Source organism: Synechococcus sp. 65AY6A5 (genome assembly GCF_002760415.1).
Classification (GTDB): Bacteria; Cyanobacteriota; Cyanobacteriia; order Thermostichales; family Thermostichaceae; genus Thermostichus.
On the sequence record NZ_AXUW01000001.1, the window covers coordinates 516,887 to 572,947 of the forward strand.

Genomic DNA, 56,061 nt, shown 5'->3' on the forward strand with positions numbered 1-56,061 from the left:
GTCTTCCCGGTTGTAGAAAACACGGGGATCCGTCATGTGGTAAGTGGCAAATTGCTGCACCTGCACCCGGAAGAGATCTTGGGGGTAGCGGATGTGCTGCCGCAGCGGCTCCGGCATGGCCTCTAGCGGCTTGAACAGGGTGGGGTAGATGCGGGCGTAGGCTTGGATGAGGGGGATCCTAGGCTGTAGCCGACCATGCTCTGCTCGTAGCCGTAGTAGTACTGCAGGGGCAGCTCCGCTTCCGGCAGTTTCAACACCTTCTCGTAAAACCCTCTGGCCTGCTCCAAGTCCGGCACGATGATGGTGTGGACGCGGGGGGCGCCGCTTAAGAATGTCCACATGGCCCCCCCATAGGCCGATAGCAGCAAAAACATCAGCCCCTTCGTGGAGAGCAAAACCTCCAGGGGGATTAGGGGCAGCATCAGTCCAGGTGGGATGACCATCGGCACTTGTCCCTTCGCGGGTGGCTCTATGTCCAGTATAGGATCCGGGGAGAATCCTAGCCTTGGCCCACGCTCGATGAAGCTTGCTCTGTTTGCCCCCAGCCCGCGCGCCCGCCGGTTGGCCAACTCTCTGATCCCGCTCTTGGGCAAGGAGGTGAGCTGCTGGAGCAAAGCTGACCCGCAGGGGCTGCCCTCCCCCTGGCAAGCCTACGGGGATCCCAAGGATCCCACAGCGCCAGGCTCCCTAGCAGAAGCCGTTGCCCAAACCTGGCCCCAGGTGCAGGGCTGTCTCTTCATCTTGGCCGCAGGGTCGGTGGTGCGGCTCATTGCCCCCCTCTTGCAGGACAAGCAGCGGGATCCAGCGGTGGTGGTGGTGGACGAAGCCGGTCGCTGGGCTATTAGCCTGTGCGGGGGACATGTGGGGGGGGCCGATGCCCTGGCGCGGCAGGTGGCCGCTACCTTGGGAGCCCAGCCGGTTCTCACCTCTGCTTCCGAGGGGCTGGGGATCCCGCCTTTGGATTTGCTGGGGGATCCCTACGGCTGGCGGCGGGGCGCTGGAGATTGGAACGGGGTGGCAGCCGCCTTGACGCGGGGAGAGCCGGTGGCCGTTCACCAGACCTGCGGCACGCGGCTTTGGCGACAAGCTTGGCCGGCAGATCATCCCCTAGTGGCCTCCTCTCCTCCCCATCCCGTTGCCCAGATCTGGATTGGGGAATACCTCTCCCCTGCCACGGGGATCCCAACCGTGCACTGGCATCCGCGGGTGCTGTGGGTGGGGGTGGGCTGCGAGCGGGGCACCACCCGCGCTTGGCTAGAGGGATCCCTGCGCCGCCTGCTGCAGGCCCAGGGGCTGGCGTTCGAGGCCATTGCCGGCCTGGCCACCCTAGAGCTCAAGCAAGACGAGCCGGGTCTTTTGGAGCTGGCCCAAGCCTATGGCTGGCCCATTGAGTTTTTCTCGGCAGAGGCTTTGGCTGGGATCCCAGTGCCCCACCCTTCGGAGGCGGTGCGGCAGGCGGTGGGCACTCCCTCCGTAGCCGAGGCGGCTGCCCTCTTGGCAGCTCAGACTTGTCAGACTTGGGGAAGAGGTGACAAGGTTCCTGAGAGGCCATCCTGTGTTGCGGAGAAGGTAGAGCCCTTTGGGGGAGCAACCCTCCTCTGCCCCAAGCAGGTCTTCACCTCGAAAACCGAAGGGGCCTGTACCCTGGCCATTGCCCGCGCGGCGCAGGAGTATTCCCCTCGCAGCGGCCACCTCTGGCTCATCGGCACTGGTCCTGGGGATCTGGGTCAATTGACTTTGGCTGCCCGTATGGCTTTAACTCAGGCCGATGTGGTTGTTGGCTACCAGCTTTATCTGGATCTGGTGGATCCCCTTTTGCACCCCGGCCAAATCCGGGAGGCCTCTCCCATTACCCAAGAGCTGCAGCGAGCCGAACGGGCGATTGCTTGGGCGCAGCAGGGGCTGAAGGTGGCGGTGATTTCTTCGGGGGATGCCGGCATTTACGGCATGGCGGGCTTGGTGCTGGAGTGCTTGGTCCGCTCTGGCTGGGATGGGATCCGCCCTTCTCTGGAGGTGCTGCCGGGGATCTCTGCCTTCCAGGCGGCTGCTGCCCGGCTGGGGGCTCCGCTGATGCACGACTTCTGCGCCATTTCCCTCTCGGATCTGCTTACCCCTTGGCCGGTGATCGAAAAACGCCTGCAGGCGGCTGCCCAGGCGGACTTTGTGGTGGCCCTCTACAACCCCCGCTCCCGGCAGCGGGTGGATCCCTTCCTCAAGGCTCTGCAGATCTTTTTGCAGGCCCGGCCCGCCCATACCCCTGTGGCTTTGGCCCGCAACCTCTACCGCCCTGGCGAAACTCTCCACCTCACCACCCTAGGGGAGCTGGATCCAGAGGAGGTGGACATGCTCACCCTGGTTCTTATCGGCAACTCTCAGACCTTTCGCCATGGGGAGCGGCTGATTACCCCGCGGGGCTACCGCTTGGGCGAGCCCACCTGACTCCTGGGCTCCAGACTCAAAACACCCTCAGATGCCGGGGATCCAACTGTAGCCACCAGGGGGATCCCCAAGTCTCCACCTCGCGCCAGCGCTCCCGCCACACCTCAGCTTGCAGGTGATAGTCCTGGCGGTGGGCAGGAGGACCGCCCAGCCTAAAGAAGAGAGTCAGTCGGTGGGGGGTCTCGCTCCACTTCACCAGCCAAGCCGGAAACGTGTTGGGCAGCTTCCCGTCGGGCCTGAAGGTGAGGTGGTGGGCGCGGATGGCGATGTATTCTCCCGCTGGGGATCCCTGTACCTGCAGCTCACAGCCCCAATCCAAGGCCAGCACCCGTTGAGGGCCCAGGAGCTTGGCCCGCGAGATGTTTTTGCAACCCGTCAGTTGCGCCACACTAAGGCAGGGGGGAGCCTCAAATAGCTGACGCTTGTCCCCCTGGGCAATGATTCGCCCCTGCTCCATTACAGCCAGATCCCCGCAGAGGCGGAAGGCTTCCTCAATGTTGTGGGTTACCAAAAGCGTGACTCCCTTGTAGCCCGCTAGGATTTCCCCCATCTCCTGCTCCAGTTGGCTGCGCAGGTGGGCATCCAAAGCAGAAAAAGGCTCATCCAGCAGCAAGATCTCCGGCTCAGAAGCCAAGGCTCGCGCCAGGGCCACCCGCTGCTGCTGTCCTCCGGAGAGCTCCGTGGGATAGCGGTTTTCCCAGCCCTTCAGCTTGACCAACCGCAGCTGGGCCTGGATCCGCTCCTGTTTTTCCGCTTCGCTCAAGCCCGCAGGGATCCCAAAAGCGATGTTCTGGGCGACGGTGAGATGGGGAAACAGAGCGTAGTTTTGGAAGATCACCCCCACCCGCCGCTGAGCGGGGGGCAGCCGGATCCCCTGTTCGGCGTCAAACAACGCCCGCTCGTTGAGCAAAATGCGCCCACCATCCGGGGTTTCGATCCCGGCAATGCAGCGCAAAAGTAGGCTTTTGCCGGATCCAGAGGCCCCCAGCAAGCCCAGGGGTCGCCCGTCGCAGCTCAGTTGCGCCTGCAGCTCAAATTGGGGCAGCTTCTTGTCAATGTCTACCCAGAGGCGGGGGGCCGGAGTTGAGAAATCCAGATCCCTTCTGGTGAGAACCTGTAGAGGACGAGAGGGAGGTCGCTGCCAGGGCCGTCGCTGAAACCAAAGGTTAACTGCCGTCATCACCCCCAAGGACAACCCCAAGACCAGGGCCGAGCTGATGGCCGCCCCCCGCATGTCCCCCGCCTGAACGGCAAAGAAGATGGCCATGGACAGGGTTTGCGTGCGGCCTGGGATGTTGCCTGCCAGCATCAAGGTGGCGCCAAACTCCCCCAGAGCGCGAGCAAAACTGAGGGTAACCCCCGCTAGGATCCCTGGTAAGGCCAAAGGGATCAGCACCTGCGTAAAAATCTTGGCCCTACTTGCCCCCAGCGTGCGGGCTGCCGCCACCAGCGTCGGGTCAATCTGCTGGAAAGCTCCCAGGGCCGTGCGGTACATCAGGGGCAAGGCCACCACCGCTGCCGTGATCACCCCGGCATACCAGGTGAAGATGACCGACAAGTTCAGCGAGGCCAAAAGTTGTCCCAGAAGGGTTCGCCGGCCAAACAGCAGCAACAATAGGAACCCCACCATGGTGGGCGGCAACACCAGCGGCGCCAACAAGAGGGCCTCGATGAGAGAGCGCCAGCGACCTCGGTAGTGCAACATCCCATAAGCTGCCAGCGTCCCCACCCCAAAGGTGATGCCCGTGGCCAAGCCGGCAATCCGTAGGGAGATCCAAAGCGGGGATAGGTCGTAGTCGCTCATTTGGAGTAACTCATCCGCGCCATTGCAGAGGGATCCCTCACAGGCGGATAAAGCCGTACTTCACAAACACCTCTGCTGCTTCTTCTGAGGTTAAAAACTCCAAGTAAGACTGTCCGGCGGGAGTATCGCGCACCAATGCCACCGGGTAGATAATTGGCGTAATGGGATCCGCCGTAGCCACCACCCGCACCCGATCCGAAAGCTGAGCATCCGAGGTAAACAGGATCCCGGCGTCGGCATTGCCCTGCTCCACCGCCGTCAAAATTTCCCGCACCGTGCTGGCAAACACCATCTTGGGCCGCAGCGTCTCAAACACCCCCGCCTCGGTGAGAATTTCCTGGGCGTAGCGTCCGGCGGGCATGGCCTGCAGATCCCCAATGGACAGAACCCGGATCTCTTCCGCCACCAAGTCGGCAAAATCCTGAACCTTGGTTCTGGCATTGGCAGGCACAATTAAAGCCATGCGGTTGCTGAGAAGATCTCGCCGGGATCCCTCCACTAGCAGGTTTTGCTTGGCAAGGGCGTCCATAAAAGAGGCGGCTGCGAAAAATACCACGTCCAAAGGAGCCCCCTGCTCCACCTGTTGCTGGAGAGAGCCGGAATTGGCGAAGTTGTACTCAACCTTGATGTCGGGATAGCGGGCGGTGAACAACCGGTCGATTTCCGTTAAAGCCGGTTGCAAGCTCACCGCAGCCCCCACCAAAATGGGCTGAGATTGTGCCAAGCCGGGAGCCGACCCCCACCTCAAAGCCAGGGCGGCCAGGATCCCTAGGAATAACATTGCAGTTCTTCGTTTCATAGCCATTTTTCTTTGACCCGTGACAACTCTCAGAACAGGAAAATCCACCAATCGCTCGGTACTTTGACCATTAGAGGTTGCAGTTTGTATCTTCAGGATACATAATCTAGACTATTGGCAGCCCTTCCTCCCCAGAGGCAACGATAAGCATCTGATAGTATTGAAACCGGTGTTGAATGACCATCCGGCAAGCTCCTCTCTTGTTCAGTTCGGTCAACACCCCTGTTGCTCTGCTTGTTCAACAAAGGAGAAGTCATGCAAATCAGCACTCGCAACTTGTTTAAAGGAACTGTAAAAAGTGTCCAGGTAGGCATGGTCAATGCCGAAATTGTTCTGGAAGTTGCACCAGGCATAGAAATAACAGCCATTATTTCTAAGCACTCTGCCGAACGGTTGGGCATAGCAGTTGGGAAAGAAGCGTATGCTGCCATCAAAGCCTCGGATGTGGTCATCGCCGTGGATTAGTGGTGGATTAGCAAATTGAGTGACTGGCCTAGACTTGCTGTTGCCTGGGATCCAAATACAGGGCTTTGATAAGGCGCTGGCGATCGTTTAGGCTGATCCGAAGCCGCCCATTCTCTACATCCCGCACCCAGCTCTGGCTGCGCCCCAGCCTCTGGGCCAATTCCCGCTGGCTGATTCCCTTTTGCCGGCGTGCCGCCGAGATATCCGCTCCACGCAAAGCTTTGCTTGAGGGGAAGTCTTTTGGGTTTTCGGGAGGGCCAGGGAGATCCGAGTCTGTTGCAACAGGCGCAGACTTTGCCCTACGCTGCCGCCGAGATCCCGATTCTCGGGTTGGGGATCTGGCTTCTTGAACTACTCGACGATGCCAGTCGGAGGGCAGATGAAATCGTTGAATGCGAGCCTGCATCAAGAGTCCCCACTTGCCCCGCGGCCCGGCAGCCGTCAGCAAGCCACCGTTGTTGGCATCTTCAATCCAAAAGTTCAATGCCTCGTCCGCATCCTCGGGCACAGCTTCCAGGCGAGCCCACAGGGGTTGAATGGAAGAAGGATAGGTGAGGGGATCGAACTCCGGCTTGAGGCCGTAGTGGTTGAGAACCTCCAGATCGCTTTCAAAGGTGCGCACCAGCCGTTTGCGTTCTTGGAGATTGAGATAAGCTTCCTGCAGTCGCTCTTCCCCGTAGGCCACTCGCATCAGGGTGGGCACCGTCAGACGCTGTTGCCGCCCCATCCTCACTTTGAACAACAGCCACAGCAGCAGGCGCATGGCTCCTTCATGGTGTTGCCAATGGCTCATCACGGCCTGCAGCAGGGATAGGGGCAGGCTGCTGTACTGATAAAAGGCTTGCCCCTGGCGGCACCCTTGTCGATTGAGAAAGTACCGTGTCCATTCGCCGGGCTGAATCGCCCAAGTCAGGCCCACCAGATGGTTGCAGCCCTGCTCATCTTTTTGAAAGTGGCGATGCATCTTGAGCAGCCTCCACAGAGGGCCAGCCGGTACCGAAAACCCCTTCACCCGCCCCTGATCCGGCCAATCGATGGAGACTTGAATCCGACAGAGCTGCTCTATCCAGGTCATGAACAGGTGGAGACGGGTCATCTTGCTCAGATCTTTACGTTTATCCCAGCCCAAATAGGACTCCAATTGTGAGTCGGTGAAAACAAAGGATTCCTTCCAGGGGCTATCCAACCCGGCGGCATAGGCAGCAAAAATAAGATGCAAACAGGCAGTTCGCACATCGATCGGAGCACTTTGTGGGATCCCGTCCAAACATAGAGTTAGGGTCAGGGATCCCTGGTTGTGGCCAACAGATTTCTGATAGCAAACCTGGTTGTCTCCCTGCTTCTGAAGATTGAGAGATTGAAATTGAGATAGGAAATTGCAGGCTTCCCAAACCACAATCGATGAAGCAAAAGCCTGGCTATGGCCGTTCAAAAATAGAGGTGGACTGCTGCGAATGCGGGCCGTGACCGTGCGGTTGCGCCCCTTCATGGCTTCATAAGGCTGCGGGGCAGAACCGGGACACAGGCTAACGCACTGAGGTTCTGGGAAGAAACCTTCGCAGTCATTGCACAACAGAGGATTAATCCAGTATTCCCCATCCTGGACAACAATAGCTTTTGTAGGACAGCTATCTACGCAAGCGTTGCAACCGATACAATTCCCTGAGATTTGATAAGCCATAGCCCTCGAACTCCATAGCGTTTCCCTGTAGCTCTCCTTTGTTCACGCCTGCTATCGCATCTGCAAAACCCTAAACCCGGCCATGGAGACCTTCCTCGCAAAGCCGTGGCAGCCCGGCGAGAGACCTTAGTTTAAGGTCTGTTTCCTAAGCTCAATTCGTGAACTGGATTGAACGATACCTCAAAAGATCCCCGGCAGGCCAGGGAGATTTGGTCTAGGGTGAACCTTCTGGAAAGCTTTGTTTTCTCTTAACTTCTAATGTTTGCAGTGAACTTTTGAGATGGCTTTGCAGGCTACTCCTCCCCCCTTGAGAGCCTTTTAGGGATCCGAACTGCAACAAGTGTCAGGCAAAACGCTCAATAACCAAGCCGACACAAGGTCGTCCGCCCACCCAATACGTCGATTCATCGGCCAGGTTGTGGCTTGGCTCCAGATGCCAACCCAAGGGATTGGGTTCTAGCTCCAGCGCCCGCACGATTTCCTCTGGGCTTAGTCCTGTGCAGAGTTGGATGTGTTGCAACTTGGGAAATGGCTTTTCCACAAGGCTAAGCTCTTCAGCAGCTTTAAGGATGGAGCCCAGGTGCAACAAACAGGTGTTCATGGCTTTGCTCCCAAATCAAGATAGGTTATGAAGAGATGTGCTTACCTTGAGTGTCTCTCATTGCAAGTTAAAAATTGGGTAAATAGACTACATTTTAGAAGGCTCTTGGCAAATTTAAGATTGTTTTCTTATTCGGTTCTTGGGTAGACATCAAGGCGCAACGGGGATCCATGTAAACCCAGATGGGTTTAGCTAAATGAGCAGGAAGGGAAAGTTGGCCACTGGGTAGGAGTAGGATCCACTCAGGGTGACGTTGGATAACCTGGAGATAGGTACCTGGAGTGAGACCCATTTGCTGCAATTGGGCGCAAGCAGCTTCGGATCCGCGCAGTTGGTAGATGCGACCTTCTTCTCCAACCTTCATGAGTTGGAGAGGAGATATGGTTATTGAGATCTTAGGGACGGTGGGCGGTGCCAACATATAGGGATCCCTAATTCTAGAAAAAAATAGAAAAAAGGCTGCTTAAGCCTATCGGCGAGCAACTGGAGAGCAGCCGTCTATCAAACCAAGTAAGCTTCCTGGTGAGTGCGAATCGTACAATTGGAGCGAGGTTTAGCCACGCAGAGCAGCACAAATCCTTTGGCTATTTGCTCCTCATCCAGAAAGGTTTGCTCCGATTGATCGACTTCTCCTTCTACCACTTTGGCCACGCAAGAGGAACAACTACCGGAGCGGCAGGAAGAGGGCAAATCCACATCTTGATCCTCAGCCGCTTCTAGGATGGTTGAATCTTCATCTACTGAGATATAGGTGTCGAGCCGTCGTTTTGGGTTAACCAAGTGAACTGTGTAGGTAGCCATGATGAGATCTCCAGAGAGTTGACGAGGGGTAAACAAGGGAGCTTAGGCAGGGATCCCAGGGCTGCATTCGCCCCGCTCTCCCGAAGAGCTGCAGCCGGCACAGCCGCCAACGGGATCCGGACAACCATAGTCTTGAAAGACTCGGAAGAGCTTCTCCTGCTGCGGGGTAGAAGTGAGAAAGGTTTGATACGCTTTTTCCAGCGCTTGCCGGGCTTGCTCCAGCCATTCTTCTTCGCTGCCCTGGAAGTGCTCCAGAGGAGCCAGATACTGAGCGAATTTGCGTAGGATATGCAAGCGATTTACATTGACCACCCGCGGATCGTAGGGGAGCTCGAAAAAAGCGAAATAATCTTCGGCATTGACTAGGGCTTGGAAGTCTTTCCAACGGCGGTTGCGGTTCCAACTCATCGGCAGGTCTCCAGGGTTTTCAAGCGTTGTCTGAGGGTGTGCAGCCGGGCAAACAGGGCATAGGTGCGGGCTGCCAAGTCGGGGAGTCGCTCGAACCCGTCGGGTAGCCCCTCGGCCAGATCGTGCAGATCCATTTTCAGTTGGCCTGCTTTGCTGTTTAGGCGCTTGATCTCGCTGCGGAGCTGGTCGGCAGAGAGGTGTTCGAAGGGCTCGAAAGCCAGGTCGTTCACAACATTTTCAACATCCCTCTCATTCAACATGGGCAAGGCACTCCTGATGGCTAAAGAAATTGCTGCACAGACAAAAGGGGAGGCAGGCGGCTACAGCCGGCCCACCTCGGGGTAGGTTCGGGCCAGTTGGATCCCTTTGTCGATAAGGGCAGTAGCTTTTTCAGTGAGCTGTTCGAGAGACTCGAAACCGAAGCGATGGGCGTCTCGCAGGGTGTTGACCACCAACAACAGCCGCCCCGAGAAGACCAGCACCCAACCAAAACCTTCACTGTTGAGATCCAGCACCACCTGAGCCAGGAGGCCCGTCTCCTTTTCGATCAGGGCGGCAATGGCGCGGTAGTAGATGAGGATGCGGCTCCGCACTGCCGGATCCACCTCCCCTTCCAGGGATATTTGGCGCTTCTGGGCTTTGGTGACGACAAAGGGCTTGAGCAGCAACTCATCACTCCAGGCGCGGTAGGTGCCGTAGGGATCCGCCGCCCGCATCTGGCGAACGATCTCTTGCAAGATGGGGCTGGTCGAGGGGGAAAGAGGGGTAACCGTCATGGCTAAACCTCCGCAGGGGAAGTAGAGGGATTTGGGGCTTCGGCTTTGCGGGCGCGCTCGGCCAAGAGCACTTTGCGCAGCCAGGGGGGAGGGTTGTGCAGGGTGGATACCAGGCGCTGCAGCAAGCTCTCGATGGGTTCTTCCTCCGACTGCACTTTGATGGGGGTGATGCGGCGGTTGATCAGGCGGGCGGCGGCACTGCTGCCAATGGCAGCCACGTAGATGAGGGTGACATCGGCCAAAGCCTGCAGCTTGGGCACCAGCTTGTCCTCGTTGCCATCTGCCTCCAAGTTGCCCCCAAAGGTGAGGGTCTTACAAAATCGGTAGCCTTCGGGGGTGACTTCGTAGAGGTCGATCTGGTTGGCCCAGCCAAAGTGGGCATTGACGTGCTTGCCGTCGCGGGTTGTAAAGGCCACTTGCATGAGGGTTCTCCTTAGAAACGTGAACTTGAGGGTTTGGGGGAGCTAGGGGCACTTGGGCTGCCCTTCGAAGCTCTGGATCCCTTAGAATCCCTGCCTAGAAACCTGGGGTGGGCTGGGGTGACGGGCTTCCTCCTGCTCCATCAGCAGGTTGCCGACGGCAAACAGTTGGGATAGGGTGCCGCGATAGCCCACCTGACAGAGGTGGTTGGCCCCCAGCCGGTCGAAGATGGGGATCCCCATCCGATGCACCGGGATCCCCAGCCGCTTGCCCAGGCGCGCCACGTGGGAGTTGCCCACCAGCAGGTCGGCCCCGGGTGCCAGCTCCTCCAGATCCCCCAGATCTCCCACCCGCACTGCCTCAATGGGAAGGGTGGTCAAGTGGGGATCCGGTGTGGGACTGATGGCCGCCTGGATCTGACAGCCCATATCCAGCAGCCAGTCCACCCACCCCCAGAGCAGATCGGCTTCTAGGGCCAAGGCAATCCGCTGGTTGCCGAAGAAAAAGTGGCAATCCAGGAGGGCATCCTGGAGTTGGCTGCGCTGGCGGCGGTAGCGAGAGGGCACCGGCTGCTGGCTGTGATCGGCCAAGGTTGCCAAAAAGGGATCCACAGCCTTGAGACCGGTCAGGTGGGGGAAAACCCGATAGGGGGTGCCAAAGCGGTGGGCCAGGATCTGAGCGGCAGGGCGCATGCTCTCGCCGACAGCTATGGTGAGGCCGGATCGCCCGAGCTGGCGCAATTGCTCAAGGGTGGTGCCGCCGTCTGGGGTCGCCCTAAAGCCGGTGCCCAAGTGTCCGTCCAGGGAACCCGCGGGATCCGGCACCAGGATCGGCTCTAGGCCAAAAGCCTCTGCCATTTCTTTGATCTCCTGGGCGTCGGCAGGGGTGAGGGCAGGCCCGCACAGCACCGTTACCTGGGCAGGGCGGACGGATCCCGACGGCGATTCCGGCAGGGTGCTGACCAAGCTGTTGACGGCGATGGCATAGCCGTCTTGCAGGGATCCCTTAAAGTCAGGCGTGGAGGCCAAGACGATGGGCAGATCCTGCAATTGCGGCTGGCGTCGGCGCAGCTCCCGCAGGATGCGCGGCATATCGTCCCCGCGGGTTTCCGTGAGGCCGGTGGTCAGAAGACCAATCAGCTCCGGCTGGGCCTTCTCCACCAAGGTGAGGATGGCAGCTTCGACATTCTCCTCCCCCCCCAAGATGGTGTCCACTTCGGACATGGCAGTGGTGGACATGGGAATGGCCTCGCGGAAATGACGTACCAGCAGCGCTTTGGCAAAGGCCGTACAGCCTTGGGAACCGTGGAAGAGGGGCAGACAGCCCTTGATCCCCAGAAAGGCCAGGGCCGCTCCCAGCGGAGCGCTGAGTTTGAGGGGGTTGACGCTGAGAGGCTTGCGTTCTTGGATGAGCTGGGCCATCATCCCACCTCCTCTTCGGCTGGAGTCTCCCAGGGGGCAGGCCGTCGCAACTGCTCCCAGATGGGGCTGTGGAGGGCGGCATCGATCTCCCGCGCCAAGTTCACCAGGCCGCGATAGCCGGCATAGGCATGGTGCCGCTCCTGGTTGATGTCCAGAAAGGGGATGCGGGCCTTGAGGGCGGTGTACTGGTTGCGTCCGCCGGCGATGAGCAAGTCCGCTTTCGTGCGCTCCACCACCTTGAGCAGCTCTTGCGGGCTGCCCTTGTCCAAGAGAATGCCATCCTGGCCAAGCAGCTCGCGGATGCGGGCTTTGTCTTCTTCGGTGCTTTTGCGGGTGCTGGTGGCCGTTACCTGCATCCCCAGATCTCGAGCGGCGGAGATGATCGACCAACTTTTCACCCCGCCGGTATAAAGGACAACTCGTTTGCCCGCCAGCCGCTGCCGGTAGGGGGCCAAAGCCGCCTCGGTGGCGCGAGTTTCCCGCTCGATGAGGGCCTCGGTACGCTCCTGCAGTTGCGGATCCTTCAGCCCTTGGGCAATGGCCCGTAGGCAGTGGTTCATCTCCTGCAGCCCGTAAAAGGAAGCCTCAATGTAGGGGATCCCATAGCGCTCCTGCATCTTGCGGCCCACATTGAGCAGGGCTTTGGCGCAGATGAGGACGTTCAGCTTGGCCCGGTGGGCGGTACAGATCTCGCGGTAGCGGCCATCGCCGGTGATCTTGGCCAAGATGCGGATCCCCAGCTCGTCAAACAGAGGCAAGACATCCCACAGCTCGCCGGCAATGTTGTACTCGCCGATGAGGTTAATGTCGCGGGGAGTGGTGTACTCCGGGGAGGCGGTGCCGATCACATAGTCCAGCAGGGCTTCTCCGGCCAGACGGTTGCCTAGGTTTTTGCTGCCCACAAAGCCGGGCGCATTCACCGGAATGACCGGGATCCCAAGCTGGCGGCTGGCCCGCTGACACACGGCCTCCACATCGTCGCCAATGAGGGCAGTTACACAAGTGAGATAGACAAAAATGGCGGCAGGCTGGTATTTGGCCTGCAAGTCAAGGATGGCCTGGAACAGCTTTTCCTCCCCCCCGAAGATGATCTCGTTCTCGCTCAGATCGGTGGTGAAGCCCACCCGATAAAGCTGGGGGCCAGAAGAGAGGCTGCCCCGCGTCCCCCAAGAGTTGCCGCTGCAGGCGATTGGCCCATGTACTAGATGGGCGGCATCGGCGATCGGCACCAGGGCAATCGAAGCCCCGTCAAAGGCACAGCCTCCCTGCGCTCCTCCTGGCTTGGCTTGCTCGGCACAGACTTTGTTTTTGCCTTTGCCGTCTTTCTTGTGGTTGTGCTCGCAGGCGGTCTCGTTGAGCAGCTCCGCCACTTTAGTCCGGCTGATCATGGGCATGATGGGATCTCCTGAGAAGAGGGGGGCTGGGGTTGAGCCGCAGCTTCGGCCAGATAAGCCGCCGCCCGTAGCCGCAGGGCGATGATCTCCTCGTAGAGGGGGTTGATGCGACAGAGGGCCGGAATGTGGACGGTGCGGGATCCCAGTCGGATATCCCGCTCAAAGGGACAGGAAGCCGGGATCAAACGACAAATCCAACGGGCCTGCCGGGATCCCCGAATTTCAATGCTGTTGAGCCAGCGGCGCGGCCACTTCAGGGCGGATCTGAAAATTGAGTTCAAAACCAGGCCGAGCCATCCCAAAGGGTTGCCGACTCTGGGAAAGGGAAGAGAAGGGTAGGGATAAGTCATGGCTTAAACCTCCGAATGGGTAGAATTGGTAACAAGAGGAGGGGGAGCACACCATTCAAAAATCTGCTCCAGTTGCTCCAAGGAAATCAGCCCGTAATGCCAAAGAATCATGGGCAAAGGGCCCTGTTCACACCCATGCCGTTTCAGGGCGAAGGTGAGGGCGGATTCCGGGATCCCAAGCTCAACTTGCAAAAACTGCAGCAGCGGCGCCCGATCGGGGGTAAGCATGGCAGAGTCTCCCAAAACGAGGGGTGGGCGTAGATGGGCAAGCTAGGATGGGGACAAGCCCAAAACCAAGCTGTCGGCAGCCAGAAAGTGGGCCAGGTGAAAGGCCCGTTCTTCCGTCCGCAGCAAAATCTGCTCGTAGAGGTGACGGGTGGCGCGATCCCCAACACTTTCCGCCAGAGCCGCCTGGCGACGCAGCAGATCGATTAGGCTTTGCTCGGCCCGCAAATCCGCTTCCAGCATGGGCCGCACAGCCAATGCATCGTCCCCTTCTGAGCTGAAGCAGCACAGCTCCGCCAGCTTGGCAAAGCTGGAGGCCGGGATCCCACCCAGGCCGTTCAGGCGCTCCCCCACCTCATGGGCGTGGTTCTGAACTTCCTGTAGACTTTCGTTGAAAAATTGGTGAATTGAGTAGAACTCTGCTCCTTCGACAACCAGATGGTGCTTCAGATACTGCAAATACAGCCCCTGAAGACTGGCCCAAACTAGGTTGAGGCCCTCGCAGATGGGAACCGTGATCTCCCGTCCCAGGTGAACGGGGTTGTCTCGGACTTGTTGGAAGGAGCGAGTCGAGGGGGATGGAGTGCTCATTGGCGCTACCAAAACGAGGTGAACAGGAGAAGCAAGGAGGCAAACGGCAGAGGTTCAGGGGTGGTCATCCCCTCCTGCAGATCTCTCAGGGGGATCCCAGGTTTGGAGAGACCAGCAGCGATCCAACCAATTCAGCCAGCCAGAGCGGTCAAGGGCGAAAAGGCGGAGCACACTGTGGACGAGGAGGGCTTCGGTGGGGGTGCGAATCATCACCCACAGTTGGCCGGTCGGGGTACAGCCACAGGTCAAATCCAGCTCCTGCAGACGGTAGAGAATCCGCCAGCGATCGCAACGGGGCACCTGCAGCACTTCAGCCGTTTTCGGTGGGGGAGAAACAAGGGGGGACATAAGCTCACCGGTTGGGAAGCAGGAGGGAGTCTCAGCAGAGGGCAGAACCGTTGGGTTTCTGTTCCCCCGCTTATATCCCCCGCTTATAGCAAGCGGCTGCAGGGGCTCAGGCTTGGCAGCGGGCGATCAGGATTGATTGAGTTATTGCCGATGTACTCAAACCCTGGAAGCTTGGCCCAGAGGGCAAAAAAAGTTTTTCTGAGGGCAGGGGGTTGAGTCTTTTGCCCGCAGGGATCCGGTATTTTTGGGGAAGGGTATGGGTATTTGAGCGAGTACATCCCCCCTGTCACAACAAGAAAGTCCGACGGCCTGCCGCCGCAATAGTCTTCACTTCCTTGGCGAGGACTTTGCCCCAGGGGGATCTTTCCTCAAACTCAAACGGCTATTTTCAATACACTTTTGGGCTGATACGATATTAAATCGTAGCAATTGATGCAAAACGCAGCCGAGGCTGCGGCGCTTGAGTGCATCTGAGCAGATTTTTAGTATTTCCTAAGCATTGCCCCAAGCCCTTGTCGAATCAGGGATTCCGGGGATCCTCCCCACAGCCGGATCCCCCGCCCCTTTGGGTCAAAATACGGCATCCCCGGCCTTGAAAAACCAGACCCTTGACCCCTAAAAAAAGTTGGATTTGGCCTGCCATCAGGCTTTGCAGGTCTTGAGTACAAAGCCAATAAACTCGATCAGTTCTACCGGGCTGAGTGCAACGGAGCGGGCAGAGGGCGGTTGATATAACCGCCAGTAACGTTCTATCCCCTGGTTGACCCCACTATGCCGCCCCTTTCAACTCCGCCCCGCCAGGGATCCCCTTCCCCATCGGCCTGCGCTTGCAGCAGCAGCCCCCGCCAGGCTCTCCCCCCTCATCTGCAGCAACGCATCGCCACCCATCCCTGCTACAGCGAAGCAGCTCACCATCACTACGCCCGCATGCACGTGGCGGTAGCCCCCGCCTGCAACATCCAGTGCAACTACTGCAACCGCAAGTTCGACTGTGCCAACGAGAGCCGGCCCGGTGTGGTCAGCGAGCTGCTGACCCCGGCGGAAGCCGCCCACAAAGTGCTGGTGATTGCCGGCAAGATCCCGCAACTGACGGTGGTGGGCATTGCTGGGCCTGGGGATCCCTTGGCCAACCCCAAGCAAACCTTCGAAACCTTTGCCCGCATCGCCGAGAAAGCTCCGGATCTCAAGCTTTGCCTTTCCACCAACGGCCTGATGTTGCCGGACTACATCGACGAGATCAAACGGCTGAACATCGACCACGTCACCCTGACCATCAACATGGTGGATCCAGAGATCGGAGCCAAGATCTACCCCTGGATCCGCTGGCGGCGCAAGCGCATTCGAGGGGTGGAGGCAGCCCGCATCCTGCACGAACGGCAGATGGAAAGCCTGGATCTGCTGCGGGAGGCAGACATCCTCTGCAAAGTCAACTCCGTTCTCATTCCCGGCATCAACGACACCCACCTCTTGGAAGTGAACCGGGTGATCCAGGAGAAAGGGGCTTTCTTGCACAACATCATGCCCCTGATCTCGGCGCCTGAACACGGCACCTACTTCGGCCTCATCGGCCAGCGGGGCCCCACCCCTCAGGAGTTGAAAGCCCTGCAAGATCGGTGCTCCGGCAACATGCGGATGATGCGCCACTGTCGCCAGTGTCGGGCGGACGCGGTGGGCCTTCTGGGGGAAGACCGCAGCCAAGAGTTTACCAAGGAGCGCTTTATGCAGATGACCCCCGAATACGACCCCGAAAAACGCCGCCAGGTCCAGGCAAGCATTGCCCAACTGCAAGCTCAGCAGCAGTCAACCCCAACCCACTGGACAGCCGACCTGCCTCCCGACAGCCCCTCCATCCTGGTGGCCGTAGCCAGCAAAGGCGGCGGCCTGGTCAATCGCCACTTCGGCCATGCGCGGGAGTTTTTGATCTACGAGGTCAACGCCCGTGGGGCGCAGTTTGTCGGCCACCGCAAGGTTCCGCAGTACTGCCACGGGGGATCCGGCGAGGACAACAACCTAGAGCAAATTCTGGATCTCATCCGGGATTGCCGAGCTGTATTGGTCTCCAAGATCGGCGATTGCCCCATGAAGCGCATCCGCGAGGCCGGCATCGAAGTGGTGGAAGACTACGACCTCATTGAAACGGTGGCCCTCAAGTTTTACCGCACCTGGTTGGTCAACCAGACCTTGGACAGCAAATCTTCCCGATCTTGAGACCTCATCTTTTGGAGACGCGGCCATGGCTACTGTAACTGCTCTCACCAAAGGCGGACTGCCCTGGATCCCACAGTTTATCGAAAGCCTGGATATCAGCCGCTGCCTCGGCTGTAGCCGTTGCCTCAAAGTCTGTGGCCGTGGTGTGTTTGCCCTCAGAGCCCTCAACGAAGACGGCGAGTTTGTCGACAACGAAGAGGAAGAAGAAAGTGAGCGCAAAGTGATGACCATCCTCAATGCCGCCCTCTGCATCGGCTGTCAGGCTTGCGCTCGCATTTGCCCAAAGCAGTGCCATTCCCACGCTCCGCAAGCCGTTTAACGTTGCCCAACCCCTACCTTGTATCGATTCGGAGCCTGTATGAACCCCGTGATCTACCTGGACAACAACGCCACCACCGCCGTGGATCCCCTGGTTCTGGAGGCGATGCTGCCCTATTTGCAGACCTTCTACGGCAACCCCTCCTCGATGCACAGTTTTGGCGGCCAGGTGGGGCGTGCCCTCAACCAAGCCCGCGAACAGGTGGCAGCCCTTCTGGGAGCCGACCCGACGGAGATTGTCTTCACCAGTGGCGGCACCGAAGGCAACACCACGGCCATTTATGCAGCCTTGGCAGCCCAACCCCAGAAGCGCCACATCATCACCACGCAGGTAGAGCACGCCTCGGTGCTCAACGTCTGCAAGCACCTGGAAAAACAAGGCTACCGCGTCACCTACCTCTCGGTGGATGAGCAAGGCTGCCTGGACTTGCTGGAGTTGGAAGCAGCCCTGACCGGCGATACTGCCCTGGTGAGCTGCATGGCCGCCAACAACGAGACGGGCGTGCTTTTCCCCATCGAGGCGGTGGGATCCCTGGCTCGCAGCTATGGGGCTGTTGTCCATGTGGACGCAGTACAGGCGGTGGGCAAGATCCCTCTCGATCTGCAGCGCCTGCCGGTGGATCTCCTCACCCTTTCCGGGCACAAGCTGCATGCCCCCAAGGGGATCGGCGCTCTCTATGTGCGGCGGGGCTTGCGCTTCCGTCCGTTGCTGCTGGGAGGGCATCAGGAGCGAGGCCGCCGCGCCGGGACGGAAAATGTGCCGGGCATCATCGCTCTGGGCAAAGCGGCTGAGCTGGCCCAAGCCCACCTCGGGGATCCCCATGAGCGGCTGCTGCGGGATCGCTTGGAGCAGGGCTTGCTACAGCGGATCCCGGATGTCCAGGTTAACGGCCACCCCACTCAGCGGCTGCCCAACACCACCAACTTGGGCTTCAAGTTCGTGGAAGGGGAAGCGATCCTCTTCTGGCTGAACAAATACGGCATCTGCGCCTCCTCCGGCTCCGCCTGCACTTCCGGATCCCTGGAACCCTCCCATGTGCTGCGGGCCATGCGCCTGCCCTACACCGTTTTGCACGGCTCAATCCGCTTCAGCCTCTCCCGCTTTACCCAGCCGGCAGAGGTGGAGCGGGTGCTGGAGGTTTTGCCGGGGATCATTGAGCATTTGCGGGCCATCTCCCCCTTCAGCCACGAGGCGGAAGACTGGCTGCAACAGCAGGAACGGGAACTGGCTCGCCGCTGACCCCCCTCAAACTCATCTTCCCTCGACCGTTAGCATCCTCAACTCAGGATCCAGCCATGTGGGACTACAGCGAAAAAGTTTTGGAACTCTTCTACCACCCCAAAAACCAAGGGGCGATGGATCCCAGCTCCGAGCCCGGTGTTCGGGTGGTGGTGGGAGAAGTGGGCAGCATCACCTGCGGCGATGCCCTGCGGCTCTACTTAAAGGTGGACGAGGCTAGCGAGCGGATTTTAGCTGCCAGCTTCCAAACCTTCGGCTGCACCAGCGCCATCGCCTCTTCCTCGGCTCTGACGGAGCTGATCACCGGCCTCACTCTGGATGAAGCCCTGCGGATCGACAACCGCCAAATCGCTGACTACCTAGGCGGCCTGCCCCCCGCCAAGATGCACTGCTCGGTGATGGGGCAAGAGGCTCTGGAGGCAGCCATCTACAGCTATCGCGGCCTTCCTCTGCCTGACCACACGGATGATGACAGCGCTTTGGTCTGCTCCTGCTTTGGCGTCAGCGAGCAGAAGATCCGCCGCCTGATCCGGGAAAACCACCTCACCTCCGCTGAGGAAGTAACAGCCTACAGCAAAGCGGGTGGTGGCTGTGGTTCCTGCCTGGCCCAGATTGAAGACCTGATCGCCGCCGTTCTGGCCGAGACTGACGCAACCCCTTCAGAAGATTCAAGAAATTCAAAAGGGAACTCCCAAAACCAGACAGAGCCCTCTCCTGCTGCTCCCCCTCCTGTCTCGGCAACAGCGACACCCCCTCCCCTCACCACCTTGCAAAAGATCGCCCGCATTCAGGCCGTCCTGGAGGAGGAAGTTCGCCCGCTGCTGTTGGCCGATGGCGGCGATGTGGAGCTGTACGACCTGGAAGGGGATCAGGTGTGGGTGCGCCTCAAGGGATCCTGCGCCGCCTGCCCCAGCCAGCAAAACACGCTGCGGTTGCTCATCGAAACCCGCCTGCAAGAACAGGTGTGGCCCACGTTAACCGTGCATGCCCTCTAGTTGCCCATTCTCGATAAGCCTGAGAGCCCTATGATCTGCCCCACTGTTACTCCCCGTCGCTTCCCCCATCTCCTGCCTCGATTCGGGAGAGCCCCACCGCTCGACCGGTTTGCTTTTGGATTCCAAGGGATCCAAGGCTGCCTTCCCGCGAGCTGAAATCCTTTGCAGTAAGGATCCCGTCTCGCTAATGCGACCAGTTGCGCCCATTGGCAAGAGATTTCTAACCCTTAAGTCGCCCTCAAGTTTTTCCTCAAGTCTTCATTAGGAGAACTGAACCATGAGACAAATTGCATTCTACGGCAAAGGCGGTATCGGCAAATCCACCACCTGTCAGAATACCGTTGCCGGTATGGCCGAATTGGGGCAGCGGATCATGATCGTCGGCTGCGACCCGAAGGCCGATTCCACCCGCCTCATGTTGCACTGCAAAGCCCAGACCACCGTCCTTCACCTGGCTGCTGAGCGGGGATCCGTAGAAGACGTGGAGCTGGAAGAAGTGGTGCTCACCGGCTACCGAGGGGTGCGCTGCGTGGAGTCTGGTGGCCCCGAGCCTGGTGTTGGCTGTGCCGGACGAGGCATCATCACCGCCATCAATTTCTTGGAAGAAAACGGTGCCTACGAGGATCTGGACTTTGTCTGCTACGACGTGCTGGGGGACGTGGTCTGCGGCGGTTTTGCCATGCCCATTCGGGAGGGCAAGGCCCAAGAGATCTACATTGTTTGCTCCGGCGAAATGATGGCCATGTATGCGGCCAACAACATCGCCCGCGGCGTGCTGAAATACGCCTACTCTGGCGGCGTGCGCTTGGGTGGCTTGATCTGCAACAGCCGCAAAGTGGATCGCGAGATCGAGCTGATCGAAGCTCTGGCCGAAAAGCTCAACACCAAAATGCTGCATTTCATCCCCCGCGACAATGTGGTTCAGCACGCAGAATTGCGCCGCATGACGGTGATCGAGTACTCCCCCGACTGCAACCAAGCTGACGAGTATCGGGCCTTGGCCAAAAAGATCATCAACAACACGGATCTGAGGATCCCCACCCCCATCTCTATGGATGAGCTGGAGCAGTTGTTGATAGAGTTCGGCGTTTTGGACGACGACCAGAAAATCGCCCACCTCATCGGCAAAACCGAAAAAGAGTTGGCCCCAGTGTGAACTTAAAGATGGGCTGGGGGTGGATCCCTTCCTCCCTCGGCCCTCGGTTCCCCCTAGTTTCTTTCTCAAAAAAATCCAGTAGATGAGGCTCTTCCCATGACTACTCCAAAAAGCGCCCTCAAAGAGGAAAACCGAAAAGTTATTGCAGAAGTTCTGGAAACCTATCCGGAAAAGGCCAAGCAAAAGCGAGCCAAACACCTCAACGTCTACGACAAGGGCAAAACGGATTGCGGAGTAAAGTCCAACATCAAGTCGATCCCCGGCGTCATGACCACTCGCGGCTGTGCCTATGCCGGTTCCAAGGGGGTGGTGTGGGGGCCGGTCAAAGACATGATCCACCTCAGCCATGGCCCCGTGGGCTGCGGCTACTACTCCTGGTCGGGAAGGCGCAATTACTACGTCGGCACAACCGGGGTAGATACCTTCGTTACCATGCAGTTCACCTCCGATTTTCAGGAGCGAGATGTGGTGTTCGGGGGGGACAAAAAACTGGCCAAACTCTTGGTGGAAGCCAGCGAACTCTTCCCCTTGGCCAAAGGCATTACCATCCAGTCCGAATGCCCCGTTGGCCTAATTGGGGATGATATCGAGGCGGTGGCCAAGAGAGTTTCCAAAGAAATTGGCAAGCCGGTGGTACCGGTGCGCTGCGAAGGCTTTCGGGGGGTCTCCCAGTCCCTGGGCCACCACATCGCCAACGATACAGTGCGGGACTGGGTTCTGCCCATTGCCGACAAGAAAGCCAAGGAGGGATCCCTCAACTTTGAGCCCGGCCCTTATGATGTGGCCCTGATTGGGGACTACAACATCGGCGGCGACGCTTGGTCTTCCCGGATTTTGCTGGAGGAGATGGGCCTGCGGGTAGTGACCCAGTTTTCCGGCGATGGCACCTGGAACGAGATGCTGCTTGCCCCTCGGGTGAAGCTGAATCTCATCCACTGCTACCGCTCCATGAACTACATCTGCCGCCACATGGAGGAAGCCTACGGGATCCCCTGGCTGGAGTTCAACTTCTTTGGCCCCACCCAAATTGCCAAGTCGCTGCGGGCCATCGCCCAGCGGTTTGACGAGACCATCCAGGCCAAGGCGGAGCAGGTGATCGCCAAGTACAAGCCCCAGAGCGAGGCCATCATTGCCAAGTACCGTCCCCGCCTCGAGGGCAAACGGGTGATGCTGATGGTGGGCGGACTGCGGCCCCGCCACGTCATCCCGGCCTTCCGGGAGCTGGGCATGGAGGTGATTGCCACCGGCTACGAATTCGGCCACGGCGACGACTACAAGCGCACCACCCAGTACATCGACGACGGCACCCTCATCTACGATGACGTGTCCGGCTACGAGTTTGAAGAATTTGCCAAGAGGTTGAAGCCAGATCTCATCGCCTCCGGCATCAAGGAGAAGTACGTCTTTCAAAAGATGGCTTTGCCCTTCCGCCAGATGCACTCTTGGGACTACTCCGGCCCCTACCACGGCTACGACGGCTTTGCCGTGTTCGCTCGCGATATGGATTTGGCTTTGAATAGCCCCACCTGGGATCTGGTCAAAGCCCCCTGGAAGTCTTAGCTTGCCGCCGGGATCCCAGACGCGAACGGCCCTTCCTTCCCCTGCTCCTCATTAGGAGACCGACCATGCCGCAAGATATCCAAGACATCAAAGATCATGCCCGCCTGTTTCAAGATCCGGAATATCAGGCGCTTCTGCAGTGCAAGCAAACCTTTGAAGATCTCCCTTCCCCGGAAGAAGTGGCCCGGGTGGCCGAATGGACAAAATCTTGGGAATACCGGGAGAAAAACTTTCAGCGGGAAGCTTTGACGATAAACCCTGCCAAAGCCTGCCAACCCTTGGGGGCCATCTTCGCCGCTGTCGGCTTCGAGGGAACTTTGCCCTTCGTCCATGGATCCCAGGGGTGTGTGGCCTATTTTCGCACCCATCTCACCCGCCACTTTAAGGAGCCCTTTTCGGCGGTCTCCACCTCGATGACGGAAGATGCGGCGGTGTTTGGCGGCCTCAAAAACCTAATCGAGGGACTGGAAAATGCCTACGCCCTCTACAAGCCCAAGATGATCGCCGTGTGCACCACCTGCATGGCGGAGGTGATCGGGGATGACCTGGGGGCCTTCATCACCACGGCCAGAAATGAGGGAGTGATTTCCCGCGACTTCCCGGTGCCCTATGCCCACACGCCAAGCTTTGTGGGATCCCACATCACCGGCTATGACAACATGCTCAAGGCCATTCTCAGCACCCTCACCGAGCCGGTGGGCCGCACGGGTAGCAATGGCTACATCAACGTCATCCCTGGCTTCGATACCTACATGGGCAACTTGCGGGAGATCAAGCGCATCTTCGGCTTATTCGGGATCCCGCTGACCCTGCTGGCGGACAACTCCGACTATTTGGATTCGCCCAACGACGGCACTTTCCACATGTATCCCGGAGGAACCCCTTTGGAGGCGGCTGCCCAATGCCTCAACGCCGAGGCTACTTTTTCCTTCCAGCGCTACACCACGCCCAAGACCCTGGAGTTTCTAGCAGAGGCCTCGGGTCGGCCCACCCTGACGGCGCGGCCAGTGGGTATTCGGGGCACGGATGAGTTTTTGATGCAGCTATCCCAGTTAACGGGCAAGCCCATTCCCGCCGAGCTGGAGATCGAACGGGGCCGGGCGGTGGATGCTTTCACGGACTCCCAAGCGTGGATCCACGGCAAGCGGGTAGCCCTGTATGGGGATCCGGATCTGGTGATGGGCTTGCTCAGCCTGTTGCTGGAGCTGGGAGCGGAGCCGATCCATGTGGTGGTGACCAACAGCAACGAGGAGTTCGAAGCCGAGGCGCGGGCACTGCTGGCCTCCAGTCCCTATGGACAGGGAGCAACCGTCTGGGGGGGCAAGGATCTCTGGCATCTGCGCTCTCTGATGTTCACCGAGCCGGTGGATCTGCTGATCGGCAATTCCTACGGCAAATACCTGTGGCGGGATACGGGCACGCCTTTGGTGCGCATCGGCTACCCCATCTTCGACCGCCACCATCTGCATCGCTATCCCACCTATGGCTATGTGGGGGCGCTCAACCTCCTTAACTGGATTGTCAACACCATTCTGGATGAGGCAGATCGGCGCAGCATCATCCCCGGCAAAACCGATTTTTCCTTCGACTTAATTCGTTAGCTTCCGGAGTAGGGGGATCCCAGAGGCTAGATAGATCTTGTCAAGGATCCCCTGCTCCAAAGACTCCACCCCGCTAAGAGGAACAGCCAAGCCTTACAGGAATCTGATGAATTCTGCCAGAACTTCGGTTGAGCTTTCTACCCTGGACATGATTGCCCTGACGCAACCGGGGTCGCGCCAGCGGTGCGGAGCACCATCGACGGTTACCGATTGCCTAGGCGGGCCGTAGGTCTTGGAGGATGGATCCCATGAATTCCTCTATCACCATCAACGACACCACCCTGCGCGATGGGGAGCAAGCGGCAGGGGTAGCCTTCCAAATCCCCGAGAAAATCTCCATTGCTGCCCTCTTGGATGCCATTGGCGTACCCGAAATTGAGGTGGGGATCCCGGCCATGGGCGCCGTGGAAACGGAAGCCATTCGCGCCATGCTCAGCCTGGGGCTGCGGGCCCACCTGCTGGGGTGGAACCGGGCTGTGCCCAGCGATATCCTCGCCTCTATTCGTTGCGGCCTCAAGCGGATCCACATCTCCGTGCCGGTCTCGGATCGGCAAATGGCCGCTAAGTTCCAAGGGGATCGCCCTCGGCTGCTGCGACAGTTGCGCCAATGCGTGGAGATGGCCTTGGAGCAAGGGCTGTGGGTCTCGGTGGGGGCAGAAGATGCCAGCCGCACCCCCCTGGAGCAGGTGATCGAGTTGGCCCAAATGGCCCAAAGCTGGGGCTGTCGGCGCTTCCGCTACTGCGATACGGTGGGCATTTTGGATCCTTTTAGCACCTACAAGCAGATTCGCCGCCTGGTGCGGGCCATCGATATCCCTGTGGAGATGCATACCCACGACGACCTGGGCATGGCCACTGCCAATGCCTTAGCCGGGATCCGCGCCGGCGCTCAGTCGGTGAACACCACCGTCAACGGCTTGGGGGAACGGGCCGGCAATGCCCCCTTGGAAGAGGTGGTGATGGCTTTGCGCTACACCTTGGGGATCGATGTTGGGGTGGATACCTGCCGTCTGCGGGAGCTGTCTCAACAGGTGGCGCGGGCCAGCGGTGCTCCCCTACCTCCCTGGAAGGCCATCGTCGGTGACAACGCCTTTGCCCACGAGTCGGGCATTCACGCTGCAGGGGTGCTGCGGGATCCCCAGACCTATGAGCCTTTTCCACCAGAAGCCGTGGGCGGCCAGCGGCGGCTGGTGTTGGGCAAACACTCCGGCCGGCATTTGCTGCTCCAGATCCTCAAGGAACACGGGATCCCTGTCGAGCAGATCCCACCTGGCCAACTGGAAAAGCTCCTGGAACAGGTGCGGCAGCACGTCACCCACTGCAAGCATCCGATCCCACCGGCGGAACTGGCCCGTTATTGCCGCGCAACGCTGACGCAATGGGCGCAACACACTCCAGAACCCATCCCAGAGGAGAGCCATCCCGATGTTGTCTAACCGCTTGTCCGGAAAGGAAACTTCCAAATCTCAGGCCATTTTGGCAGCCGTGTCTCGACGGGCGCGCCAAGTAGGCCGCAGCCTAACCCGCCAAGAGCTTTGTCAGGTGCTGGCAGAAATCACAGGAGGTACCCCATGAGCGACGAACTGGAGCTGGATCGCCCTCCCCAATTTGAGCTGGGCGACAAAGTCCGCATCCGTAAGGTCATCCGCAACGATGGCACCTTCTTCGGCCAGCCGGTGGGAAAAATCTTGGCCGTTCCCGGCGACGAAGGTTACGTGATTTCCATTGGCACCTTTCTACAACGGTTTTACGTCTATGCCGTCCACTGCTTGGCCAAAGGCTTGGTGGTGGGGTGCCGTGCCCAAGAGCTGGAACTTGTGGAGAAAGGGCTATGAAAGTCATCCTGCACGAAAGTGCCTACGGGCATTTGATGGTCTACGTTCCCAAAAAAGATCTGGAAGAATCGGTTGTGGCCACCCGTTCAGAGGCCGGGGAAACCATTTTCACCTTGAGCAACGGTTGGGAATTGTCCATCCCGGAGCTGCCGGAGCCTTTGTCTCTGCCCAAGACAGTAGAGGCCAAACGCCTCTAGCCAACGGTTGGCTAAAAATTCTGTTGGCCTATCCCCGAAAGGGCTGAGAGAATGGGTTGAACTCAGCTCCAACAAGCTCTAGATACCCATGAAAAGGGTTGGATTCCCCGTTACTTTGTATGGACAACCGGCCCATATGGGGAGATGGCTTTTCATCCTCCTGGGGCTCCTGGTTCTTCTTTGCTTGGGAACCGTCTATTCCTGGAGCATTTTCCGCAAGCCCCTGGAAACAGAGCTGGGGATTGGGGCCAGTGAGAGCCTGCTGCCCTACACGGTTGCCCTCGTGTTCTACGCTACCCTCATGCCCATCACAGGGTTTGTCATCCCCCGCTGGGGATCCCGCCGAGTACTGGCTCTGGGGGGCAGCTTGGTGGGTTTGGGCTATGGGCTGGCTAGCTTTGCCCCTTCTATTGGGTGGATCACCCTCTGCTATGGGGTGATTGCCGGTAGCGGAGTAGGGGTTGCCTATGGGGTGCCGATGGCCGTGGCAGCCCGTTGGTTTCCCGATTGCAAGGGATTGGCGGTGGGGTCCACCATTGTCGGCTTTGGCCTATCCCCCCTGCTTACCGCTCCTCTAGCCAACCGCTTGATCGAGGCGCTGGGGGTTCGACCTACGCTGCTGATTTTGGGGATCCTCTTCGCGGCAGTGATCCTGGGGATCGCAACCCAACTGAGATTTCCTCCCCCCGATTGGATCCCTTCCTCACCTTTTCCAAGAAAATCCACGAATGGCCCAGATCGCTCTCCGTTGACTTCTCGGCGCTCTCTCCCTCTGCTGAGGAACCCCTCCTTCTATGGCCTGTGGATCTGCTATGCCATCGGCACCCTGGTTGGTTTAAGCGCCATTGGGATTTCTGGTCCTGTGGGGGAAGAGCTGATCGGCCTGGATCCCCCTGCGGCTGCCAACAGCGTGGCTCTCTTCGCCATTTTCAACGGGCTCAGCCGTCCTCTGTTTGGCTGGTTGGCCGATCGATTACATCCCCATCAGGTCACTACGGGCTCCTACGGGCTGATCCTGCTGGCCTGTGGGCTAATGCTCCTGCCTCCTCAGGGATCCCTTCTGGCCTACTGGGTAACTTTTTCCTTGCTTTGGTTTTGCCTGGGGGGGTGGCTGGCCATGGCTCCCGCCCTGACCCTGCGCTTGTTTGATCCCGAACGCTACGCCCAGAACTACGGCATTGTGTTTACCGCCTATGGAGTTGGGGCCTTGGTGGGAACGATGATCGCGGGGCAAATTCGCGATAGGCTGGGCAGCTATAGCTATACCTTTTATGGGATGGCCGCCTTGGCGGTGGTGGGGATCTGGGTGGCCAACGTTTTTTTGAAAGAGAAGTTGTAGGAGCTTCAAGCCAGCGGGCACAGCAGGGATCCCATCAGCAGGGGCAGCAATCCCCTACTTCATACCCTCCACTGCAGGGCTGGGTGAACCAACTTAAAGACTTGCCCCCCCAAGGCAAGCAGTTTGGTAGAGTAGTACGGCTATTGCCGACAGATTGGGATCGTGGCGGAATGGTAGACGCTACGGACTTAAAATCCGTTGTTCCTCAAGAACGTGAGGGTTCGAGTCCCTCCGATCCCATCATCCCTTGATCCCTGTCTGTTCCAGCACCTCCAGCAAGTTCGAGATCCGAACCCAGGCATCTTCTCGATCCAAATCGGGGCTGGAAAGAAGAGCCACCAAAGCCGGATCACAAACAGGTGCTACCAAAGGGAAGTACCTTAACCCTGCCACCTGGGCAATGATCCAAAAATAGGGGAGCACTGCATTGCTGGGCAAGATCTCGATGACGGTGGTGCCGGGTGGACAAAAGGCGAGGTTGGTCAGGCCCGCCCCGTGGATCCCGATCACCGCCTCTGCCCCTTGCATTAGGGCTATTTGCTCTTGAAGAGAAAGGGTTTCCATCGGCACCGGTACAAATCCCCAGGGGCGCAAGCAGGCCAGCACCTCCGCTTCGTTGATCACCCGCCGCCAGCGGGCAGACCGACGGCTGATGTAAATTCGCCGCGGTTGTAAGGGGTCAATGGATAAACTCGGCTGGGCCAGTTGCCGCAGCACCTCCAATCCCCTGGGCGTCAAACACCCCACCGGAGCGCCTGCTGAGGGCACGATCAGGTTTTGGGCTTGCAGATGGGATCCCCCCAACTGCTCAAAGCTGAGGATGCGCTCGGCTGGGATCCCCAAAGCAGCCAAGCTCTGCACCTGAAAGGGCTTTCTTTGATACCCGTGGATCAAGATGGGGATGTCCTTTTCCAGGGCGCCCGACCGCTGCAGGATATCGAGGGCCGGCAGAATATCCACCATCCAGTGAAAGTAATTAACTGCCCCCAAGGGCAAAAGGGCAACGGGGCCATCCAGTGGGATCGGTGGGGGGAGATGGGGCAAGCCCAGCAGGGGGTGGTGTCGCAGGTGATCTGGCCTGTAGTCCCAGTCGAGGAACTCCGGCGGCGGCAAGCTCAGGGATAGATCGGCGAGCAATTCTCCCCGGCGGGTGAGCACCCCGCTGGCAAAGCTGGCGTAGAGGTGGCGGGGGTAGTGGCCCACGTGGACGGATCCTCGGGGGATCTGGGCGACAAAGGTCTCTGCCAAGGGGATGCGCTGCGGGCGCAACTTTTGCAAAATGTCGGGATCAGCGGCAGGGGGCGCTTTTAGACAGAGAACCCCCCCTGGATCCAGCAGTTGGTAGTCCCCTTCGCCCGTGGCCTGATGCCACTGTCGGGTGGTGAGGTAGCCTTGGGTTGGCACTGGCCAGAAGTCAGTTGTAGGGGGAGTGCTCTGGGAAAAGGAGTCTGCTGGAGGGGCAACGCCTTCTGGAGCCCAACGCTGCCGCCAAGCCGAATACAGGAAATCGGGGATCCTCGCAGATCCCTCTCCCCTGCATGCCTGCTCCAGTCCAGATCGCAGAGGGCTTTCTCCGCCGCTGCCCTCGCACCACGCCTGCACCCAATTCCGTTCCGCTGCCACCGCTCGGCAAACCTTCTCCCAAGCGGCCTCAGGGTGAGCCAACCGCACTTCCGCTTCCGCCCAGTAGCTGTAGAGTTGCGCCGTCCCGGTGCCCCGCGCCTCAGCCGCCTGGAAACACCGCACAGCCTGAACTGGATCCCGCAGATCCAGCCACGCCAGGCCCATCTGTACCCAGGGATCCCCCCACTCAGGGCGCAGCCGCGCAGCCTCCTGCAGAGGGGAAATCGCCTCTCGCAAACGGCCCAGCTTCATCAGGGCCAAGCCCCAGCGCCAAAAACTCTCTGCCGCCGTCGGATCCTGCTGGCAAGCCCGCTCAAACCACTCCGCTGCCGCAGCCCACAGCCGGCTCCGCTCTTGGGTCAGGCCAATGCGGTGGGCAGCCAAAGCCTGGCCAGAAGACAGCTCCAGCCCAGAAAGCCCATCCCCCAACTCCAGAAGCTGCCGATACAGAGCTGCTGCCTGCGGCCAATGGCCCTTCTCCCACAGGCTTTCCGCCAAAGCCTGCAAGCTCCTCAGCAGGTGGTAGACGGCCTCGGATTCGGCCACCCCCCCCGCTTGCAGCATCGCCAAGCCCTCTTGCCACACCAGCTGCGCCTCCAGTTCCCGACCCAGCAGGAGATAGGCGGCTCCCAGCTCCCAATACAGCTCTGGAGAGGGGGATCCCTGCTCGAGCTGTTGCTGTAAAACCTGGGTAACGCGTTCGTAATGTCCCTGCTCCCAATCCTCAAGGAGAAAAGCGGAAGACAACAGATGGGAGGGTAGAGCTGGGTTGAGAGCCATGTCTTTGTGGATGAGAAACAGTGTTACAAACTGCAACAACCTCCCCACTCTGGGCCCGTGCCCCTAGTATTCTAGGCTTGGCTTCCCCCTCAGGGATCGGGCATCGATCCTTCTCAGCTCAGAGAGGGATGCTCCTCCAGTCGTGGGTCAGCCTCTTCACCCCCTTCGATGGCACTGTCCTCGGCCTTTGTCGGCAGTTTTTTCGATCAAAACGGAGTTTAAAAGATCGATGGGTATCAACGTATCCGCTGGCGCAGTCGTTTCCAACCCCCGTCTCTACCAAACCGTGCCTGTATCGACCATCTCCCAGGCGGAACAGCAGGATCGCTATCTGGGACGCACCGAGCTGGATCGCCTCGAGGACTTTTTCTCCAGCGGCCTGAAACGGCTAGAGATTGCCGAGGTCATTGCGGCCAATTCGGAAATCATCGTCAGCCGGGCAGCCAACCGCATCTTCACAGGGGGCTCGCCCATGGCCTATCTGGAGCGGCCAGAAGCGACCCAAGACGAGAAAGAAGCCTTCAAGCTGGGTACTGCCTTCTACGTGGAATCCACCGGCGGATTCATTGAGGCCATCCGCAACATCTTCAGCGCCAGCGGTGTGGAGATTCCCCCCAATTTCCGCCCCATCAACATCTCCCGCTACGGAGCTGCCAACATGCGCAAATCGCTGCGGGATCTAAGCTGGTTCCTGCGCTATGTCACCTACGCCCTGGTGGCCGGGGATCCCAGCATCATCGCCGTCAACACCCGCGGCCTGCGGGAGATCATCGAAAACGCCTGCTCCGCCGAGGCCACCATTGTCGCCATTCAAGAGATGAAGCGGGCAGCGGCTGGCTACTTCCGCAAAGATGCCGAAGCAGTTGCCATCATCAACCAATACTTCGATGTTTTGCTGAGCGAGTTCATCGCTCCCGCCCCTTCCGACAAGCTGCGGCAGCGCAACGCCAGCACCGCCGACGGCCTGCCCCTGCAAGGGCTGCAGCTACCCCAGGTTTACAACTTGGCTGCCGAGAAAGTTCCCGTTTTTGCCATGAAGCCGGGGCTGTCCAACGCCGAGAAGGAAGAAGTCATCAAGGCCGCCTACCGGCAGGTGTTTGAGCGGGACATCCGCCGTGCCTATGGCCTTAAGCTGGCCGACCTGGAGTCGAAGGTCAAAAACGGCGAGATCTCCATGAAGGAGTTTATCCGCCGCCTGGGCAAATCCGAACTCTACCGCAAGCAGTTCTACGAGCCCTACATCAACAGCCGCGTTGTGGAGCTGGCCTTCCGCCACTTCCTGGGACGGGCACCAGAGACCCGTGAAGAGGTGCAGACCTACTTTGCCATCGTCTCCAGCAAGGGCCTGGCCGGCCTGGTGGACGCCCTGGTGGACAGCCGCGAGTACGGGGACTACTTCGGCGAGGAGACGGTGCCCTACCTGCGCAAGCTGGGGATAGAAGCCCAAACCAGCGCCAACTGGGGAGCCAAGTTCGACCTCTACACCTACGCTGCCCCGCGCCGCAAGGTGCCCCAGTTCATTACCCTCTTTGCCCGCTACAACCGGCCTCTGCCGGATCAGCATGCCTATGGCTCCGGCAACGACCCGCTGGAGATCCAATTTGGGGCCATCTTCCCCAAGGAAACCCGTTCCCTCAGCGCCCGCCCCGCCCCCTTCAACAAGGATGTCAAGCGCATCCTCATCCGGCGCGGCTTTGCCCTCACCAACGCCCGCACCAATCCCAAGGCAGTGGGGGATCCCGGTAGCCTTGGCCCCAAAGTCTTCAAGCTCACCCAAACTCCCGGCGATCGCAGCCGGCGGCTAGGGGTGCGGGCGGGGATTGTTGGCAGCGAAGTCTCGACGCAAGCGGTGATCCGCGCCTGCTACCAGCAGGTGTACGGTTACATGCCCTACGAAGGCCAACGGCTGACCCGCTGGGAGATCAAGCTGGAGTCGGGGGAAATTCCTGTCAAAGAGTTTATTCGCCAACTGGCCAAGTCGGATCTCTTCCGCAACAAGTACTGGTCCAGCTTGTATGTCTGCAAAGCCATCGAGTTTATCCACCGCAAGCTGCTGGGCCGACCCACCTACGGGCGCCAGGAGATGAACCGCCTATTTGACATCGCCTCCAAGAAAGGGTTCTACGCCGTCGTGGACGCCATCCTCGACAGCGAGGAGTACCAGCAGGTCTTCGGGGAAGATATCGTGCCCTATGAGCGCTACCTCACCCCCGGCGGCCTGGCGCTGCGGCGGATGCGCCCCGGCTCCACCGACATGGCTGTTGCAACCAAGCCCATTCGCACCGACGACGACATCCCTCTCTTTGTCAAGTTGGGTCAGCCTCGGGATATGCCTTCCGGCGAGCTGGAAATCCAGCGGCGGGCCCAGCAGGGGGTGCCCAAGGTACGCCAAGAGATCCCTGTCTTCAAGCTCACCAGCCTGGCCAACAAAGCGGAAGTCAACAACCTCATCCGCGCCGCCTACCGGCAGGTCTTCGAGCGGGATATGGACATCTACAACATCAGCGCCGAGCTCAGCTCTGCCGAGTCCAAGCTGCGCAACGGCGAGATCACCGTCAAGGAGTTCGTCGAGGCGCTGGGGTGCTCGGAACTGTACCGCTCCGAGTTCTACGCTCCCTATCCCAATACCAAGGTGATCGAGCTGGGCACCAAGCACTTCCTGGGCCGCGCACCCCTAAACCAGCAGGAGATCCGCAAGTACAACCAGATCTTGGCCACCCAGGGGGTGAAAGCCTTTGTGCGCGCCCTGCTGAACACCCAGGAGTATCGGGATCTCTTCGGCGAGGACACGGTGCCCTATCGCCGCTTCCCCACCTTGCCGGCGGCCAACTTCCCCAACACGCAGGAGCTGTACGGTCGCCTTACCAAGCAAAACCGCGAGCTGGTGGTGCCCAGCTTCAGCCCTGTGGGCAATGACCGCAGCTAGATATGGAGCTGATACATTCACGCTGAACTCTCCTGAACATGGTTCAGGAAAGAAGCGATCGCATCCTGCCTATCTCTGAGCAGGAAGGCGGTATCCCGCAAAGCCCTGAGGAATACCCCCCGAGCGCTTTCCCCCTTCACTTCCCGGCAACCGTTGCGGTGGACTCAAGGATCAGGGGGAAACTTGGTCTACTATATCCCTCTCAATGACTTTTGCCAAACCGCCTAAAGCTCAGTAAATTCAGCAAAGTTCAGGGTTTTGGGGGTTAGAGGCATGCTCTCAACCCCTTCTCTCCTTTTGTGGGAGAGGGAAAAGACAAATTAGCTCCACAAAGGCAGAGGAGACTGGGCTTCATAGCCCAGATGCCGTAGCGCAGCAGGGGTAACCACTCGACCCCGGGGCGTGCGCTGCAGGTAGCCGATCTGCAGCAGATAAGGCTCATACACTTCTTCAATGGTTTGGGGATCCTCACCCGTCACCGCGGCCATCGTCTCCAAGCCCACTGGCCCTCCACCGAACTGCTCCACCAGCACCGTCAGCAGCTTGCGATCGATCCAATCCAAACCCATGGGATCCACCTGGAACAGCTCCAGAGCGGCTGCTGCCACTTCTTGGCTAATGTGGCCATCCCCTCGCACCTGGGCGTAATCTCGCACCCGCTTGAACAGGCGGTTGGCAATGCGGGGCGTGCCCCGAGAACGGCGGGCGATCTCTGCAGCCCCTTCTGGATCGGTGGAGACATTTAAGAGGCGAGCTGTGCGCAGCACGATCTGCACCAGCTCGTGAGGCTCGTAAAAGCGCAGCCGTTGCACATGGCCAAAGCGATCCCGCAGCGGAGAAGTGAGGGCGCCAATGCGGGTTGTGGCCCCGATGAGGGTAAAGCGTTCCAAGGGCAGAGAGGTGATGCGAGCAGAGCGACCTTTGCCAATGGTGATATCAAGACGAAAATCCTCCATCGCCGGATAGAGCAATTCTTCTGTAACCTTGGGCAGGCGGTGGATCTCGTCAATAAACAACACATCCCCCCGCTTCAAGCGCACCAAATACCCGGCAATGTCGCGGGGGCTCTCCAAAGCCGGCGCGGTGGTCATGTAGAACTGGGATCCCATTTCTGCCGCCAGCACTGCTGCCACCGTGGTTTTGCCTAGACCAGGAGGGCCGTAGAACAGCAGGTGATCCAGAGGCTCTTGGCGAGCGCGGGCCGCCGCAATGGCAATGGAGAGCACTTCTTTAAGTTCCGTCTGGCCAATATATTCCGCTAGGGTGCGCGGGCGCAGAGATTCTTCCTGGGCTTCGCCAGGGTGGGCTTGCGGCTGCAACAGGGCAGAGGGATCCGCTCCCCTTTCCCCAGCAAAGCTCAACTCTCTGCCTTCTTTTCTCCAGGCTGAAGACTTTTGCTGCCGCCGCTTGGGGCCCTCAGCGTTCTGGCCTGTATCCCGAGAAGAAATGATTGCCATATCCCTAAGTCACAGAGGCAATGGCCCCAATTTAACTCTGGAAAAGCTCTGGGAAAGATCACCCCAGCAAAGAGAACAAAAAATCCCCCAGACCAAGCCGGGGGATCCACCAATGCTGTTGAAGCGTCAGGTCAGGCCATCAGCCACGCACCGCAGGCGCTACCTCCACCGCCGCCAGGTCCAGCGGGAAGTTGTGCGCATTCCGCTCGTGCATCACTTCCATCCCCAGGTTGGCACGGTTGAGCACATCCGCCCACGTCCCAACCACGCGACCGTTGCTGTCCACAATCGACTGGTTGAAGTTGAACCCGTTCAGGTTGAACGCCATGATGCTGATCCCCAGCGCCGTAAACCAAATCCCAATCACCGGCCACGCCGCCAGGAAAAAGTGCAGGCTCCGGCTGTTGTTGAACGACGCATATTGGAAAATCAACCGGCCAAAATACCCGTGCGCCGCCACGATGTTGTAGGTCTCTTCCTCTTGCCCAAACTTGTAACCCAAGTTCTGCGACTCCTCCTCCGAAGTCTCACGAATCAGGCTCGAGGTCACCAACGACCCGTGCATCGCACTAAACAGCGCACCCCCAAACACGCCGGCCACGCCCAGCTGGTGGAACGGGTGCATCAAAATGTTGTGCTCCGCTTGGAACACCAACATGAAGTTGAACGTCCCCGAAATCCCCAGCGGCATCCCGTCCGAAAACGAGCCTTGCCCAATCGGGTAAATCAAAAACACGGCCGTCGCCGCCGCCACCGGCGCCGAGTAAGCCACCGCAATCCAGGGACGCATCCCCAAGCGGTAGCTCAGCTCCCACTCCCGGCCCATGTAGCAGAACACCCCAATCAAAAAGTGCAGCACAATCAGCTGGTAGGGGCCGCCGTTGTACAGCCACTCGTCCAAAGAAGCGGCTTCCCAAATCGGGTAAAAGTGCAGGCCAATCGCAGCCGAAGAAGGCACCACCGCGCCGGTGATGATGTTGTTGCCATACAGCAACGAACCCGAAACTGGCTCGCGAATCCCGTCGATGTCCACCGGGGGAGCACCAATGAAGGCAATGATGAAGCAGGTGGTGGCAGTCAGCAGGGTGGGAATCATCAGCACCCCGAACCAACCGATGTAGAGGCGGTTGTCGGTGGAGGTGACCCACTCGCAAAACTGCTCCCACACGTTGCTGGTTGAGCGACGTTGGATAACAGTGGTCATGATGGCAAACTTCCCTGAGGAAGCGCGAAGATTGACAACCTAACCTTAAATCATCCGTTAAGTTCTGTCAACTACCCTTAGAAATCTGAGAAGGGATCCCGGCCTCAGCGGTTGGAGCGGCGGCTGCCGGTGGGGGAGAAGAGGGCTTCCAGAGCCTGGCTGAGGGTGGGCTCCATCACCACCCGGTCTTCGTAGGCAGCGATGACCCGGGTGAGCTGGGGCAGGCGGCCCTGTTCTGCCTCCAGGTAGAGGGGCTGGATGTAGAGAAGCGAGGTCTCGATGGGGATGACCAGCAGGGTGCCCAGGTTCACCCGCGACCCGTGTTCGTTCCAGAGGGCGATTTGCTCGGAAATGGCCGGATCCTGGTTGACCCGCGCCTCTACTTGCTCTGGGCCGTAGATGAGGCGCTGCTTGGAAAACTCGTACACCAGCAGCTTGCCGTAGTTTTCCCCATCGCAGCGGGCCGCCATCCAGGCCACCATGTTTTGTTTGTTGAGGGGGGTGAAGGGAGAAAGCAAGACAAACTCGGGCTGGTTTGGGGATCCCTTTTGGGGATCCTCTGGCAAGGTGAGGATGAGGTACTGGGGCTGCATGGGCAGGCGCCGCCGCTTGCGGAACTGGTTGGGGATCTGCCACTGGTCTTCCCGGTTGTAGAAAACACGGGGATCCGTCATGTGGTAAGTGGCAAATTGCTGCACCTGCACCCGGAAGAGATCTTGGGGGTAGCGGATGTGCTGCCGCAGCGGCTCCGGCATGGCCTCTAGCGGCTTGAACAGGGTGGGGTAGATGCGGGCGTAGGCTTGGATGAGGGGATCCCGAGGGTCGGCAATGTACCAGTCGATGCTGCCGTTGTAGGCGTCCAGCACCGCCTTGACAGAGTTGCGGATGTAGTTGAAGGGGAAGCCGGGCAGATGCTCCGAGTAGGGGTAGCGGCTGCTGGTGGTGTAGGCATCGAAAAACCAGTAGAGCCTGCCCCCTTGAATTACCAGGTAGGGATCCTGGTCGTAGAGCAAAAAGGGCATCACCTGGCGCACCCGTTCCCGGATTTGGCGGCGATAGAGGAAGCGGGTGCTGGGGGAGAGCTCGCGGCTGAGAAGGATGCGCAGATCCCGGAAGTGCCAGGCGTAGAGAAGCCGTTGCCAGAGGTGGGGGATGGGCACGCCGCCCGTGCCGCGGTAGCTGCTGTAGACATAGCGATCGGCAGCGGGATAGTCCAGCTCACGCGCCTCGGCCCCCACGAACACGTCGGTGGTGGTCAGCTCGCTGTAGTAGAGGGCCGGCTGCTCCACCCGCAGCACCTGCGCCACCTCTGGATAGCGGGGGGAAACCCGCGGTGGGATATCCGATAGGAAAAAGTCCGGCAGCCCCTCAGCAGTAACCACGTTGACTGGGCTGAGGGTGAGGCCATAGCCGTGGGTGTAGAAAAAGCGCCGGTTAACCCAAGTTTGGGCAGCCGGTGGTACCTGGGCAAAGTCCAGCTCGCGCGCTGCATGCATCACTTGGCGCAGCTCTCCCCCGATGCGGTAGCGATCCACATCCACATAGGGAAATTGGTAGTAAGGGCGGATCTCCTGCAGTTGGCGATAGGTGGCCAAGAGGGGTTCTGTATCCCAAAGACGCACGTTGCGCAGGGTGGATTGATTTTGCTGCAGGATCTCCCAGGTCAGGGATCCCTCTTCTGGGAAGGGCTTGACCTCCACCTCGGCCAGGCCAAAGCCGGCGCGAGTAAAACGGATGTTGTGCTCGATGTAGGGGCGCTCCAGCTCCAGCTCGTTGGGCGTGACCAAAAGGGTTTGCAGCAGTTGCGGGTAAAGCCGGGTGGTCAGCAGCCCAAACCCCAGGTAGGCCCCCCAGAGCAGGGCCGGCGCCAGCAGGGAACTGGCCCAGGCAGGGCACCAAGACTTGAACAAGGGAAGGTTGAATCGGATCCCCTGGCGGGCCAAAGCCCAGAAGCCAACTGCTGTCAGGAAAGCCACCCCGCTCATCAACGTGGTAGCTGGCAAAGTGGCGTGCACATCGGCAAAGCCGGCGCCAAAGACGACGCCGCGGGTGGAATAGAGCAGCTCGTAGCGCTCCAGCCAATGGCCCCAGGCACGAAGCAAAAACAGAGCTCCCCCCAAGATCAGCAGGTGCCGTTGGGCAAATAAAGACAGAGCCAGCGTCAGCCGCTGCTCCGATAGCCCCAGCTCCACTAGGTAAATAAGCGCCACCGTGATCAAAGTGAGCAGCACTAGGTTGAAGCACCACTGCTGCAGCGTCTCCCAGAAGGGCAGGCCGAAAAGAAAAAAGCCCAGGTCGCGACCGAAGATTGGATCGGACTCGCCGACAGGGACTTGGTGCAACCAGAGCAGCAGCGCGAACCAGTGCTGAGAAAGAGACCAGGCCAAGCCGCCGCTCAACCCCAGGGCAATGGCCCAGGCCCCGGCTGTGCTTGCCCCCCGCCAGCAGGCGCGGATGTTGGATCCCACCACCGCCAGGGCAAAGGCAAAGGCGCCCAGGCCCAGCCCCCAGCGAGCCAGCACCCGCGTCCAGAGCACCGGCAGGGCATTCAGCTCGGCAAACCAGGCCAGATCGACATAGAAAGAGGCCAAAGCTGTGATGGCCAGGATCCCCAGCCCCGCCCAAAGCAAGAGAACCAACCCTCGCTGTAGCCGCTGCATAGCCTCACAGCGTCCCGCTCGAGGTCGCCCTTGATCCTAGCCGCTGCACCGCCTGCAGCAAGCCCGCCGGGCCCCCATCCACCCGCATCACCGGGATCCCCACTTGGGCCTGCAACTCTTGCCAGGTGAGATCGTCCAAAAAGCGCTCCCCATCCTTGAGGGCGATCTGGGGCAAAAGCAGGCCGTCGTAACTTGCCAAGTTTTCAACCGATTTCAAAGCGCCCAGAATGTCTTGCCCCGTCAACAGTCCGGTTACCGTCAGGGTTTGTCCCCAGAATTGGCTGGCAATGGGCAGAAGATGCAACTGCAACCTGGGGATGCTGTTCATCCGCTCCACCACCGGCTGGAAGGCTCGCTCCACTGCGTTGCCCACCACCCAGAGAACTTTGAGAGGAGAAGGGATCCCAGTCGGCAGCCGCACCTGCTCAAACTCGCTCAAGAACAGGCGCAGGGATCCCACTCCATTCCCCAGTTGGGGGTAATCTTCATAGTGCTCTGCCGGCGGCAATTCTCGATTTGCCAGCAAGTACCACTCGTCGGCCAGCCAGGCAAAGGTGGACCCCAATTCTTGCCGAAACTGCGCCTGCAGCGCTTCTACCTGCGCAATCACCTCCGCTGCCTTGGCGGCATCCACCGGGATCAGCTCGTCATTGGGGGGGCGGAAGCGGGTCAGCCCCACCGGTACCACCGCCACCGAGAGGACGGTTGGGATCCCTTCGACAGGTTGGCGAAAAGCGGCCAGATCCAAGAGCGTGCGGGTGAGGTGCTCTCCATCGTTCCAGCCCGGGCAGACCACCACCTGGGCATGCACTTGCAGGCGGTGTTGGCGAAACCAGGCCAACTGCTCCAGGATCAGACCGGCGCGCGGGTTTTTGAGCAGGCGGCTGCGCAGCTCCGGCTCCGTGGCATGAACCGAGACATAGAGGGGGGAAAGGCGCAGGCGGGCGATGCGATCCCATTCGGCAGCGGTCAAGTTGGTAAGGGTGAGGTAGCTGCCGTAGAGAAAGCTGAGGCGGTAGTCGTCGTCTTTAAGGTGCAGCGTTGCCCGCATTTCAGGGGGCTGTTGGTCGATGAAGCAAAAGGGGCAGGCGTTGGTGCATTGGATGAGGCCATCGAACAAAGCCGTCTCAAACTCCAGCCCCAGATCTTCATCGATGTCTTTTTCCAGCTCGACGATGCGCCGGATCCCTTGGCTGTCCAGGATCTCCAGGCAGAGATATTCATCGGCACACAAGAAGCGATAGTCAATGAGATCGCGGGGCTTCTCGCCGTTGATGCTCACCAGGGCCTCCCCTGGCCGAATGCCCACCTTTGCCGCCAGGGATCCGGGCACCACAGCGCTAATGCGGGCGGGCTTGAGGCTAGCACGGGACATGGCGCGCCCAAAGCAGGACTGCGTTGCCAAGAAAACCCCAATCTACTCCAAGCAGCGGCGAATCGCTGCTTCCAGCTCCAACTGGCTGAGGTCGGTAACCACGAAGACCTCTTGCACGCTGCTGCCCTTGCGGGCCACCAACTTGTAGCCCCCTCGAATGGGCACGGAAACCCGCAACTGCAACTGCGGGATCCGCCCGCGACTGCAAGACAGAGCACCTGGCGTTACGGTTTTAATGCCAGGTTGTCGAGTCAGGCGCTCCAGAACAGGGATCAGCCCGGAAATGTGGGTGGAGTGGTTCCAAACCAGACGACCGGCAGGCTCAGACATGGCGGCAACGCAACAGCGAGGAGGGCTAGATCTCTATGCTAGGCTCTTGCCCCTGTAACTGAGAATAAACCTTGGCGAACTCTCCAAGTACAAGTATTTTCAGAAGGTTTTCTCTATGCTAGTTTGACGGCAGCAAACGCAGGGAGCTCCTGACTCATGGTTGCCGAGCAAGTCATCCTCGAGATCCCCGAAGCCATCCTGAAAGGCCTGCAGAATGGAACCTACGAGGCGTAGGCGGCGTGGTGCGAGAAGTGGCCTCTAAGCGGGTGGTGGCCTGGCTGAGAGAAACTGGAGGCTTGACACTCGCAGATAGCATTAGCAATTGCATCCCGGCAGTGGACATAGTCAACGGGATTATTGCCAACATTCAGTTGAGGCAGATCAACCTAAGACTAATTGACACTAGAGGTAAACTAAACACTGTCTTAGGCTTAACCAAATTCAATGCTGCTATTGGTCTAACTAACTTGGGTTTGTCTGCCGTAGACTTTGCAGTCGTTACCTCTAAACTCAATCAAATCGATTCTCGAATCCAAAGTCTTCAAGCATCCGTAGAAAGTCTTCGAGAATCCATAGATAGATCGCTTCTTGCCAAAGCTAAGTCTGCTATCGACGTTGCAGAAATAGCTTTGAAGATGTCTTCTTCGACCAACAGGAAGCGATTGGTAACCGAGGTCATTCAGCCTCTGCTTGAGGCTGAGCACTATTATCTAGCTGCGTGGGATTCCAATTGGAACAAGAACGACGGCATTTTGGCTTGCGAGTACATCTTAATCCTATCTTTAGTCTATGTTACAGAGATTGAATGCTACCTAGAGATGGAGGAGCATGAGATAGCTCTGAAACGCCTGGCGGAGGCAGAGGAGATTCTAAGACCTCGTATTAGAAAGTATGTCGAGCTTTTGTTGACCACGAAACCTTCAGTATATCTTCACAAGGCTTACCAAGAAGGAGTTAGCCTATCAAGCGTCGTGGAGATTCTCAAGTATGTAAAGGGTGAATCGGATGTGGATAAGCTGTTTGACAAATATATACGACCAGATATTTTCAGCGCACAAAGCATTGAATCCTATTTTGATAGTATGCCGACAAGATCTAAGAATGCTATCCTTGCCCTCATTGCCCCACGTTTGATTGATCCAAGCTGGTGGACAGTCTTGGATCGCATAGTTTGGGATCCTCCTCGGAGAGAAGCTATCATCAGTCGAGCAAATCAGGTTATAGCGGCTGCCCAGTCCATGATCGAATTGGACAGGAGACTGGAAGGCTACAGATACGAAATCACTGAAATGACTCGGCTTGGCCTCAGCTACCAAGAGTGGCAAAGTCTGGTTTTGCCGCCAAAAAACTCGTCTGAGGATCCAGACCCCAAAGTTTTACTGCTCCTGCCGGCTTAGGAAGCAGGATCAATGGGGGTAGAATCCGCCGCCCAAACTAAACAAGACGGCTAATATGCCAATACCGACAGCGATCCCAGCTGCTAGTTTCAGATCCTCCTTTAGCTTTTCAGCGTCGGCTCTTTCCTTTATCGCTGTCAACAGGAAGAGTTGATCCTCTCCGCTAAGCCCGCTTATAAACTCAGGGGATAAAGACTCAAGGGGGAGACTCTTAAAGTAGTCGATCCTGCTCCTGCAGTAAAGCGTCAGTTGAGAGAGCTCTGAGCTTTTTTCTTTCTCGCGCAGTTCTATTTCTGACTTTGCCCTTTCTTGGAGACTTTTGGCTTTTTCCACTTGCTCTTTACTATACCCAGATTCGAAAAATGCCGACCAAGCGGATACCAAAGCAATGAGTACGAGTATAGCACCAATCCATCCCCAGCCTCCTAAGAAAGCCAACAAGCCCAAAAACAAAAAGACAAAGCAGCTCTGTATGTTTTCGTCTCTAGTAAGGAAGGTATAGTCAACTCTGGCATCCTCTTCCTTAATGCCGATTAAAATAAGGTTTCTCTTTAGCTCTGACTTCACTTGCTCTATTTTCTGGTTATAGTTGGTTTCAATCCTTCGCCTCCGCAGCTCTATCTCCTCGGCAGCTTTCTGTATCTTGTCAGGGTCAAACGGCCAAGTGCTGCCGTCTTGTGTGCTGTAGCTTGGTTTGGCTTTTAGACCTAGATCACGTTCGTTTCCTTTCGTTTGGGAAAGCCTCTGGGAATCGTAGGCTTTCCGCTTTACGGGATCACTCAGCACTGAATAGGCTTCTTGAAGGGACTTAAATTTTTCTTCGATGTACCGTCGGGCCTTTTCCGGTGTACCGGGAGGAAGCCGATCGGGATGATACTCTTTGGCAAGCCGCCTGTAGCTCTCTTTGATTTCTTCAGAGGTCGCGTCGGGCTTTACCTCCAGCTCGCTATAGAAATCTTTCATGAAGGGATCCCGCCTCTGCTGCCTTGCTAGCAGGATTCTACTGCTGCTCCTGCAAGCTTGAAAAGTGCTGTTTAATACCAGCCTTTTTTTATGCCCTAAGTGTCAAGCGCGCTGGGGAAAGCTCCACTCCCAGTAGCTCTCGGGGGGGGTTAGCTCTCCTTCCTAAGCTGTAGCTGTCTGGGCCCGGTTTGGACTAGTCCAACTCCCGCCGACGTAGCCGTTGCAAGGCCGAGAGAGGCTTCTCCTCTTCTGGCTGCTTTTTCGAGGCGGCTGCCCGTGGAGTGGTTGTCTTGTCCCTTTCGGGCTCGAGCGCAGGCTTGGCTGCTTCTGGCTCAGCGGCTGGAGGGCGAGGCGGGTTGCTGGCCTGCTGGTTGGGCAAGGGCACCGACTCCAGGGGGGCCAGCAGGGACTGGATGTAGCTGTAGGTTTCGGGATTGCTGCGGGCAGCATGGGCCAAGAGGGTAAGCTGCTCCTTGGCCGCTACCAGGTTCCCTAACTTAAGATCCACCAGAGCCAATTGGTAGCGTGCCTTAAAGCTAGTGGGATCCACTTCTACGGCACGTTGGAAGGCAGCTCGCGCCTCTGGGAGGTTGCCCTGGCGGGCGTAGATCAGGCCAAGGTTAAAAGGCACGTCGGGATCCCGCTCGCTGGGGAGAACTTTGGTTTTGTCTTCCAGCTCAAGGGCGGCCCGGTAGGCGTTGATGGCTAGGGTGTGAAAGCCCATCTGCAGGTAGCGGGCTGCATCTTCCTTGAGTTGGGCCACTGTCGGCTCCCCGGTGAGCAGATTCATAGGCGGCTGGGCAGAGGCAGGCAGTCCTAGCGCCAAACTCAGCAGGCATCCCACCACACGCAGGCCCAAGGGAGCAGTCCGTCCACCGGTTTGTTGCTTATTCATCCCCATGATCGGTTTCCTCCAGCCACCTCAACACCACTTCGTTCCACCCCTCAGGACCGGGGAGCCGGGCCAGTTGCCACTGGGTCTGAACCTCTGGCCCGCCGAGGCGAACGGCCTCCTTCCAGAGGCTATCCGCAATTGGGCTGGGAAGCACTACTTTCCGCTCCACCCACCGCAAAAAAGCCAAATCTGGGGGGGAGCAGCCGATGCCCAAGGCCCTGACAGGGCCCAAATGCCGCTGGTAGCAATCCAGGAGCAGCCGCACCGCCTGTTCTCCCGGTAGGGAACTGGGCTCTGAGGTTAAGGTTGTCCGCCTCCAGCCGGTCAAATACCACCGCGAGGGGTCGGAGAAGTGGAGCTGGTGCAGCCGTAACAAGTGCTGGGTGAGGGTGGCCTCTTGTTGGGCAAGGGCTTCTCGCAGCCTTGCTGGATCCCCGGAATAGCTGAAAATCTCGCTATATTCCCGCTTTTGCACCCGTTCTGCTTCCTCCAAAGGGATCCCAGTGGCGGCAGCTAGCTCCGAGGCTGTCCAATCCCCGAACCCGATGAGATCCAAGTGGTAATCTTGGCGCACCTGTTGCAAAATGTGGCGCAAGCAGGGGTAGGGCAATCCCAGGGCACATACGTAGTAGGGAGGGCGGTGTTGCCAGCGCTCGTCCAAAATGCCTGCGGGAAAGTAATGTTCGGGAACGTAAATAGCGGAGCCGTCCTCGCAGATGAAGGGATGCTCCAGGCGCAGTTGTCGACACAGATGTTCCAGTTGGGCGCGGGTACGCAGGCTGTAGAGCACTAAGGGAATGGAGCGGCGCTCCAAAGCCGCCAAAGCTTGTCGGGCAGCGCCATAGCTGTTGGACTGGGGATCTAAGAGGCTGCCATCCAAACTGCTGAGGACAAGTCGCATAAGCCCAGGAAAGGAAAAGGCGCTGGCAGCAGTCAATTAGCCAGATCAAACGGCCTCTAGCCCGAGGAGCGCAAGCCGGATCCCTGAGGCGGGCTTGGGGCTCAAGCGGCCAGCATTCCCATCATCCAACAGCCTTGACAGAAGTGAAGAGGTTTAATTCAACGTGCCCTTCTTGGCCACCTTCTGGAGGAGTGAAGCACCCAGAGCGGCATTGGGGCAATTGATGCCAAATGTTACACTCTGCTGCCGTGCCCAGCCGATACTAGCGGCAGAGCAAGCCTCTTGACTCGCGATTCCTTTGAGGGATCAGGTGCCGAAAGCGCGATCCCCAGCATCCCCCAGCCCGGGCAGGATAAACCCCCGGTCATTTAGCCGCTCGTCGATCATGGCGCAGAAAATTTGCACCATCGGGTAATGGGATCCCAGCCGCTGCAGCCCCGGCAGAGCAGCCAAGACGCTCACAATTCTCACTAAGCTGGGATCCGCTCCCCGTTTTTTCAGCTCGTCCAAGATCCAGAGCAAGGTGCCGCCAGTAGCCAACATCGGCTCAGGGATGAGAATGCGCATCTGCTCCGGGATCCGCTCCGGCAGGCGATTGAGGTAACAACTCACCTGCAGCGTCTTTTCGTCCCGCACCAGGCCCACATGAAAAATCCGTGCCTGGGGCAAGAGGGACTGACAGCCTTCCAGCAGGGCCAGCCCAGCCCGCAAAATAGGCACGATGGCCAGCGGCGTGTTGGGGGCGATAACTTCTGCTGCAGCAGGTTCCAGAGGAGTTTGCACCTGCACCGCCTGAGTTGGGATCCAATCCCGCATCGCCTCGTAGGTCAGCCAGCGGCCCAGCTCCGATAGAGCACTGCGAAACAAGGGCGTGGGGGTTTCCACGTCGCGAGCCACAGCTAACCAGTGCTTAATGAGCGGGTGAGAGGGGACATAGACTCGAAGCTGCTGACTTGCCACAGAAGGATGCCTCAATCTGGGCGGTAGCATAGCGGGTTGCTTTGGCAGAAAGCAAGCACTTCCCTCGAGGTAATGGGTACCCCTTCAGAATTGGTTGACCTGCCCCCTGCCTTAAAGGATAGGGATTCCTAGTTTTGGGTTCTACGAGCGCACTTAGCTAGCCAGTGGCTAGTCCCTAATTCACCATGCCGGCAGTGAGGCATCTCTCCCCAAGCGTAGGCGCTCCGCGCTGCTGAAGCGAACGCCCGATTGGTTCAGGATGCGTTGCCATGCTTTGCCGTTACAGCACAGGGCAAAGCTGGAGCTGGGTCTGCGGATCCGGTAGATCTGGATCACGAGATTTTTTCTGAGGATCGCCCATGTCTGCCGTCCGGTTTCAGCCGTTGCGGGTGGCCTTCACCTGTGCGGATCCCAGCCAAGCGCAAATGCCTGTTGCCGAGTTGCTGGCGGCTCTGCCGGCCTCGCCGCTTCTAGCCTACACCGACCCAGAAGCAGCGGACTTGCGGGTAGAGATGCTGCCAGATGCCATCTACCACTTCTACCGACGGGAGGAAGAGGTGGCGCTGGCAGCCTTTCGGATCCCGGTAAAAAAGCCACAGGCTCTGCCCCGCAAGCTGGTGCGGCTGCTGGAACATGTGGCCGCCTTCGACAACCTCCTCAACCTGCAACCTGCCAGCGATGCTCTGAGCAGTGTTCTGGAAGTAGAGTTTCTGCAACTGGAAACGCCGGCCAGTGGCTCTAGCCCTGCTGAAGTTAGCCCTTTGCCGCGGGATCCCCAAGGCCAGGTGCAAATTCAAGCAGGCCGCAACCTCGCCATCGCCCTGCGCAACAGGGCCCTTACGCCGGTGCACGTCTATGTAACAGTCTTTGACGAACGGCAGTGCAGCGTCGGTTTAGTCTATCCCTACCAGCCGGACTCTCCTGCCCGCCTGCGCCCCAGCGAAAGCGTATTAGTTGGCTCTGGCCCTCGCTATCTGCTCCAGATGCAACTGCCCGAAGACACAGAAACGGCGGTGGATCGCTTCAAAATCTGGGTCACCAGTACCGGCATGCAGCCGGGCATTATGGCAATGCCCCCTCTAGGACAAAGGCTGGAGCCCCCCTCTGACGATCCCTATGGCTCCGGATCCCGTCTGGATAGAGAAGTCAGGCTGGCCATTCTGGGCAAGGCGGGCAGCACGCCCATGCCAGCTTTTGCCGAGGATCCCTGGTGGTGTATGGAGCAGGCTGTCAAGGTGGTAGCTTAGACTGGGCCTACCTCCTCACAATTCTGTACAGCAGAGACTCAACCTCCTCGACACTAATAGCTGAAAGATTATAGGAGGAGCGGATCCTACTTCTCGTCTCTTGATCAACATCTACCAAGACCAGAAAGACTTGATCTGGGCCGAGACCCATTTCGGAGGCGAGCCAAGAGTACTTCTCTATACAGTCTCTATAGCTGCCGGTCTTCGACTCTATCCAGTAGAATCGGTTGTTAATGTGGAAGAAGAGATCGATCTCAAAGTCGCTACCGTCGGGCAAAGTAACTTTCTCATTTGCGATGTAGGAAAAATCGATCTTCTGTCCCTGCTCTCTAGCAAACTTGATCAGTTGCCGTTTGACATATCTCTCCAGCCAATCTCCAGATAGGAACTTGATTGCCTCTGTAGACTTGCTTAGCTTTACCCTCAGGTTTTTGGAGGATTTTGAGTAGTTATATTCCTCCAAGAAATTAACCTTATGTAGAGCGGAAGCAAGTTGGCAGCTATAACTTATCACTTCCGGGGAGTTGCCTTTTAAGCAAAGAGTTAAGGCCTTTTCTTCTCCAATGCCAGATTTAATTTCTTTGTAAAGCTTCTCGATCAGCGAGTACCTCTGACCCATAAGGTTTGATATCCAGTTCAGCTTGTTATCGAGTTCTCCTTCTGCATCGTTACTAGATGGGATCAGGTTCTTCATCATTATGTTCCTAGAACACAGAAATACCCCTATTTTCACCTGTTCAAGGCTAATCGTCCCTGGCGGCAAACTCTTGAGTCGCGCGCCAGCAGTTCGCTCGTTAGTTTCCTTCGTCTTTTGAAGGCTAGAACTTGAGCTTAGATTCTGGGAAATTTTTTCTGTACTTTCTAATAGCCTGCTCAGGATATTCTTCTGGTTACTTATGTTCTTAACTAGCTGACTTCTGTACTCAGCTAAATGCTGAAGGAAGTTTTGGTAACTTTCGGACAGACTTTCTGAGATATGAAGTTTGAAGCCCTCAAGATCAGCTTGTAACTTTCTTAGAATCTCATCCAGTAACTGACTATTAGCTCTTTGAGTGAGCCTACAGGTATAAACGCCCAGGCAGAAACCAATAGCCAATCCAATTAGAAGACCTAAAAGCAGAGTCATCTTCCCTTGATCCTATTTTCTTTAACCTAACTCAGGAGTTGTGAACAGCTAGGAAGATTTTAAAGCATTGCTACCTCCTGCTTACTCTTGAGCCAGAAGGGATCCCAGCCAGCCCTGCTGGAGCGCTTTCTGGGCGGGAGTGAGTTCTGGCAGGGCTTCGAGGGTGTACACATCCGGGCGAGGTGGATCTAAGGGGATCCAGAAGTGCTTCAACTGATCGCCCTGAAAGACGCTCAGGCAGATGGCCTGGTGGGGCTGGTAGGCCGCCAAGCGTTCTGGCAAGTTGGCAGCGCTTACCCGGAAGCCATCCAAGGCCACCAACTCATCGCCAGCCCAGATGCCGGCTTTTTGAGCGGGGGATCCCATCTCGACGGCGCTGATGCGATTGCCTTCGCCGTTGAAGTTGAGGCCCAGGTAGGGGGGAGGGTTGGGTCGGCTGAAGTGAACCTTGAGGGTGAGGCCAAAGGGGTGGAGGTAGGCGTTGTAGTCTAGCTCTTCCGTGCCGTCCACATAGGCGGCGAAAAAGGGGCTGAGATCGGCGCCGGCTGCCCGCTCAAACGCCTCTTGCAAGTCTTGGTTGCTGTAGCCTTTCTCTGTCCGACCAAAGCGCTGCCACAGATCCCGCAGGGCCGTGTCCAGGGATCCCTGCCCCCCTGAGAGGTGGCGAATGTGCAGATCTAGCAGCCAGCAGACCAAAGCGCCCTTTAGGTAATAGGAAACCTGGCTGTTGAGGCTATTTTCGTGGGGACGGTAGAGCTTGATCCAGGCGTCGAAACTGGATTCTCGCAGCGATTGTACGGCTCGACCTGGAGTGCGCTGCAGCCGGCCAATTTGCTCGGCCAGGATCTTTAAAAAATCTTCGGCGCTGAGGATCCCTGCCCGCAGCAAGATGACATTTTCGTAGTAGCTGGTTGCCCCCTCGCAAAACCACAGACAGTCCACGTAGTTTTCTTGGTTGTAGTTAATTTTCTCCAAAGCCAGAGGGCGCAGCCGCTTGACGTTCCAAGCATGGAAAAGCTCATGGGCCAGCAGCGCCAAAAAGCGGCGGTAGGAGTGGGGCTGATGCAGCTCCAGTCCAGAATAATTGAGGGTGGCACTGTACTTGTGCTCCAGGCCGCCAAATCCCCCGGCTGACAAATGCACAATAAACCAGTAGCGGTCGTAGGGCAGCTCGCCAAAAAACGCCGCCGTGGCCCGGACAATTTTCTCGGCATCGGCCACCGCTTGCTCCAAATTTAGGGTGCCCGCTCCCCAGACCACGAAGTAGTGAGGGATCCCTTCCACCGCAAACGACCGCAACTGGTGCAGGCCCACCTCCACCGGGCTATCCACCAGCTCGTCGTAGTCTGCCGCCACAAAAGACTGGCCGGAAGCAGCATCCTCAGAAGAAGACCTCAAAGGTCGCAAACTGGTGGCGACGTGCCAGTCGGGTTTGGGAGGGATTATCGTCAAGGTGTAGGGCTCCCGCTCGCGACCGGGCACGTAGAGAAAGAGCGCCGCCCCGTTGAAGTAGGCGTGGGTGAGATCCAAATGGTTGGTGCGCACCGTCAGCTCGTAGGCGTAGACCCGATAGCGGATCGCGACAGCCGAACAGCGGGGCGGCTCGATCTCCCAAGTGTGCTTATCTACCTTCCGCCAGGCCAAAGGGATCCCTTGCTCCGTTGCTGCCTGAAACTCTTGCACATGGCGGGCATATTCCCGCACCAGGTAGGATCCCGGCGTCCACACCGGCAGCCGCAGTTGCAGAGGTACTTCTGGATCCACCTCTTGGATCTGTAGTTCCACCTCCAAAAGGTGATTGGCCGGCTCCGGCATCCGCACCGTGAAATGCTGACGGCTTAGCTGAGAAGGGGCGGCAACCCCACCCTGCGCGATCCCCATATAACTTTCCTCGCACCTCCCGCCTGCACCGTCCCAAAACAGTGCGCTAGAGGCATATCTTGGACAGGAGACAAGACTTCAAAGATGTAGCTCCTGCTACAAAGATATCCAAGCAGAGTCTTTTAGCTTAGGATAATCTTGCCGCCGAGGTCATTTTTGAGTCAAGGGTGGCTTGGGTCAATAGCGGGCAGCTCAACCCCGGCACTCCTGGCTGATCTTGTTGGGTTGATTCTAAGGGATAAACTGACCTTAAAAGGTTGAAGAATATGGCAGTGGCCATTGCAGAAAAATCTCTGGTTGCAGCCTTCAAACAGTTGGGAGGGCCTCACCATCCTCCGGTTATCGAAACGTTTGAGCGCGGTAAGACCATCTTCTTTCCTGGGGATCCGGCGGAGCGGGTTTACTTTTTGGTGAAAGGAGCTGTCAAGCTCTCGCGGGTCTACGAAATGGGGGAAGAAATTACCGTCGCTCTCCTGCGGGAAAACAGCATCTTTGGGGTGCTCTCCTTCATCACGGGGCAGCGCTCCGACCGCTTCTATCACGCGGTGGCCTTTACCCGCGTCGAGCTGCTCTCTCTGCCCATCGAACAGGTGGAAAAATCCTTGCGGGAGAACGCTGAGCTCTCCATGTTGCTCCTCAAGAGCCTGTCTTCCCGCATCTTGCAGACGGAGATGATGATCGAGACGCTGGCCCACCGCGACATGGGATCCCGTCTGGTCAGCTTTCTACTGATCCTCTGCCGCGACTTCGGGGTGCCCGGCCCCAATGGAGTCACCATCGATCTCAAGCTATCCCACCAGGCCATTGCGGAAGCGATCGGCTCCACTCGCGTCACCATCACTCGTCTGTTGGGGGAGCTGCGCAAGAAGAACTACATTTCCATCCACAAGAAAAAGATCACCGTCCACGACCCAATGCAGCTTGGCCATCGCTTTGTCTAGGGGGAGAAGCTGCCCCTAGGGCCGTTTCCAGGAATTTACCAGTCGGGACAATCCCTCCCTCTGGGAGAGGAGTAGCCGTGCCACCAGGGCAGGGCAGCGACGAGGGAACCTCCCCTCAACCACCAGGGGCTGAGAGCGATCCTTGGGGGGAGGCTTGCTGCTGGGCCAGAGCAGCCAAGATCTTTTCCCCCATTTCCCGACAGCCGACGAGGGTCATCCCCTCAGAGTAGATGTCGGCAGTGCGGTAGCCCTGGGCCAAAACCGCCTCGACGGCCTGTTCGATGCGGTCGGCAGCCTGGGGCTGATCCAAGGAGTAGCGCAGCAGCATTGCCCCGGAGAGCACCTGGGCAATGGGGTTGGCCTTGTCTTGTCCGGCAATATCTGGGGCTGACCCGTGTACGGGTTCGTACACCCCAGGGCCAGAGGATCCCAAAGAGGCAGAGGGCAACATGCCGATGGACCCGGTCAGCATCGCCGCCTCGTCGGAGAGGATATCCCCGAAGAGGTTCTCCGTGAGAATGACGTCAAACTGCTTGGGCCAGCGCACCAACTGCATGGCAGCATTATCGACGTACAGGTGGGACAGCTCCACGTCGGGGTACTCAGCCGCAATGGCGGTAACCCGCTCCCGCCACAGTTGTGACACTTCCAGGACATTGGCTTTATCCACCGAGCAGAGCTTGCGCCGGCGTTTGCGGGCCAGTTCAAAAGCCACACGGGCAATGCGATCCACCTCCGCCTCGCTGTAGGCCATGGTGTTCACACCCCGCCGGGATCCCTTGGCATCTGTGAAGATCCCTTTGGGTTGGCCGAAGTAGATGCCGCCGGTGAGCTCCCGCACCACCACCAGGTCGATCCCGGCAACCACCTCCGGCTTGAGGGAAGAGGCCTGCACCAGTTGCGGAAAGATCTTCACCGGGCGCAAGTTGGCAAACAGCCCCAGGCCCGCCCGCAAGCCCAACAAAGCCCGCTCAGGGCGCTTCTCCCGCGGCAGGGTGTCGTACTTAAAGTCGCCAACTGCCGCCAAGTAAACAGCATCGCTCTCCTGGGCCATTTTCAAGGTCTCTGGCGGCAAGGGATCCCCCGTGGCTTCGTAGGCGGCCCCGCCAATCAAGCCCTCCTGCCACTGGAGGGAAAACCCCACCTGAGCGGCAACCGCATCCAAAACCGCCCGCCCCACCTGCATGATTTCAGGACCGATCCCATCTCCGGCCAGGGCTGTAATCCGATAGGTTCGGATAGCAGAGGAAGGAACGCTCATGGGCGGTCACAGCAAAAGAATGCGTAGCGATATTACCATCCCTTGGCCCCCAGGTTTGCCGAAAAGTCCCCCACGTCCAAAAAAAGTGCAGCCCGGCCACCGGCCTGCTGCACTCAGAGTTATCAAGCCGATATTCTGCCCTCTAGAACAGGCCCAGGGTGACCCACTTATCCAGAGGCAAGGTGGCGCCAATGCCCAAATAGAGGGTGACCAAGGTGCCGATCAAAAACACCGTCGTCGCCACGGGGCGGCGCAGCGGATTCTGAAACTTGTTGACGTTTTCGATGAAAGGCACAAACAGAAGGCCGACCGGAATGGCCGACATCAGGGCAATGCCCAAGAGCTTGTTGGGAGCAATGCGCAAAATGTGAAACGCGGGGTAGAGATACCACTCCGGCAGAATTTCCAGCGGCGTGGCAAAGGGATCCGCCGGCTCGCCGACACCCGCCGGATCCATGACCGCCAGGCCGACAATCACCCCAATAGTGCCCAGGATCACCACCGGGAACATAAAGAGCAAATCGTTGGGCCAAGCGGGCTCCCCGTAGGTCATGTGGCCCATGTTCTTCTTCAGCTTGGCCAAAACTTTGGGATTGTCTAGGTCAACTTTGCGGGTAATCGCCTCGGTTGCTATCACTTGCTTTGAGACCGGCATAGCCATTCTCCTTGTCTAGGGCAAAAGTTCTGAAAAGATGCATCCAGGGTGCCCGGCTCACAAGAACCGGTTTGGGATCACAAAGGCCCGGAGATGCCCTGGCGGCGGATCATCAGAAAGTGCATCGTCATGAAGACCGCCGTCAGCCAAGGCAACACAAAGGTGTGCAGGCTGTAGAAACGGGTGAGGGTGGCTTGGCCAACTGCCTCGCCGCCGCGGATAAGCTGGACCAGGGCATCCCCCACCACCGGAATGGCACTGGGCACCCCGGAGACGATCTTGACTGCCCAATAGCCCACCTGATCCCAAGGCAGGGAGTAACCGGTAACCCCAAAGGAAACCGTCAGTACCGCCAAGATCACGCCGGTTACCCAGGTCAGCTCGCGCGGCTTCTTGAACCCCCCCGTCAGGTAAACCCGGAAGGTGTGTAGAATCATCATCAACACCATCATGGAAGCACTCCAGCGGTGGATGGAGCGCAGCAGCCAGCCGAAGTTGACCTGGGTCATGATGTAGTTGACCGATTCAAAAGCCTCGGCCACCGTTGGACGGTAGTAAAAAGTCATGGCAAAGCCGGTGGCAAACTGAATGAGGAAGCACACCAGCGTGATGCCGCCGAGGCAGTAGAAGATGTTAACGTGGGGCGGAATGAATTTTCCGGTTGCGTCATCGACGAAAGGCGTGATCTCCAGCCGCTCGTCTAGCCAGTCGTAAACTTTGCTCATGATGCCTGCAATTTTTAGAGTTGGATATCCAGGGCGGGGCGGGCCCACTCCCTATAGCACTGTAACACAATTCGTTAACACGATCATGAAGTCGGGCTCAGCTTTGAGACAGGGATCCCTACACCAACAGCCCAAACGCCTGCTGATGTCTCATCTTGTTCACGTTTCTTAGTATTTCTTAGCTTCTTCTTCAGTTTGGGATCCGATGATTGCGCAGAAGCCGAGATCTGGGGAAAGCAGTTGCAGAGGGTTGGGGATCGGATGGGGGTTACGCCAGGCTGTCCGAGTTTTGTTGCTAGGGTGCCTGCTCTGGGCGAGTTTGGGCATTGGCGCCTGTCAGGTGCAGGCCAGCCGCTGGGGGGAAGAGCAGCAACTGCTGGCGCAGGCGTGGGCCTATGTGGATCGGGCCTACGTGGATCCGGGTTTCAACGGACAGAACTGGTGGCAGGTGCGCCAGCGCTTTCTCTCTCGGCCCCTGAAGGATCGGCAAGAGACCTACCGGGCCATCGAGGAGATGCTGGCAACTCTGGGGGATCCCTACACCCGCTTTTTGGACAGGGAGCACTACCTCAGCCTGCAGACTTCCACTGCTGGCGAGTTGAGCGGCGTCGGCCTCCAGATTGCCATCGACGGGCAGGGGGCAGTACGGGTCATCGCCCCAATGGAGGGGACTCCTGCCGAGCGGGCCGGGATCCAACCTCAAGATGAGATCCTGGCGGTGGATCAGGTGCCAGTGGCAGGGCTGAGCTTGGATGAGGTGGCAGAACGCATGCGCGGCCCCAGCGGCACAACCGTTAGCCTACGGCTAAGGCGGCAGGAGCGCATCTGGGAGGTGGAGCTGGTGCGGCAGTCCATCCTGATCAACCCGGTGCGCACCGGTTTTTTCAAGCTGCCCCAGGGGGAGGTAGCCTACATCCGCCTCAGCCAGTTTAACGGCAATGCCGCCGCTCAAGTGCGTCAGGCCATCCAGGCCGCAGAAGCGCGAGGAGTGCGGGGCTACATCCTCGATCTGCGCAACAACCCCGGAGGGTTACTGCAGGCGGCCATTGAGATTGCTCGCTTTTGGATCCCCAAAGGCGACATCGTGCGAGTGACGGATCGCTACGGCATTCAGGACGGCATTCCCGCCACCGGCGAAGTCCTCACGGCAGCCCCCCTGGTCGTCTTAGTGAACCAGGGCAGTGCCAGCGCCAGCGAAGTCTTGGCGGGGGCGTTGCAGGACAGCGGACGGGCACAACTGGTGGGAACGCGCACCTTCGGCAAGGGGCTGATCCAATCCCTGCTGGAGCTGGCGGACGGCTCGGGGCTGGCCGTGACCACTGCCAAATACCTCACCCCCAACGGCCACGACATTCATCGCCAAGGGATCCAGCCCGATGTGGAGGTGGCCGCGGGCCCTGTTCCCCTGACGGCAGAAAGCCTGGGCGGCCCTGAGGATGGGCAGTTGCAGCGGGCTTTGGAAGTGTTGGGGGCGACTTTGTCGGTGGCCCAGGGGATCCCAGCGGCAGCTAACACCTGAGGGGGAGAAGGGGAGTGCCTGTTTGTCTGCGATTCGTTTTAGGATCGGCTTTAGCCGTCCACTTGGCCCTGCTCTCGATCCCTCTGGCATGAATGCCCTGCAAAAATTTCACCACTTCTTCAACTGCTGCATTGGCGCCTGGCACACCGAGCGCACCTACCACTATTTGGATCGAGGGGAGGTGGAGCGTTCGCGCACCGACTTCACCATTCGCACCCTCACCCCTGAGCTCAAGGAGAAGGTACTGGCCGACAACAACTACCCCAACCACGGTGTGGACGGGTTTTTGGGCTTCCACCTGGCGTTTGAGACGGTTTCCGAAAAAGGGGAGGAGGCTGGGCAAGAGCTAAACATGCTCTTCGTGCCCCGGCGAGAAGGGCCCCGTGGGCTGGAGGGCGACTACTTGCGGGATCGGGCCTATGAGGAAGACCGCCCCATAGTGGCCAGCTTCCGCTTCGATCCCGGATCCCTGCAACTGGTGATGACCACCACCTACACCCGCGTCGTTGCTGTGGATACCATCACCTTGCTTAACCCACGCCTGCGCCTGCGCCAGATCCTCACCTACCAACGACCCCCTCACGGTCAGCCCTTGGAGGAGCTGCTGCTGGTGGGGTTTGGGGTAGAACAAAAGCTTACCTAGGGGGGTTTATCGGTGGATCCGGAGTTGATCCCTCCCGAAGACTTGCGCCTGCCCCAGCATCTGGCCCGGATTGAGGCCAGCTTTGAGCGGGGACAATACCGTCGGGTTCTGGAACAGGTGAAACAGGCCCAAAGCCGCTACCCGCAAGCGGGCAAGCTGCGGCTCTGGCAGGCCCTGGCCGAGGAGGCCCTTGGAGAGACCCAGGAGGCGATCCGCTTGGCGCAAACCTTGCTGGGCAACCCGGATCCGGAAGTGGCTCAACAGGCCCGCTACGTGTTGGGCATCTGGCAGGCTCCGCGTCTGCGGCGACCAGCAGAGTGGTTGCTCGAAATCCCAGATCTCAGCCATCTGGAAGAGGCCGAGCCAGGGGAACGCCGTCTGGTCTATGAGCGCCCCCGCCGCCCAGCTTCCCTGCCAAAAGTCGCCGATCCCATCCGCCGCGAGGCTGCTCCCCCCTTGAATACCCAACGGCTGACGTGGGTGTTGATCGGGATCCTTTTCGCCCTGCTAGCGGTGATGGCCTGGCTGCCCTAGCCCAGCCCTGGGTCGGCGCAGAGACAGGCTGCCTGACCCAAAAGCAGCAACAGCCGCCCTCGTCGCCCCCGAGTTGAAGAGAGATACTGGGAATAGGGATGGCTGTAACCCTTGGCTGCAGATGCTGGGCGAGCGTCCCAGTTGGATCCCGGGCAACAGTAGGTAACCAGCGGAGGTTGAGAGTGGCTACACAGACATTGGTCATCGATGCAGTAGAGCAGTTGGGCTTGCGGGTCACTCTGGGAGATATTGCCTCCAGCACAGGCCTGGCCCTAGAGGAGGCCAAACAGGAGTTGCTGAAGTTAGCCCAAAAGGCTGGGGGGCATCTCCAGGTTTCGCGGCAGGGGGAGATTGCCTACGTTTTCCCGCCCGACTTTCGCGACATTCTCAAGCGCAGGGAGCAGCAGGATCGGCTGGCAGCCTTGCGACGCAAGCTGTGGGGCGGCTTTCTCTACGGGCTGCGCATCTCCTTCGGCATCCTGTTGGTGGTGTCGATTATCCTCATCACCCTGGCGTTGATAGCTCTGCAGATGGCCAGCAGTCGTGAAGAGGGCAGCGGCAGTCGCAGTCGCTCGCGCGAGGTGGGGTTCTTCTACTTCCCCAACCTTTGGGTGGGCAACCCCTTCTGGAGTCCCTACCCCTACTACGGGGGCTATTCCGGTCGGGCGCAGCCCCGCCGGGAAAAATCGGAGATGAACTTTTTGGAGGCGGTGTACAGCTTCCTGTTTGGGGACGGGGATCCCAACGCCAACCTGGAAGAGGAGCGCTATGCCTTGATCGGCCAAGTGATCCGCGCCAACGGGGGGGTGATCGCCGCCGAGCAGGTGCTGCCCTACCTGGATGTGGAGCCGGGATCCCCGGCCCTAGAATACGAAGACTATATGCTGCCCATTCTGCTCAAGTTCGACGGCCAGCCGGAGGTAAGCGAGGACGGCGATATCGTCTATCGCTTCCCAGAGCTACAGGTGGCCGCCTCAGAGCGCCGCTCCAAGAAGATCCCGGAGGTGTTGCAAGAAAAACCCTGGGTGTTTAGCCGCGCCACCCCTGAGCAACTGACCCTAGCTGCTGGCTTGGGTGTGCTCAATT

At 58.7% G+C, this 56,061-nt stretch carries 53 protein-coding genes and 1 tRNA gene (1 of these 54 running past the window's edge); 22 read left to right on the forward strand and 32 right to left on the reverse strand.

The features are described 5' to 3' along the window. Positions 1–122 precede the first annotated feature (122 nt). The gene (locus SYN65AY6A5_RS14275) at positions 123–443 is read right to left on the reverse strand and encodes a hypothetical protein (protein ID WP_346426182.1); all 321 of its coding nucleotides are present in this window, start codon (positions 441–443) and stop codon (positions 123–125) included. Positions 444–519: 76 nt separating this feature from the next. Here SYN65AY6A5_RS14275 and cobJ point away from each other — a divergent pair, with 76 nt between their 5' ends. Continuing rightward, positions 520–2,439 carry a precorrin-3B C(17)-methyltransferase gene (gene cobJ, locus SYN65AY6A5_RS02340; protein ID WP_099883822.1) on the forward strand — a complete coding sequence of 640 codons (1,920 nt, stop codon included), beginning with the start codon at positions 520–522 and terminating at the stop codon, positions 2,437–2,439. A 16-nt stretch (positions 2,440–2,455) separates the two neighbouring features. On the opposite strand, the gene modB is transcribed toward cobJ, so the two are convergent. Both modB and modA read right to left on the reverse strand, forming a co-directional pair. Beyond that, the gene (gene modB, locus SYN65AY6A5_RS02345; protein ID WP_099883824.1) at positions 2,456–4,243 is read right to left on the reverse strand and encodes a molybdate ABC transporter permease subunit; all 1,788 of its coding nucleotides are present in this window, start codon (positions 4,241–4,243) and stop codon (positions 2,456–2,458) included. Positions 4,244–4,280: 37 nt separating this feature from the next. Next, positions 4,281–5,024 carry a molybdate ABC transporter substrate-binding protein gene (gene modA, locus SYN65AY6A5_RS02350; protein WP_240530967.1) on the reverse strand — a complete coding sequence of 248 codons (744 nt, stop codon included), beginning with the start codon at positions 5,022–5,024 and terminating at the stop codon, positions 4,281–4,283. Between the two features lie 273 nt (positions 5,025–5,297). Here modA and SYN65AY6A5_RS02355 point away from each other — a divergent pair, with 273 nt between their 5' ends. Continuing rightward, positions 5,298–5,507, forward strand: coding sequence for a molybdopterin-binding protein (locus SYN65AY6A5_RS02355; RefSeq protein ID WP_099813094.1), 210 nt, complete (start codon positions 5,298–5,300; stop codon positions 5,505–5,507). Positions 5,508–5,535: 28 nt separating this feature from the next. Here the strand turns inward: SYN65AY6A5_RS02355 and SYN65AY6A5_RS02360 are convergent, their stop codons facing one another. The 14 genes from SYN65AY6A5_RS02360 to SYN65AY6A5_RS02425 form a co-directional block, all read right to left on the reverse strand. Beyond that, complete coding sequence (locus SYN65AY6A5_RS02360) at positions 5,536–7,188, reverse strand: helix-turn-helix domain-containing protein (RefSeq protein WP_099883828.1); 1,653 nt, start codon at positions 7,186–7,188, stop codon at positions 5,536–5,538. 343 nt (positions 7,189–7,531) lie between these two features. After that, on the reverse strand, positions 7,532–7,789 hold the full coding sequence (locus SYN65AY6A5_RS02365; RefSeq protein WP_011432066.1) for a hypothetical protein: 258 nt from the start codon (positions 7,787–7,789) through the stop codon (positions 7,532–7,534). A gap of 94 nt (positions 7,790–7,883) precedes the next feature. After that, positions 7,884–8,210, reverse strand: coding sequence for a ferrous iron transport protein A (locus SYN65AY6A5_RS02370; protein WP_099883830.1), 327 nt, complete (start codon positions 8,208–8,210; stop codon positions 7,884–7,886). Positions 8,211–8,290: 80 nt separating this feature from the next. Beyond that, positions 8,291–8,590 carry a 2Fe-2S iron-sulfur cluster-binding protein gene (locus SYN65AY6A5_RS02375; protein ID WP_099813376.1) on the reverse strand — a complete coding sequence of 100 codons (300 nt, stop codon included), beginning with the start codon at positions 8,588–8,590 and terminating at the stop codon, positions 8,291–8,293. 42 nt (positions 8,591–8,632) lie between these two features. Further along, on the reverse strand, positions 8,633–8,998 hold the full coding sequence (gene nifW / locus SYN65AY6A5_RS02380) for a nitrogenase-stabilizing/protective protein NifW (RefSeq protein WP_099883832.1): 366 nt from the start codon (positions 8,996–8,998) through the stop codon (positions 8,633–8,635). Continuing rightward, positions 8,995–9,228 carry a CCE_0567 family metalloprotein gene (locus tag SYN65AY6A5_RS02385; protein WP_240527856.1) on the reverse strand — a complete coding sequence of 78 codons (234 nt, stop codon included), beginning with the start codon at positions 9,226–9,228 and terminating at the stop codon, positions 8,995–8,997. Before SYN65AY6A5_RS02385 ends, nifW begins: the two co-directional genes overlap by 4 nt. Positions 9,229–9,318: 90 nt before the next feature. After that, complete coding sequence (locus tag SYN65AY6A5_RS02390; RefSeq protein WP_099813098.1) at positions 9,319–9,774, reverse strand: NifX-associated nitrogen fixation protein; 456 nt, start codon at positions 9,772–9,774, stop codon at positions 9,319–9,321. A 2-nt stretch (positions 9,775–9,776) separates the two neighbouring features. Next, the gene (gene nifX, locus SYN65AY6A5_RS02395) at positions 9,777–10,196 is read right to left on the reverse strand and encodes a nitrogen fixation protein NifX (RefSeq protein ID WP_099883834.1); all 420 of its coding nucleotides are present in this window, start codon (positions 10,194–10,196) and stop codon (positions 9,777–9,779) included. Between the two features lie 81 nt (positions 10,197–10,277). Beyond that, a complete protein-coding gene (nifN, locus tag SYN65AY6A5_RS02400; RefSeq protein ID WP_240530968.1) occupies positions 10,278–11,618 on the reverse strand; it encodes a nitrogenase iron-molybdenum cofactor biosynthesis protein NifN in 1,341 nt (446 codons plus the stop codon). Then, the gene (gene nifE, locus SYN65AY6A5_RS02405) at positions 11,615–13,009 is read right to left on the reverse strand and encodes a nitrogenase iron-molybdenum cofactor biosynthesis protein NifE (protein WP_099883835.1); all 1,395 of its coding nucleotides are present in this window, start codon (positions 13,007–13,009) and stop codon (positions 11,615–11,617) included. Before nifE ends, nifN begins: the two co-directional genes overlap by 4 nt. Further along, complete coding sequence (locus SYN65AY6A5_RS02410) at positions 13,000–13,359, reverse strand: Mo-dependent nitrogenase C-terminal domain-containing protein (protein ID WP_011430660.1); 360 nt, start codon at positions 13,357–13,359, stop codon at positions 13,000–13,002. The genes nifE and SYN65AY6A5_RS02410 overlap by 10 nt, the downstream gene beginning before the upstream one ends. Before the next feature lie 3 nt (positions 13,360–13,362). Then, complete coding sequence (locus tag SYN65AY6A5_RS02415) at positions 13,363–13,587, reverse strand: DUF2949 domain-containing protein (protein ID WP_011430659.1); 225 nt, start codon at positions 13,585–13,587, stop codon at positions 13,363–13,365. A 42-nt stretch (positions 13,588–13,629) separates the two neighbouring features. Then, a complete protein-coding gene (locus SYN65AY6A5_RS02420; RefSeq protein ID WP_099883837.1) occupies positions 13,630–14,175 on the reverse strand; it encodes a ferritin-like domain-containing protein in 546 nt (181 codons plus the stop codon). Positions 14,176–14,229: 54 nt separating this feature from the next. Next, the gene (locus SYN65AY6A5_RS02425) at positions 14,230–14,523 is read right to left on the reverse strand and encodes an Asr1405/Asl0597 family protein (RefSeq protein WP_011430657.1); all 294 of its coding nucleotides are present in this window, start codon (positions 14,521–14,523) and stop codon (positions 14,230–14,232) included. 771 nt (positions 14,524–15,294) lie between these two features. On the opposite strand from SYN65AY6A5_RS02425, the gene nifB reads away from it, so the two are divergent. From nifB to SYN65AY6A5_RS02485, 12 genes are all read left to right on the forward strand, one after another. Next, the gene (gene nifB, locus SYN65AY6A5_RS02430; RefSeq protein WP_099883839.1) at positions 15,295–16,731 is read left to right on the forward strand and encodes a nitrogenase cofactor biosynthesis protein NifB; all 1,437 of its coding nucleotides are present in this window, start codon (positions 15,295–15,297) and stop codon (positions 16,729–16,731) included. 25 nt (positions 16,732–16,756) lie between these two features. Continuing rightward, positions 16,757–17,050 (forward strand): ferredoxin III, nif-specific, encoded by a 294-nt coding sequence (fdxB, locus tag SYN65AY6A5_RS02435; RefSeq protein ID WP_011432079.1) that lies wholly within the window; start codon positions 16,757–16,759, stop codon positions 17,048–17,050. A 39-nt stretch (positions 17,051–17,089) separates the two neighbouring features. Next, positions 17,090–18,289, forward strand: a complete 1,200-nt coding sequence (gene nifS, locus SYN65AY6A5_RS02440; RefSeq protein WP_041438416.1) for a cysteine desulfurase NifS — start codon at positions 17,090–17,092, stop codon at positions 18,287–18,289. Positions 18,290–18,345: 56 nt separating this feature from the next. After that, positions 18,346–19,284 (forward strand): Fe-S cluster assembly protein NifU, encoded by a 939-nt coding sequence (gene nifU / locus SYN65AY6A5_RS02445; RefSeq protein WP_099813104.1) that lies wholly within the window; start codon positions 18,346–18,348, stop codon positions 19,282–19,284. 277 nt (positions 19,285–19,561) lie between these two features. Further along, entirely contained in the window at positions 19,562–20,440 is an 879-nt protein-coding gene (gene nifH, locus SYN65AY6A5_RS02450; RefSeq protein ID WP_011430651.1) for a nitrogenase iron protein, read from the forward strand. A gap of 96 nt (positions 20,441–20,536) precedes the next feature. Further along, positions 20,537–22,000 carry a nitrogenase molybdenum-iron protein alpha chain gene (gene nifD, locus SYN65AY6A5_RS02455; RefSeq protein WP_099813105.1) on the forward strand — a complete coding sequence of 488 codons (1,464 nt, stop codon included), beginning with the start codon at positions 20,537–20,539 and terminating at the stop codon, positions 21,998–22,000. Positions 22,001–22,065: 65 nt separating this feature from the next. Further along, a complete protein-coding gene (gene nifK / locus SYN65AY6A5_RS02460; RefSeq protein WP_011430649.1) occupies positions 22,066–23,601 on the forward strand; it encodes a nitrogenase molybdenum-iron protein subunit beta in 1,536 nt (511 codons plus the stop codon). 248 nt (positions 23,602–23,849) lie between these two features. Beyond that, positions 23,850–25,037 carry a homocitrate synthase gene (nifV, locus tag SYN65AY6A5_RS02465; RefSeq protein ID WP_099883841.1) on the forward strand — a complete coding sequence of 396 codons (1,188 nt, stop codon included), beginning with the start codon at positions 23,850–23,852 and terminating at the stop codon, positions 25,035–25,037. A gap of 135 nt (positions 25,038–25,172) precedes the next feature. After that, entirely contained in the window at positions 25,173–25,436 is a 264-nt protein-coding gene (locus SYN65AY6A5_RS02470; RefSeq protein WP_011430646.1) for a nitrogen fixation protein NifZ, read from the forward strand. Further along, the gene (nifT, locus tag SYN65AY6A5_RS02475; protein ID WP_011430645.1) at positions 25,433–25,633 is read left to right on the forward strand and encodes a putative nitrogen fixation protein NifT; all 201 of its coding nucleotides are present in this window, start codon (positions 25,433–25,435) and stop codon (positions 25,631–25,633) included. Before SYN65AY6A5_RS02470 ends, nifT begins: the two co-directional genes overlap by 4 nt. Before the next feature lie 184 nt (positions 25,634–25,817). After that, entirely contained in the window at positions 25,818–26,972 is a 1,155-nt protein-coding gene (locus SYN65AY6A5_RS02480; RefSeq protein ID WP_346426183.1) for an OFA family MFS transporter, read from the forward strand. 156 nt (positions 26,973–27,128) lie between these two features. Beyond that, positions 27,129–27,212, forward strand: a tRNA-Leu gene (locus SYN65AY6A5_RS02485). Here SYN65AY6A5_RS02485 and SYN65AY6A5_RS02490 read toward each other — a convergent pair. Then, positions 27,213–29,411, reverse strand: coding sequence for a glycosyltransferase 61 family protein (locus SYN65AY6A5_RS02490; RefSeq protein ID WP_240530969.1), 2,199 nt, complete (start codon positions 29,409–29,411; stop codon positions 27,213–27,215). It lies immediately after the preceding tRNA gene. A gap of 193 nt (positions 29,412–29,604) precedes the next feature. Between SYN65AY6A5_RS02490 and SYN65AY6A5_RS02495 the strand changes: the two genes are divergently transcribed. Beyond that, a complete protein-coding gene (locus SYN65AY6A5_RS02495; RefSeq protein WP_099883843.1) occupies positions 29,605–32,301 on the forward strand; it encodes a phycobilisome rod-core linker polypeptide in 2,697 nt (898 codons plus the stop codon). Positions 32,302–32,621: 320 nt separating this feature from the next. On the opposite strand, the gene ruvB is transcribed toward SYN65AY6A5_RS02495, so the two are convergent. From ruvB to SYN65AY6A5_RS02520, 5 genes are all read right to left on the reverse strand, one after another. Next, positions 32,622–33,758 (reverse strand): Holliday junction branch migration DNA helicase RuvB, encoded by a 1,137-nt coding sequence (ruvB, locus tag SYN65AY6A5_RS02500; protein ID WP_011430641.1) that lies wholly within the window; start codon positions 33,756–33,758, stop codon positions 32,622–32,624. Between the two features lie 139 nt (positions 33,759–33,897). Beyond that, positions 33,898–34,962: a photosystem II q(b) protein gene (gene psbA, locus SYN65AY6A5_RS02505; protein WP_011430640.1), complete on the reverse strand. Its 1,065-nt coding sequence runs from the start codon at positions 34,960–34,962 to the stop codon at positions 33,898–33,900. A 104-nt stretch (positions 34,963–35,066) separates the two neighbouring features. Beyond that, complete coding sequence (locus SYN65AY6A5_RS02510) at positions 35,067–37,622, reverse strand: UPF0182 family protein (protein WP_011430639.1); 2,556 nt, start codon at positions 37,620–37,622, stop codon at positions 35,067–35,069. A 4-nt stretch (positions 37,623–37,626) separates the two neighbouring features. Next, positions 37,627–38,997 carry a TIGR03279 family radical SAM protein gene (locus SYN65AY6A5_RS02515; protein WP_011430638.1) on the reverse strand — a complete coding sequence of 457 codons (1,371 nt, stop codon included), beginning with the start codon at positions 38,995–38,997 and terminating at the stop codon, positions 37,627–37,629. A 42-nt stretch (positions 38,998–39,039) separates the two neighbouring features. Further along, on the reverse strand, positions 39,040–39,327 hold the full coding sequence (locus SYN65AY6A5_RS02520) for a DUF2103 domain-containing protein (protein WP_011430637.1): 288 nt from the start codon (positions 39,325–39,327) through the stop codon (positions 39,040–39,042). 239 nt (positions 39,328–39,566) lie between these two features. Between SYN65AY6A5_RS02520 and SYN65AY6A5_RS02525 the strand changes: the two genes are divergently transcribed. Beyond that, complete coding sequence (locus SYN65AY6A5_RS02525; protein ID WP_143596968.1) at positions 39,567–40,724, forward strand: hypothetical protein; 1,158 nt, start codon at positions 39,567–39,569, stop codon at positions 40,722–40,724. Between the two features lie 9 nt (positions 40,725–40,733). Here the strand turns inward: SYN65AY6A5_RS02525 and SYN65AY6A5_RS02530 are convergent, their stop codons facing one another. From SYN65AY6A5_RS02530 to upp, 4 genes are all read right to left on the reverse strand, one after another. Beyond that, entirely contained in the window at positions 40,734–41,687 is a 954-nt protein-coding gene (locus tag SYN65AY6A5_RS02530) for a DnaJ domain-containing protein (RefSeq protein ID WP_099883845.1), read from the reverse strand. Between the two features lie 193 nt (positions 41,688–41,880). Then, positions 41,881–42,582 (reverse strand): tetratricopeptide repeat protein, encoded by a 702-nt coding sequence (locus SYN65AY6A5_RS02535; RefSeq protein WP_240530970.1) that lies wholly within the window; start codon positions 42,580–42,582, stop codon positions 41,881–41,883. Then, entirely contained in the window at positions 42,575–43,483 is a 909-nt protein-coding gene (locus SYN65AY6A5_RS02540) for an HAD hydrolase family protein (RefSeq protein ID WP_099813378.1), read from the reverse strand. The genes SYN65AY6A5_RS02535 and SYN65AY6A5_RS02540 overlap by 8 nt, the downstream gene beginning before the upstream one ends. Positions 43,484–43,789: 306 nt before the next feature. Further along, entirely contained in the window at positions 43,790–44,473 is a 684-nt protein-coding gene (gene upp / locus SYN65AY6A5_RS02545; RefSeq protein ID WP_099883848.1) for a uracil phosphoribosyltransferase, read from the reverse strand. 329 nt (positions 44,474–44,802) lie between these two features. Between upp and SYN65AY6A5_RS02550 the strand changes: the two genes are divergently transcribed. Continuing rightward, the gene (locus tag SYN65AY6A5_RS02550; RefSeq protein WP_011430631.1) at positions 44,803–45,690 is read left to right on the forward strand and encodes a hypothetical protein; all 888 of its coding nucleotides are present in this window, start codon (positions 44,803–44,805) and stop codon (positions 45,688–45,690) included. 7 nt (positions 45,691–45,697) lie between these two features. Here SYN65AY6A5_RS02550 and SYN65AY6A5_RS02555 read toward each other — a convergent pair whose 3' ends face one another. Both SYN65AY6A5_RS02555 and SYN65AY6A5_RS02560 read right to left on the reverse strand, forming a co-directional pair. Continuing rightward, positions 45,698–46,816, reverse strand: coding sequence for a hypothetical protein (locus SYN65AY6A5_RS02555; protein WP_099813113.1), 1,119 nt, complete (start codon positions 46,814–46,816; stop codon positions 45,698–45,700). Positions 46,817–46,897: 81 nt separating this feature from the next. After that, the gene (locus SYN65AY6A5_RS02560) at positions 46,898–48,697 is read right to left on the reverse strand and encodes a PDZ domain-containing protein (RefSeq protein ID WP_099883850.1); all 1,800 of its coding nucleotides are present in this window, start codon (positions 48,695–48,697) and stop codon (positions 46,898–46,900) included. Positions 48,698–48,963: 266 nt separating this feature from the next. On the opposite strand from SYN65AY6A5_RS02560, the gene ntcA reads away from it, so the two are divergent. Next, positions 48,964–49,638 carry a global nitrogen regulator NtcA gene (gene ntcA / locus SYN65AY6A5_RS02565; RefSeq protein ID WP_099813115.1) on the forward strand — a complete coding sequence of 225 codons (675 nt, stop codon included), beginning with the start codon at positions 48,964–48,966 and terminating at the stop codon, positions 49,636–49,638. 115 nt (positions 49,639–49,753) lie between these two features. Here the strand turns inward: ntcA and leuB are convergent, their stop codons facing one another. The 3 genes from leuB to petB form a co-directional block, all read right to left on the reverse strand. Then, complete coding sequence (gene leuB, locus SYN65AY6A5_RS02570; protein WP_099813116.1) at positions 49,754–50,899, reverse strand: 3-isopropylmalate dehydrogenase; 1,146 nt, start codon at positions 50,897–50,899, stop codon at positions 49,754–49,756. Positions 50,900–51,041: 142 nt separating this feature from the next. Continuing rightward, positions 51,042–51,554: a cytochrome b6-f complex subunit IV gene (petD, locus tag SYN65AY6A5_RS02575; protein ID WP_049749760.1), complete on the reverse strand. Its 513-nt coding sequence runs from the start codon at positions 51,552–51,554 to the stop codon at positions 51,042–51,044. Positions 51,555–51,631: 77 nt separating this feature from the next. Continuing rightward, a complete protein-coding gene (petB, locus tag SYN65AY6A5_RS02580) occupies positions 51,632–52,279 on the reverse strand; it encodes a cytochrome b6 (RefSeq protein ID WP_011430625.1) in 648 nt (215 codons plus the stop codon). A gap of 250 nt (positions 52,280–52,529) precedes the next feature. Between petB and SYN65AY6A5_RS02585 the strand changes: the two genes are divergently transcribed. From SYN65AY6A5_RS02585 to SYN65AY6A5_RS02600, 4 genes are all read left to right on the forward strand, one after another. Next, positions 52,530–53,798 carry a S41 family peptidase gene (locus SYN65AY6A5_RS02585; RefSeq protein ID WP_240527858.1) on the forward strand — a complete coding sequence of 423 codons (1,269 nt, stop codon included), beginning with the start codon at positions 52,530–52,532 and terminating at the stop codon, positions 53,796–53,798. Positions 53,799–53,820: 22 nt separating this feature from the next. Beyond that, a complete protein-coding gene (locus SYN65AY6A5_RS02590; RefSeq protein ID WP_228375241.1) occupies positions 53,821–54,441 on the forward strand; it encodes a phycobiliprotein lyase in 621 nt (206 codons plus the stop codon). Positions 54,442–54,453: 12 nt separating this feature from the next. Further along, positions 54,454–54,975, forward strand: a complete 522-nt coding sequence (locus SYN65AY6A5_RS02595; protein WP_228375239.1) for a hypothetical protein — start codon at positions 54,454–54,456, stop codon at positions 54,973–54,975. Positions 54,976–55,157: 182 nt separating this feature from the next. Next, positions 55,158–56,061, forward strand: partial view of a hypothetical protein gene (locus SYN65AY6A5_RS02600; protein ID WP_041438408.1) — the 5' portion only. It continues 434 nt past the right edge of the window; only the first 904 of its 1,338 coding nucleotides appear in the window; it begins with the start codon at positions 55,158–55,160; its stop codon lies off the right edge, out of view.

Excerpts from the sequence above, each read along its gene's own strand:
- SYN65AY6A5_RS02360 (WP_099883828.1), bottom strand. The coding sequence starts at position 7,188 with ATGGCTTATCAAATCTCAGGGAATTGTATCGGTTGCAACGCTTGCGTA.
- SYN65AY6A5_RS02355 (WP_099813094.1), top strand. The coding sequence starts at position 5,298 with ATGCAAATCAGCACTCGCAACTTGTTTAAAGGAACTGTAAAAAGTGTC.
- SYN65AY6A5_RS02365 (WP_011432066.1), bottom strand. The coding sequence starts at position 7,789 with ATGAACACCTGTTTGTTGCACCTGGGCTCCATCCTTAAAGCTGCTGAA.
- nifW (WP_099883832.1), bottom strand. The coding sequence starts at position 8,998 with ATGAGTTGGAACCGCAACCGCCGTTGGAAAGACTTCCAAGCCCTAGTC.
- nifV (WP_099883841.1), top strand. The coding sequence starts at position 23,850 with ATGAATTCCTCTATCACCATCAACGACACCACCCTGCGCGATGGGGAG.
- SYN65AY6A5_RS02415 (WP_011430659.1), bottom strand. The coding sequence starts at position 13,587 with ATGCTTACCCCCGATCGGGCGCCGCTGCTGCAGTTTTTGCAAGTTGAG.
- nifH (WP_011430651.1), top strand. The coding sequence starts at position 19,562 with ATGAGACAAATTGCATTCTACGGCAAAGGCGGTATCGGCAAATCCACC.
- SYN65AY6A5_RS02470 (WP_011430646.1), top strand. The coding sequence starts at position 25,173 with ATGAGCGACGAACTGGAGCTGGATCGCCCTCCCCAATTTGAGCTGGGC.
- SYN65AY6A5_RS02535 (WP_240530970.1), bottom strand. The coding sequence starts at position 42,582 with ATGAATAAGCAACAAACCGGTGGACGGACTGCTCCCTTGGGCCTGCGT.
- SYN65AY6A5_RS02530 (WP_099883845.1), bottom strand. The coding sequence starts at position 41,687 with ATGAAAGATTTCTATAGCGAGCTGGAGGTAAAGCCCGACGCGACCTCT.
- ntcA (WP_099813115.1), top strand. The coding sequence starts at position 48,964 with ATGGCAGTGGCCATTGCAGAAAAATCTCTGGTTGCAGCCTTCAAACAG.
- nifS (WP_041438416.1), top strand. The coding sequence starts at position 17,090 with ATGAACCCCGTGATCTACCTGGACAACAACGCCACCACCGCCGTGGAT.
- SYN65AY6A5_RS02410 (WP_011430660.1), bottom strand. The coding sequence starts at position 13,359 with ATGACTTATCCCTACCCTTCTCTTCCCTTTCCCAGAGTCGGCAACCCT.
- SYN65AY6A5_RS02420 (WP_099883837.1), bottom strand. The coding sequence starts at position 14,175 with ATGAGCACTCCATCCCCCTCGACTCGCTCCTTCCAACAAGTCCGAGAC.
- SYN65AY6A5_RS02555 (WP_099813113.1), bottom strand. The coding sequence starts at position 46,816 with ATGACTCTGCTTTTAGGTCTTCTAATTGGATTGGCTATTGGTTTCTGC.
- nifK (WP_011430649.1), top strand. The coding sequence starts at position 22,066 with ATGCCGCAAGATATCCAAGACATCAAAGATCATGCCCGCCTGTTTCAA.
- SYN65AY6A5_RS02550 (WP_011430631.1), top strand. The coding sequence starts at position 44,803 with ATGTCTGCCGTCCGGTTTCAGCCGTTGCGGGTGGCCTTCACCTGTGCG.
- SYN65AY6A5_RS14275 (WP_346426182.1), bottom strand. The coding sequence starts at position 443 with ATGGTCATCCCACCTGGACTGATGCTGCCCCTAATCCCCCTGGAGGTT.
- SYN65AY6A5_RS02515 (WP_011430638.1), bottom strand. The coding sequence starts at position 38,997 with ATGTCCCGTGCTAGCCTCAAGCCCGCCCGCATTAGCGCTGTGGTGCCC.
- nifE (WP_099883835.1), bottom strand. The coding sequence starts at position 13,009 with ATGCCCATGATCAGCCGGACTAAAGTGGCGGAGCTGCTCAACGAGACC.
- SYN65AY6A5_RS02560 (WP_099883850.1), bottom strand. The coding sequence starts at position 48,697 with ATGGGGATCGCGCAGGGTGGGGTTGCCGCCCCTTCTCAGCTAAGCCGT.
- petD (WP_049749760.1), bottom strand. The coding sequence starts at position 51,554 with ATGCCGGTCTCAAAGCAAGTGATAGCAACCGAGGCGATTACCCGCAAA.
- nifU (WP_099813104.1), top strand. The coding sequence starts at position 18,346 with ATGTGGGACTACAGCGAAAAAGTTTTGGAACTCTTCTACCACCCCAAA.
- leuB (WP_099813116.1), bottom strand. The coding sequence starts at position 50,899 with ATGAGCGTTCCTTCCTCTGCTATCCGAACCTATCGGATTACAGCCCTG.
- modA (WP_240530967.1), bottom strand. The coding sequence starts at position 5,024 with ATGTTATTCCTAGGGATCCTGGCCGCCCTGGCTTTGAGGTGGGGGTCG.
- modB (WP_099883824.1), bottom strand. The coding sequence starts at position 4,243 with ATGAGCGACTACGACCTATCCCCGCTTTGGATCTCCCTACGGATTGCC.
- SYN65AY6A5_RS02510 (WP_011430639.1), bottom strand. The coding sequence starts at position 37,622 with ATGCAGCGGCTACAGCGAGGGTTGGTTCTCTTGCTTTGGGCGGGGCTG.
- psbA (WP_011430640.1), bottom strand. The coding sequence starts at position 34,962 with ATGACCACTGTTATCCAACGTCGCTCAACCAGCAACGTGTGGGAGCAG.
- SYN65AY6A5_RS02370 (WP_099883830.1), bottom strand. The coding sequence starts at position 8,210 with ATGTTGGCACCGCCCACCGTCCCTAAGATCTCAATAACCATATCTCCT.
- nifD (WP_099813105.1), top strand. The coding sequence starts at position 20,537 with ATGACTACTCCAAAAAGCGCCCTCAAAGAGGAAAACCGAAAAGTTATT.
- SYN65AY6A5_RS02495 (WP_099883843.1), top strand. The coding sequence starts at position 29,605 with ATGGGTATCAACGTATCCGCTGGCGCAGTCGTTTCCAACCCCCGTCTC.
- SYN65AY6A5_RS02540 (WP_099813378.1), bottom strand. The coding sequence starts at position 43,483 with ATGCGACTTGTCCTCAGCAGTTTGGATGGCAGCCTCTTAGATCCCCAG.
- SYN65AY6A5_RS02390 (WP_099813098.1), bottom strand. The coding sequence starts at position 9,774 with ATGACGGTTACCCCTCTTTCCCCCTCGACCAGCCCCATCTTGCAAGAG.
- nifN (WP_240530968.1), bottom strand. The coding sequence starts at position 11,618 with ATGATGGCCCAGCTCATCCAAGAACGCAAGCCTCTCAGCGTCAACCCC.
- cobJ (WP_099883822.1), top strand. The coding sequence starts at position 520 with ATGAAGCTTGCTCTGTTTGCCCCCAGCCCGCGCGCCCGCCGGTTGGCC.
- SYN65AY6A5_RS02375 (WP_099813376.1), bottom strand. The coding sequence starts at position 8,590 with ATGGCTACCTACACAGTTCACTTGGTTAACCCAAAACGACGGCTCGAC.
- ruvB (WP_011430641.1), bottom strand. The coding sequence starts at position 33,758 with ATGGCAATCATTTCTTCTCGGGATACAGGCCAGAACGCTGAGGGCCCC.
- nifB (WP_099883839.1), top strand. The coding sequence starts at position 15,295 with ATGCCGCCCCTTTCAACTCCGCCCCGCCAGGGATCCCCTTCCCCATCG.
- SYN65AY6A5_RS02520 (WP_011430637.1), bottom strand. The coding sequence starts at position 39,327 with ATGTCTGAGCCTGCCGGTCGTCTGGTTTGGAACCACTCCACCCACATT.
- nifX (WP_099883834.1), bottom strand. The coding sequence starts at position 10,196 with ATGCAAGTGGCCTTTACAACCCGCGACGGCAAGCACGTCAATGCCCAC.
- upp (WP_099883848.1), bottom strand. The coding sequence starts at position 44,473 with ATGCTACCGCCCAGATTGAGGCATCCTTCTGTGGCAAGTCAGCAGCTT.
- petB (WP_011430625.1), bottom strand. The coding sequence starts at position 52,279 with ATGAGCAAAGTTTACGACTGGCTAGACGAGCGGCTGGAGATCACGCCT.
- nifT (WP_011430645.1), top strand. The coding sequence starts at position 25,433 with ATGAAAGTCATCCTGCACGAAAGTGCCTACGGGCATTTGATGGTCTAC.
- SYN65AY6A5_RS02425 (WP_011430657.1), bottom strand. The coding sequence starts at position 14,523 with ATGTCCCCCCTTGTTTCTCCCCCACCGAAAACGGCTGAAGTGCTGCAG.
- fdxB (WP_011432079.1), top strand. The coding sequence starts at position 16,757 with ATGGCTACTGTAACTGCTCTCACCAAAGGCGGACTGCCCTGGATCCCA.